The 57,671-nt window shown below is 64.1% G+C and carries 44 protein-coding genes and 6 pseudogenes (1 of these 50 only partly in view); 25 read left to right on the top strand and 25 right to left on the bottom strand.

Annotated features, from left to right (window positions below; all coding sequences use genetic code 11):
- Positions 1-720: 720 nt before the first annotated feature.
- On the top strand, positions 721-4,575 hold the full coding sequence (locus tag AC1RQC_RS29470; RefSeq protein ID WP_492808978.1) for an autotransporter domain-containing protein: 3,855 nt from the start codon (positions 721-723) through the stop codon (positions 4,573-4,575).
- Between the two features lie 299 nt (positions 4,576-4,874).
- Here AC1RQC_RS29470 and AC1RQC_RS29465 read toward each other — a convergent pair.
- Positions 4,875-5,609 (bottom strand): annotated as a pseudogene (locus AC1RQC_RS29465) (IS6 family transposase).
- A 122-nt stretch (positions 5,610-5,731) separates the two neighbouring features.
- Positions 5,732-7,516, bottom strand: a complete 1,785-nt coding sequence (locus tag AC1RQC_RS29460; RefSeq protein WP_492808976.1) for an acyl-CoA dehydrogenase — start codon at positions 7,514-7,516, stop codon at positions 5,732-5,734.
- A gap of 323 nt (positions 7,517-7,839) precedes the next feature.
- Here AC1RQC_RS29460 and AC1RQC_RS29455 point away from each other — a divergent pair, with 323 nt between their 5' ends.
- Complete coding sequence (locus AC1RQC_RS29455) at positions 7,840-9,468, top strand: 3-(methylthio)propionyl-CoA ligase (protein ID WP_492808974.1); 1,629 nt, start codon at positions 7,840-7,842, stop codon at positions 9,466-9,468.
- Positions 9,469-9,477: 9 nt separating this feature from the next.
- Here AC1RQC_RS29455 and AC1RQC_RS29450 read toward each other — a convergent pair whose 3' ends face one another.
- The 4 genes and pseudogenes from AC1RQC_RS29450 to AC1RQC_RS29435 form a co-directional block, all read right to left on the bottom strand.
- Positions 9,478-10,449 (bottom strand): AraC family transcriptional regulator, encoded by a 972-nt coding sequence (locus tag AC1RQC_RS29450; protein WP_492809095.1) that lies wholly within the window; start codon positions 10,447-10,449, stop codon positions 9,478-9,480.
- Between the two features lie 246 nt (positions 10,450-10,695).
- Positions 10,696-10,801, bottom strand: a pseudogene (locus tag AC1RQC_RS29445) (IS6 family transposase); the annotation flags it as partial.
- Positions 10,802-10,824: 23 nt separating this feature from the next.
- Positions 10,825-11,181, bottom strand: coding sequence for an ABC transporter permease (locus AC1RQC_RS29440; protein ID WP_492808972.1), 357 nt, complete (start codon positions 11,179-11,181; stop codon positions 10,825-10,827).
- 176 nt (positions 11,182-11,357) lie between these two features.
- Complete coding sequence (locus AC1RQC_RS29435; RefSeq protein WP_492808970.1) at positions 11,358-12,251, bottom strand: LysR family transcriptional regulator; 894 nt, start codon at positions 12,249-12,251, stop codon at positions 11,358-11,360.
- A 307-nt stretch (positions 12,252-12,558) separates the two neighbouring features.
- Between AC1RQC_RS29435 and AC1RQC_RS29430 the strand changes: the two genes are divergently transcribed.
- From AC1RQC_RS29430 to AC1RQC_RS29420, 3 genes are all read left to right on the top strand, one after another.
- Positions 12,559-13,542: a Bug family tripartite tricarboxylate transporter substrate binding protein gene (locus AC1RQC_RS29430; RefSeq protein WP_492808968.1), complete on the top strand. Its 984-nt coding sequence runs from the start codon at positions 12,559-12,561 to the stop codon at positions 13,540-13,542.
- 114 nt (positions 13,543-13,656) lie between these two features.
- On the top strand, positions 13,657-15,768 hold the full coding sequence (locus AC1RQC_RS29425) for a hydantoinase/oxoprolinase family protein (RefSeq protein WP_492808966.1): 2,112 nt from the start codon (positions 13,657-13,659) through the stop codon (positions 15,766-15,768).
- Positions 15,758-17,488 (top strand): hydantoinase B/oxoprolinase family protein, encoded by a 1,731-nt coding sequence (locus tag AC1RQC_RS29420; protein ID WP_492885417.1) that lies wholly within the window; start codon positions 15,758-15,760, stop codon positions 17,486-17,488. The genes AC1RQC_RS29425 and AC1RQC_RS29420 overlap by 11 nt, the downstream gene beginning before the upstream one ends.
- A 52-nt stretch (positions 17,489-17,540) precedes the next feature.
- On the opposite strand, the gene AC1RQC_RS29415 is transcribed toward AC1RQC_RS29420, so the two are convergent.
- Positions 17,541-18,449, bottom strand: coding sequence for a LysR substrate-binding domain-containing protein (locus AC1RQC_RS29415; protein WP_045237345.1), 909 nt, complete (start codon positions 18,447-18,449; stop codon positions 17,541-17,543).
- A gap of 199 nt (positions 18,450-18,648) precedes the next feature.
- Between AC1RQC_RS29415 and AC1RQC_RS29410 the strand changes: the two genes are divergently transcribed.
- From AC1RQC_RS29410 to AC1RQC_RS29370, 9 genes are all read left to right on the top strand, one after another.
- Complete coding sequence (locus tag AC1RQC_RS29410; protein WP_492808962.1) at positions 18,649-19,680, top strand: ABC transporter substrate-binding protein; 1,032 nt, start codon at positions 18,649-18,651, stop codon at positions 19,678-19,680.
- A 76-nt stretch (positions 19,681-19,756) separates the two neighbouring features.
- On the top strand, positions 19,757-20,824 hold the full coding sequence (locus AC1RQC_RS29405; protein ID WP_492885415.1) for an ABC transporter ATP-binding protein: 1,068 nt from the start codon (positions 19,757-19,759) through the stop codon (positions 20,822-20,824).
- Positions 20,825-20,954: 130 nt separating this feature from the next.
- Positions 20,955-21,752 carry an ABC transporter permease gene (locus tag AC1RQC_RS29400; protein ID WP_492885485.1) on the top strand — a complete coding sequence of 266 codons (798 nt, stop codon included), beginning with the start codon at positions 20,955-20,957 and terminating at the stop codon, positions 21,750-21,752.
- A gap of 11 nt (positions 21,753-21,763) precedes the next feature.
- Positions 21,764-22,558, top strand: a complete 795-nt coding sequence (locus AC1RQC_RS29395) for an ABC transporter permease (protein WP_492808958.1) — start codon at positions 21,764-21,766, stop codon at positions 22,556-22,558.
- A 38-nt stretch (positions 22,559-22,596) separates the two neighbouring features.
- The gene (locus AC1RQC_RS29390) at positions 22,597-23,724 is read left to right on the top strand and encodes an NAD(P)/FAD-dependent oxidoreductase (RefSeq protein ID WP_492885413.1); all 1,128 of its coding nucleotides are present in this window, start codon (positions 22,597-22,599) and stop codon (positions 23,722-23,724) included.
- A complete protein-coding gene (locus tag AC1RQC_RS29385; RefSeq protein WP_492808954.1) occupies positions 23,714-24,070 on the top strand; it encodes a (2Fe-2S)-binding protein in 357 nt (118 codons plus the stop codon). The genes AC1RQC_RS29390 and AC1RQC_RS29385 overlap by 11 nt, the downstream gene beginning before the upstream one ends.
- The gene (locus tag AC1RQC_RS29380; RefSeq protein WP_492808952.1) at positions 24,063-25,442 is read left to right on the top strand and encodes an FAD/NAD(P)-dependent oxidoreductase; all 1,380 of its coding nucleotides are present in this window, start codon (positions 24,063-24,065) and stop codon (positions 25,440-25,442) included. Before AC1RQC_RS29385 ends, AC1RQC_RS29380 begins: the two co-directional genes overlap by 8 nt.
- Positions 25,432-26,589 (top strand): NAD(P)/FAD-dependent oxidoreductase, encoded by a 1,158-nt coding sequence (locus AC1RQC_RS29375; RefSeq protein ID WP_492808950.1) that lies wholly within the window; start codon positions 25,432-25,434, stop codon positions 26,587-26,589. Before AC1RQC_RS29380 ends, AC1RQC_RS29375 begins: the two co-directional genes overlap by 11 nt.
- Before the next feature lie 64 nt (positions 26,590-26,653).
- Positions 26,654-27,007 (top strand): RidA family protein, encoded by a 354-nt coding sequence (locus tag AC1RQC_RS29370; RefSeq protein WP_492808948.1) that lies wholly within the window; start codon positions 26,654-26,656, stop codon positions 27,005-27,007.
- Between the two features lie 1,150 nt (positions 27,008-28,157).
- On the opposite strand, the gene AC1RQC_RS29365 is transcribed toward AC1RQC_RS29370, so the two are convergent.
- Complete coding sequence (locus AC1RQC_RS29365; RefSeq protein ID WP_416046761.1) at positions 28,158-28,481, bottom strand: H-NS histone family protein; 324 nt, start codon at positions 28,479-28,481, stop codon at positions 28,158-28,160.
- A 479-nt stretch (positions 28,482-28,960) separates the two neighbouring features.
- On the opposite strand from AC1RQC_RS29365, the gene AC1RQC_RS29360 reads away from it, so the two are divergent.
- Complete coding sequence (locus AC1RQC_RS29360; RefSeq protein ID WP_492808946.1) at positions 28,961-29,335, top strand: PHA-granule associated protein 4; 375 nt, start codon at positions 28,961-28,963, stop codon at positions 29,333-29,335.
- Between the two features lie 371 nt (positions 29,336-29,706).
- Here the strand turns inward: AC1RQC_RS29360 and AC1RQC_RS29355 are convergent, their stop codons facing one another.
- From AC1RQC_RS29355 to AC1RQC_RS29335, 5 genes are all read right to left on the bottom strand, one after another.
- The gene (locus AC1RQC_RS29355; RefSeq protein WP_492885411.1) at positions 29,707-30,831 is read right to left on the bottom strand and encodes a Fic family protein; all 1,125 of its coding nucleotides are present in this window, start codon (positions 30,829-30,831) and stop codon (positions 29,707-29,709) included.
- 249 nt (positions 30,832-31,080) lie between these two features.
- Complete coding sequence (locus AC1RQC_RS29350) at positions 31,081-32,499, bottom strand: MmgE/PrpD family protein (protein ID WP_492808942.1); 1,419 nt, start codon at positions 32,497-32,499, stop codon at positions 31,081-31,083.
- 15 nt (positions 32,500-32,514) lie between these two features.
- The gene (locus AC1RQC_RS29345; RefSeq protein WP_492808940.1) at positions 32,515-33,192 is read right to left on the bottom strand and encodes an amino acid ABC transporter permease; all 678 of its coding nucleotides are present in this window, start codon (positions 33,190-33,192) and stop codon (positions 32,515-32,517) included.
- Between the two features lie 2 nt (positions 33,193-33,194).
- Positions 33,195-33,983: an amino acid ABC transporter ATP-binding protein gene (locus tag AC1RQC_RS29340; RefSeq protein ID WP_492808938.1), complete on the bottom strand. Its 789-nt coding sequence runs from the start codon at positions 33,981-33,983 to the stop codon at positions 33,195-33,197.
- Entirely contained in the window at positions 33,983-34,774 is a 792-nt protein-coding gene (locus AC1RQC_RS29335) for a substrate-binding periplasmic protein (RefSeq protein WP_492808936.1), read from the bottom strand. Before AC1RQC_RS29335 ends, AC1RQC_RS29340 begins: the two co-directional genes overlap by 1 nt.
- Positions 34,775-34,869: 95 nt before the next feature.
- Here AC1RQC_RS29335 and AC1RQC_RS29330 point away from each other — a divergent pair, with 95 nt between their 5' ends.
- A complete protein-coding gene (locus tag AC1RQC_RS29330; RefSeq protein ID WP_492808934.1) occupies positions 34,870-35,757 on the top strand; it encodes a LysR family transcriptional regulator in 888 nt (295 codons plus the stop codon).
- A 44-nt stretch (positions 35,758-35,801) separates the two neighbouring features.
- On the opposite strand, the pseudogene AC1RQC_RS29325 reads toward AC1RQC_RS29330, so the two are convergent.
- The 8 genes and pseudogenes from AC1RQC_RS29325 to AC1RQC_RS29290 all read right to left on the bottom strand — a co-directional run.
- Positions 35,802-36,068, bottom strand: a pseudogene (locus AC1RQC_RS29325) (LLM class flavin-dependent oxidoreductase); the annotation flags it as partial.
- 198 nt (positions 36,069-36,266) lie between these two features.
- A complete protein-coding gene (locus AC1RQC_RS29320; protein WP_492809092.1) occupies positions 36,267-37,019 on the bottom strand; it encodes an ABC transporter permease in 753 nt (250 codons plus the stop codon).
- Positions 37,020-37,057: 38 nt separating this feature from the next.
- Positions 37,058-38,248 carry an ABC transporter substrate-binding protein gene (locus tag AC1RQC_RS29315; protein WP_492808932.1) on the bottom strand — a complete coding sequence of 397 codons (1,191 nt, stop codon included), beginning with the start codon at positions 38,246-38,248 and terminating at the stop codon, positions 37,058-37,060.
- 43 nt (positions 38,249-38,291) lie between these two features.
- Complete coding sequence (locus AC1RQC_RS29310) at positions 38,292-39,134, bottom strand: ABC transporter ATP-binding protein (RefSeq protein WP_492808930.1); 843 nt, start codon at positions 39,132-39,134, stop codon at positions 38,292-38,294.
- On the bottom strand, positions 39,131-40,240 hold the full coding sequence (locus AC1RQC_RS29305; RefSeq protein WP_492808928.1) for an acyl-CoA dehydrogenase family protein: 1,110 nt from the start codon (positions 40,238-40,240) through the stop codon (positions 39,131-39,133). The genes AC1RQC_RS29310 and AC1RQC_RS29305 overlap by 4 nt, the downstream gene beginning before the upstream one ends.
- Before the next feature lie 26 nt (positions 40,241-40,266).
- Positions 40,267-40,827 (bottom strand): carboxymuconolactone decarboxylase family protein, encoded by a 561-nt coding sequence (locus AC1RQC_RS29300; protein WP_492808926.1) that lies wholly within the window; start codon positions 40,825-40,827, stop codon positions 40,267-40,269.
- Positions 40,828-40,967: 140 nt separating this feature from the next.
- Positions 40,968-41,912, bottom strand: a complete 945-nt coding sequence (locus AC1RQC_RS29295; RefSeq protein ID WP_492885409.1) for a cupin domain-containing protein — start codon at positions 41,910-41,912, stop codon at positions 40,968-40,970.
- Between the two features lie 313 nt (positions 41,913-42,225).
- Complete coding sequence (locus AC1RQC_RS29290; protein ID WP_492808924.1) at positions 42,226-43,164, bottom strand: LysR family transcriptional regulator; 939 nt, start codon at positions 43,162-43,164, stop codon at positions 42,226-42,228.
- 114 nt (positions 43,165-43,278) lie between these two features.
- Between AC1RQC_RS29290 and AC1RQC_RS29285 the strand changes: the two genes are divergently transcribed.
- Genes AC1RQC_RS29285 through AC1RQC_RS29275 form a run of 3 tightly spaced genes read left to right on the top strand, consistent with a single transcriptional unit; the run spans position 43,279 to position 46,819 of the window.
- On the top strand, positions 43,279-44,196 hold the full coding sequence (locus tag AC1RQC_RS29285; RefSeq protein ID WP_492808922.1) for a ferritin-like domain-containing protein: 918 nt from the start codon (positions 43,279-43,281) through the stop codon (positions 44,194-44,196).
- A gap of 43 nt (positions 44,197-44,239) precedes the next feature.
- A complete protein-coding gene (locus AC1RQC_RS29280; RefSeq protein ID WP_492808920.1) occupies positions 44,240-45,220 on the top strand; it encodes a Bug family tripartite tricarboxylate transporter substrate binding protein in 981 nt (326 codons plus the stop codon).
- A gap of 3 nt (positions 45,221-45,223) precedes the next feature.
- Positions 45,224-46,819 carry a gamma-glutamyltransferase family protein gene (locus tag AC1RQC_RS29275; protein ID WP_492808919.1) on the top strand — a complete coding sequence of 532 codons (1,596 nt, stop codon included), beginning with the start codon at positions 45,224-45,226 and terminating at the stop codon, positions 46,817-46,819.
- A gap of 1,504 nt (positions 46,820-48,323) precedes the next feature.
- Here AC1RQC_RS29275 and AC1RQC_RS29270 read toward each other — a convergent pair.
- Positions 48,324-48,647 carry an H-NS histone family protein gene (locus AC1RQC_RS29270; protein ID WP_431798406.1) on the bottom strand — a complete coding sequence of 108 codons (324 nt, stop codon included), beginning with the start codon at positions 48,645-48,647 and terminating at the stop codon, positions 48,324-48,326.
- A 545-nt stretch (positions 48,648-49,192) separates the two neighbouring features.
- Between AC1RQC_RS29270 and AC1RQC_RS29265 the strand changes: the two genes are divergently transcribed.
- Positions 49,193-49,570, top strand: a complete 378-nt coding sequence (locus AC1RQC_RS29265; protein ID WP_492808918.1) for a PHA-granule associated protein 4 — start codon at positions 49,193-49,195, stop codon at positions 49,568-49,570.
- A gap of 449 nt (positions 49,571-50,019) precedes the next feature.
- Here AC1RQC_RS29265 and AC1RQC_RS29260 read toward each other — a convergent pair whose 3' ends face one another.
- The 3 genes and pseudogenes from AC1RQC_RS29260 to AC1RQC_RS29250 form a co-directional block, all read right to left on the bottom strand.
- Entirely contained in the window at positions 50,020-51,330 is a 1,311-nt protein-coding gene (locus tag AC1RQC_RS29260) for an LLM class flavin-dependent oxidoreductase (RefSeq protein ID WP_492809089.1), read from the bottom strand.
- Positions 51,331-51,370: 40 nt separating this feature from the next.
- Positions 51,371-52,345 (bottom strand): Bug family tripartite tricarboxylate transporter substrate binding protein, encoded by a 975-nt coding sequence (locus tag AC1RQC_RS29255; protein WP_492808916.1) that lies wholly within the window; start codon positions 52,343-52,345, stop codon positions 51,371-51,373.
- Between the two features lie 271 nt (positions 52,346-52,616).
- A pseudogene (locus tag AC1RQC_RS29250) lies at positions 52,617-53,003 on the bottom strand (TCP-1/cpn60 chaperonin family protein); the annotation flags it as partial.
- Here AC1RQC_RS29250 and AC1RQC_RS29245 point away from each other — a divergent pair.
- The 5 genes and pseudogenes from AC1RQC_RS29245 to AC1RQC_RS29225 form a co-directional block, all read left to right on the top strand.
- Positions 52,990-53,276 (top strand): annotated as a pseudogene (locus AC1RQC_RS29245) (NAD(P)H-dependent oxidoreductase); the annotation flags it as partial. The pseudogenes AC1RQC_RS29250 and AC1RQC_RS29245 overlap by 14 nt on opposite strands.
- A 49-nt stretch (positions 53,277-53,325) precedes the next feature.
- Positions 53,326-54,394, top strand: a pseudogene (locus tag AC1RQC_RS29240) (LLM class flavin-dependent oxidoreductase).
- Between the two features lie 221 nt (positions 54,395-54,615).
- Positions 54,616-55,587 (top strand): TauD/TfdA dioxygenase family protein, encoded by a 972-nt coding sequence (locus AC1RQC_RS29235; RefSeq protein ID WP_492808914.1) that lies wholly within the window; start codon positions 54,616-54,618, stop codon positions 55,585-55,587.
- A gap of 73 nt (positions 55,588-55,660) precedes the next feature.
- Positions 55,661-56,506, top strand: coding sequence for a class I SAM-dependent methyltransferase (locus AC1RQC_RS29230; RefSeq protein WP_492808912.1), 846 nt, complete (start codon positions 55,661-55,663; stop codon positions 56,504-56,506).
- A gap of 20 nt (positions 56,507-56,526) precedes the next feature.
- Positions 56,527-57,671 carry the 5' portion of an MFS transporter gene (locus AC1RQC_RS29225; RefSeq protein WP_492885407.1) on the top strand. Its footprint extends 73 nt past the window's final position, so 1,145 of the gene's 1,218 nt are visible here — the first part of the coding sequence; its start codon is at positions 56,527-56,529; its stop codon lies off the right edge, out of view.

The raw sequence follows: 57,671 nt of genomic DNA, 5'->3' as shown, positions 1-57,671 counted from the left end.
GCCCGTAACCATGGAGCAAACCCACATGACGCAGGATGCGGTTTAGTTGGACTCCGGTGCCGGTACTCCCACAGAACATTCACGTTCGTGAAAGAACCCACTTCCCCCGATGCCCGCCGGCGCAAGTTAGTTCTTTTGGTACAGCGGACGGCTCGCCCCGTCAGTTCAGGAGAAGGCCGTCGGCGCCAATACAGAAAACTGCAGCGCCGTCTATGCCTTCGCCCTGTTCGCACCTCGTCACCAAGTAGTGCATGGCGTAACTCCTTGAGCAACCTTGATGAATTGACATGCTCTTTGCCTCTACCGCCCGCACGCCATGAAGCATCCGCTTCCACTGAGTTTGAGCGCCCACGCGCCCGCGCTGCGACAATTCAGATTGTGCCGACGTAACCAACGGAGAATCCACTGGAGTTCAAACCGCTACAGCGACGATGAACGACCGGATCACGAAACTGAGTCTTTCTGGCGAGCCCTAAAGTCCGCCCAAAGTGGCAGTGGGATTCCCTTTTCCATAGTCTTTCGAGGCTCCCCACCTTAGACTGGCGGCATGCTTTCGCTCGTCGGTGTATATTCCATCCGCTACAATTAGCCGGCCTAAAACCGACTCAGCGTGCAGCTACACGCTTCGGTGCCGCGAATACGAGCGGACCATCGCTGGCGCCAATGGCTTGTGAATAGAGGCGGATCGTCGGTCCTTCGGTTTCTACAATCGATTAATCAATGAACCGCATCTACCGCCTTGTCTGGAACCGCACCTTGCGGGTCTCCCAGGTTGCCTCCGAACTCGCCGTCGCGTCCTGCGGCGGCTCCCCATCCGGCCGTGCCGTACGGCGAATGCCAGCGTGCTGGGCGCTCAAAGCCCTGCATCCGCTCGCGTTGACGCTCGGCATTACCGGCGCGGCGGTCCCGGCATGGGCGGCTAATTGCATCCCCGGCGCAACGGCGGCTTGCAGCGCGACCGGGGGCACCGGCGCGCCCGGTCGCGGGGGCAACGGCGGCGCCGGCAACGGTGACGGCGGTGGCGCCAGTACCCTTGTCGGCGCTGACACGGTCCAGATCGCGGGCAGCCCAGGCGCCAATGGCGTAGGCGGAAGCGGTGCGGCGGGCGAGAGTGCTGGTGGAACAGGCGGCATCGTGGGCGTGGACGCGGGCGTGTTTACACCGGGCAGCGTGGTCACCGTCATCGGAGGAATCTCTGGCGGCCCTGGGGCACAGGGACCGGACGGCTTCAACTTCGCGAGCGGCGGCGGGGGCGGCGGCACGGCTTTATATTTTGTCGGCGGAAGCTTGAACGTAATTTCGGGCCCAGTCGTCAAAGGTGGTAACGGCGGCGCTGGCGGAAATGGTACCAGCGGCTTTGTTTCCAATGCCGGCGGCGGCGGTGGCGGCGGCACCGGCATTACTACCACGGCGGCGAATGCCACCATCACCAACGCAGGCGATATCAGCGGGGGAAGTGGTGGCAACGGAGGTGCAGGCGGCTTCGGAGGTGGCGGTGGCGGTGGCGGCGATGGCTTGTTGACGCTCGGCGGCAATACGGCCATTACCAACACGGGCAGCATTACCGGGGGCGCCGGCGGCAGCGCCGGGGTCAGCAGCAATGGCAGCCTCACCACCGCAGGCACCGGCGGCGCCGGGGTCAATCTCGCCGGAGGGGGAAGTACCTTAATCAATCAAGGCAATGTCACGGGTGGCGCCGGAAGCGGAGCCGCGGCCGGGGCCGGTGTCATCGCTAATGGGAATGACACTATCACCAACAGCGGCACGATCAGTGGCGGTCTGTTCAGCGACGGCCTGACCCGCGCCGCGGCGATCCAGTTCAACGGCACCGGCAATACATTGAATCTGCTCACGGGCTCGAACCTCGTTGGAAATATCCAGTTGAGCGCCGGTGCGACAGCGACCATCGCTGGAAAGAGCACAGGGCTGACGCTTGGCAATGCGATTGTGCTGGGTGCAAGCACGTCCGCCGTGGGTTTCGACACCAGCGCGGCCAACCTTCTAGTTTCCGGCGTCGTCTCTGGCACCGGCAGCCTGACCGCAACCGGAGGGGGCACTGTCACGCTCACCGGCGCAAACACCTACACAGGTGGCACAACGATCAGTACAGCCACACTGCAAATCGGTAATGGCGGCACCACAGGCTCAATCGCGGGTAACGTCATGAACAACGGGACGCTGGTTTTCGGCCGGAGCGATAGCGTGGCCTTTGGCGGCAACATCAACGGAACCGGCGCCTTGGCGCAAGCCGGCACTGGCACGCTGTCACTCTCGGGGGCCAACAACTATACTGGCAGCACGACCATCGCGGCTGGCACCCTTGCACTCACCGGTACCGGTAGTATTGCGGCGTCTGGCGGCGTCATGAACAATGGAACGTTCGATATCTCGGGCACCACCAGCGGCGCATCGATCGCCAGCCTCTCCGGGACAGGTACCGTCGGCCTCGGCGGCCGCACGCTGACGCTGACCAACGCGGCTGGCGCGTTCAGCGGGAGCATCGGCGGTGCGGGTGGCCTCACGCTCACCGGCGGCACGCAGACCCTCAGCGGCGCGAATACCTACAGCGGTGGCACGACCATCAACGCGGGCACCCTTGCGCTCACCGGTAGCGGAAGTATTGCGGCGTCTGGCGGCGTCATGAACAATGGAACGTTCGATATTTCAGGCACCACCAGCGGCGCATCGATCGCCAGCCTCTCTGGGACAGGTACCGTCAGCCTCGGCGGTCGCACGCTGACGCTGACCAACGCGGCTGGCACGTTCAGCGGCAGTATCGCCGGCGCGGGTGGCCTCACGCTTAACGGCGGCACGCAGACCCTCAGCGGCACGAATACCTACACGGGCGACACGACGATCAAGGCGGGCGCGCTCGCTCTATCGGCTGCAGGTAGCCTTGCCTCCGGGACGAACGTGAATCTGGCGGGCTCCGGCGCGCTGCTTGATCTCTCCGCAGGCGGCAACCAATTGATCGGTAACCTGTCGGGGGTCGCAGGCAGCCGGTTGGCGCTCGGCGCCAATTCCCTGACGGTGAACACCAGCGGCGCCCAAACGTTTGGCGGCAGCCTCGTCGGGACCGGCGCGTTCGTGAAGCAAGGCGCGGGCAGCCTGACGCTGAATGGTGTCAGCAATAGCTTTTCCGGCACGACAACCGTCATCGGTGGCCTGCTGGAAGTCGGAGATCTGAACAACGCCAGCGCCATGCTCGGCAGCAACGTGACGGTCGGATCCCAAGGCACCTTGCGCGGCCATGGCACCATCTCCGGCGACGTCACCAATGGTGGCATTGTGATGCCAGGCGGGTCGATCGGCACGTTGACGGTCGGTGGCAATTACACACAGGCCAGCAATGCCACGCTGACGATCGAGGTGAGCCCGACCGAGGGCTCACAGCTCAGGGTCAACGGCAGCGCCGCCCTGAACGGCGCGCTCGCGGTTGTCTACGATCCGGGCACCTACACTGCGCGGCAGTACACCCTGCTCACCGCAGTCAACGGCGTGAGCGGCCGCTTTACCGGCGTCAGCAGCACGGCAGCGGTCGGAGCCAATCTTGGCACGCTAAGGCAATCCGTCAGCTATGGCACGAATGACGTCAACCTGATACTCGATGCCGCAGCCGCGCCCGATGCGCCGGTCGTGATCGCGCCGCTTGGCACCAGTATCTACACCGCGCTCGGCACGACCGCACTGATCCGCGCGCAAACGGTCAATGCGACACTACTGGAACGGCTGAGCACTAGCCCCATGAAAGATCCGGCTTCGTCTGGTAGCTGGATTACCGCAATGGGTTCGCGCACGAAAGTCGGGGGCACAAATAGCCAACCGGGCTTCCAGGCGCACCAATACGGGTTTCTGGCGGGCATCGACCATCCGGTGGGCGAATCCACGCTCGGTGCCGCTGCCGGCTACATGCACACCAATATAGGCGAGGATCGCACCGGCAACTCGGGCATGACGGACACGCTTAGACTCGCGCTGTACGGCAACGGGTGGTACGGTCCGGTCGGCTTGGCTGCGACGGTCGGATACGGACTCGACTTCCTGTCTCAGAAGCGGCCCTTCGGTTCGGTCGGCACCGCGGAAGGCGATCATATCGGTCAGGAGTTCACTACTGCGGCGCAGGCTAGCCTGCCCCTTACGGTGGGCGGCATCGTGTTGACGCCGAATGTGGGATTGCGCTATGCGTATTTTCACGGCAACACGTTCAGCGAAGGTGGAGCAAACGGGCAGAACCTATTCGTGGGAACGGACAACGCCCGCAGCCTGCAACCCTTTGCAGCGATCACGCTGGACAAGGCGTTTGGAGACACGGCAAAGCCGGTCAACGTAAAGCTGAGGCTGGGGTACGCGCATGAGATGCTGGCGGGCGGCCGTGCCGTCACGGTGTCCGCCCTGGACGGCACGGTGTTCGCATCCCCGGGCACGGATCTGCCGCGCTCGTTTCTCACGACCGGCGCAAGCGTCAGCCTCCATCCGTCCAAAGCCCTGACGGTTTCCTTCGCGTTCGACGCGCTAATCAATACCGGCCATGCATCCGCACAAGCTGCAAGCGCAAAGCTCGATTACCGTTTCTGAAGCGGGATGCAGAGTTCGGAGTTAAGTCACCGCTGGCGTTGCCATTGGCGGCAGTTTTCGAGGTCCGTGAATTCTTCAGCACGCGCGCCGTCGCTGACGGCAATGGGCATCGAACAACTGGCGAAACAAGCCAAGGCCGCGCCATCGGCCAAGGCGCCTCGCGCTCCTCCTAAGGCTTCGGCCCGCCCATCGAAACCCGTTAAGTCCGTCGATCCGGTGCCGCAAGCCATCGTGAAGCTGCAAAGTTGGTTCTGTCAACTTGTTGCAACTGCGGCGGAAAGACAGCGGGCACCCAGCCATCAGAAAACGCAGGACGGATTTCGGGTGACCTCGGTGAACTCGCACCAGGCGACGAATCTTGCCGCGAGTTGTTTGCGGTAGAGCGAGGCGCGCAGCAGATGCCGCTTGAGCGCGAAGTGTTGCCGAATCAGCCCGAAGCACGAGAGAAATTCCTGCGCGCGTTTCGGGTCACGAAAGCCGCGCACACGACGCTCGCGTTCGCGTGTCGGTTGGTGGCTGTTCTCTGCACGGTTGTTCACGCGTGCAGCCGCTTTGACGAAACCGTGCTTCACCTGAGCGAGCTCAGCAATGTCAGCCCTCGCCGCCAGATAGCTGCGCAGCTGGTCGGTCACGAACTTGCGCGGCACCGGGTTTGAACGCAGCACCCTCCGGAAGAAGCGCTTTGCCGCGGCCTTGTCGTGTTGCTTTTGCACCAGCACATCGAGTTCAGCATCATGCTCATCGACCGCGCGCCATAACAGATATGGCGCACCGCGCAGCGTCACGAACATCTCATCAAGATGCTATACGCAGCCCGGCTTGCGCCGTGCCGCTTTGGTGCACCGGGCGAATCCCGCCCCGAATTTGTCGCACCAGCAACGGATCGTTTCATACGTGACCACGACACCACGATCGAGCAACAACGCTTCGATGTCGCGCAGGCTCAGGCTGAACCCGAAATAACAGCGAACCGCGCAGCTGATAACGGCAGCAGTAAAGCGGTGGCCGTGATAATGAGATTTCGTCTTCATCATCGCGCCATCTTACGCGACCGCCTCATCAACGTGACAGTGCCAGAGGGAGTCAACACCGTCATCATTTCAATCGGCGTTGGCACAACTTGTCGGCTTCGGCAAATGCCCGCTACCGTGCGCTCTCAGAACTGCGCTTCGCTCAACGCATTGAGCGGCACCGCGCCCGCCACGATGGCATCGCGCAAACCCGATGCCTGTGACAGGATGTGCTCCGCGAAGAAATGCGCCGTCGAGATCTTGGCGTCGTGGAAGGATGGATCCTCGCCACGCTTCGCATCTGCCGCAAGCATCGCGCGGCCAAGCTGCCAGCCCGAAAACACGATGCCGCAGAGCTTCAGGTAAGGCACGCTGCCGGCAAACACGGCATTCGGGTCCGACTTGGCATTGGCCACGACGAACGCCACGACGGTCTCCAGCGCGGCGCGCCCCTTGGCCAGTTGCGCCTGTACCGCGGTGAATGCCGCGCTACCATGCTTGCCCAGCGCCGCCTCGGTCTCGGCGATCTGCGCGCAGATCGCACGGGCCACCGCGCCACCGTCGCGCAGCGTCTTGCGGCCGACGAGGTCGTTCGCCTGGATCGCGGTCGTGCCTTCGTAGATCGGCAGGATGCGGGCATCGCGATAGTGCTGGGCCGCGCCGGTCTCCTCGATGAAGCCCATGCCGCCGTGCACCTGCACACCGAGGCTGGTCACATCGATCGACAACTCGGTGCTCCAGCCCTTGACGATGGGCACCATGAACTCGTAGTACGCCTGGCTTTGCTTGCGCACCGCGTCGTCGGCATGCTGGTGCGCCGTGTCGCACGCGGCCGCGGCCACATACGCTACCGCGCGCGCGCCTTCGATCAGCGAGCGCATGGTCATCAGCATGCGCTTGACGTCCGGGTGATGAATGATGGTCACAGCCTCGCGTGCGGAACCATCGACCGGACGGCTTTGCACGCGCTCGCGGGCAAAATTCACAGCCTGCTGGTAGGCCCGCTCCGACACGGCGATGCCTTGCATGCCGACCGAGAAGCGCGCCGAGTTCATCATGATGAACATGTATTCCAGGCCGCGGTTTTCCTCGCCGACTAGCGTGCCGATGGCGCCACCGTGGTCGCCGAACTGCAGCACGGCTGTGGGGCTGGCCTTGATGCCCAGCTTGTGCTCGATCGACACGCAGTGCGCATCATTGCGCGCGCCCAGCGAACCATCCTCATTCACCAGGAACTTGGGCACGATGAACAGCGAGATGCCCTTGACGCCCTCGGGTGCCGTGGGCGTGCGCGCAAGAACGAGATGGACGATGTTCTGCGCCATGTCGTGCTCACCGTAGGTGATGAAGATCTTGGTGCCGAACACCTTGTAGGTACCGTCACCCTGCGGCTCGGCGCGCGTGCGCACGGCCGCCAGGTCCGAGCCGGCCTGTGGCTCGGTCAGGTTCATGGTGCCGGTCCATTCGCCGGAGATCAGCTTGGGCAGGAAGGTGGCCTTCTGCGCGTCGCTGCCCGCGGTCAGCAGGGCTTCGATGGCGCCGTCCGTCAGCAGCGGGCACAGGGCGAACGACAGGTTCGCCGTGTTCAGCATCTCGTTGCAGGCGGTGGCGATCAGCTTGGGCAAGCCCTGGCCGCCAAATTCCTGCGGATGCAGCACGCCCTGCCAGCCACCTTCGCCAAACTGGTGGAACGCGTCCTTGAAACCGGGCGTGGTGGTAACCGCGCCGTCCTTCCAGCTGCTCGGATCGGTGTCGCCGATACGGTTGAGCGGCGCCACCACTTGTTCGTTGAATTTGGCTGCCTCGTCGAGCACCGCCTGCGCCGTCTCCGGCGTGGCGTCCTCGAAGCCGGGAAGCTTGCTGACTGCGTCAAGATCAGCCAGTTCGTTCATCACGAACAGCATGTCCTTGAGCGGGGCACGGTAGGTCATTTTTTGGGGACTCCATTTTGGGGACGGGGCGCGGTGCATCTGGCCGGATGCCGGCACTGCATGGTCTGGGTACCGGATCGTAGCGCCCGCCGCGTCATGCGGGAATAACCAAACCTGCCCATTCATTGACAAAACCTGCCGCTTTGCGTCGCGCGGGTCGCCTGCCATGCACCCCAGTTCGATTGGCCGGATTTGTCACTAGTTCGGCCATTCCTGTCAGTGCCGGAGGTGGCGGGCACCTCTAGAATGCCTCGCAGCCGGCGTCGCCATGACCGATGAATGCAACCGGCATAACGACAAACCGCCTGTCAGGAGACAAGACTATGGACCTGTTCGGTCAGATGATGTACACGCCTTTGCAATTGTCCGCGCTGCTGGGGCAGGCGGCGCGGCACTCCGGCACGGTGGAAATCGTATCCCGGCGCGTCGAGGGCGACATTCACCGCTATACCTACGGGGACTGCCATGTCCGCGCCATGCAACTGGCCAATGCGCTGACGGGCCGCGCCATCGTGGCCGGAGACCGCGTCGGCACGCTGGCGTGGAACGGCTATCGCCATATGGAGCTGTACTATGGCGTGACCGGCATTGGCGCGGTTTGTCATACCATCAACCCCCGCCTGTTCCCGGAACAGATCGCCTACATCATCAATCATGCCCGCGACCGCATGGTCTGCTTCGATGCCTCCTTCCTGGGCCTGGTCGAGCAGATCGCGCCGCAATGTCCTCATGTCGAGTCATGGGTCATGCTGTGCGACGCCACCAGCCTGCCGCAAGCACCTGCGCTGCCGCTCGAAAGCTATGAGGCCCTGATCGGCAGGCAGCCCGGCCATTTCGACTGGCCCCGCCTGGATGAGCAGCTGGCGGCAGTGCTTTGCTACACCTCCGGCACCACCGGCAACCCGAAGGGCGTTTTGTACTCGCACCGTTCGCTTTGCCTGATGGCCTATGCCTCGGCGCTGCCGGACGCGCTTTGCCTGCGTGCGTCGGACTCCGTGGTGCCTGTCGTGCCGATGTTCCACGTCAATGCTTGGGGGCTGCCGTTCTCCGCGGCGCTGGTCGGGGCGAAACTGGTGCTGCCGGGTCCGGCGCTCGACGGCGCGTCCCTGTCGGTGCTGTTCGACCAGGAAGGCGTGACGGTGTCGGCCGGCGTGCCCACGGTCTGGCTCGGCCTGGCCGACCATATGCGCCGCACGGGCGAGCGCTGCAACAGCCTGGAGCGTGTCATCGTGGGCGGCGCGGCATGCCCGCCGCAACTGGCCAAGGCGCTAGGCGAACTGGGCATCAAGTCGGTACACGCCTGGGGCATGACCGAGCTGTCTCCGGTTGGCACTGTGTTTTCGCCCTCGCAGGGCTTCGCGCAAAAGCCGGAGCAGGAGCGCGCGCAGCTCGAGGCCAAGCAAGGCAGGGTCGTGCCGGGTGTCGAGATGAAGGTCGTCGACGCCGATGGTGCCGAGTTGCCGTGGGACGGACGCTCGGCGGGCGACCTGATGGTGCGCGGCCATTGGGTCGTGGAGCGCTACTTCGGCATGGAGGAAACCTGCCTGGAGAATGATGGCTGGTTCGCCACCGGCGATGTCGCTACGATCGACGCCGACGGCTATATGCAGATCACGGATCGCAGCAAGGATGTGATCAAGTCCGGCGGCGAATGGATTTCCTCGATCGAACTGGAAGGCATCGCCGTTGCGCATCCGGAGATCGAACTGGCGGCCTGTATCGCCTGTGCCCATCCCAAGTGGGACGAACGCCCCCTGCTGGTCGCGGTAAGGCGCGCCGGCAGCACGCTCGATGCGCAACAACTACTGGCCTTCTATGAAGGCAAGGTAGCCAAGTGGTGGATCCCGGACGATGTGATGTTCGTGCCGGAACTGCCGCTGACCGCGACCGGCAAGCTGCATAAGCTGGTGCTCAGGCAGCGTTTCGGCACCCATTACAGCGGTGCCGCCTAGCCGGGCCGCTCAGGCCATGCCGCGGTACGCCTTGGGCGTGCTGCCGGTCCAATGCCGGAAGGCGCGGTGGAACGCGGTCGGGTTGTCAAAGCCGACGTCATAAGCGATTGCCGCGATGGCATCGGGCGAACGCGTGAGCCGCTGGATCGCGATATCGCGCCGGACGTCGTCCTTGATCGCTTGGAACGTCGTGCCTTCGTCCGCAAGCCGGCGGCAAAGCGTGCGCACGGAATAGTGCAGGTCCTGGGCAACCACTTCCAGCGTCGGCATGGCGGGAAGGCAATCGGCAAGGAATTGCCTGACCCGGTGGCAAACCATCTGGTCGGCAAAGGAGACGAAGATCCAGTCTTCCGGGGCGCGCGCTAGGAATCTCTGCAGGTCGGCCTTGCGTTGCCGCACGGGCATATCAAGGTAGGCCGCCTCGAAACGCATGCGTGTCTGTGCGCTACCGAACTGAACCGGCCCCGGAAAGAGAAAGAGGTAGTCCGTTGCGTGCGCGGGACGCGCAAAATCGAACTCCGCCGCGATCAGCGGGATCCGCTTCCCAACCAGCCATGAGGCAATGCCGTGCACGAGCTTCATGATAAGTTCGCGGCCGAGTTCGGTCACGCTGGGGCCCGCCGGATCCGCCTCCATGGCAACCCAGCCGCCTTCGCCGTCGCGGCCCGAATCCAGGCGGAAATCATCCAGGATCAGGTGGAAGAACTGGCCGAACCGGTGCAGCGCGACTTCCAGCCGCGGGGCGTCGAGCAGGCTCAGGCACAGGTATTTCAGCGTGCCGTTGCGCAAGGGGCGGCTGAAAATGCCCGGCATTTCGTCGTCCAGTTCGGTCGCGAGCAGGCGGTAGAGCGTGGAGAACTGCTCCTCGGTCACGCGGGAGCCAGGGCGGCGCAGCAAGCCGTGGGGGATGCCGGAACGCTCCGCCAGCCGCTCAATGGCGGCGGGATCGGCGCCCGACAGGAAGCCGTTGACTAGCGAAATGGGAACCGTGCCAGAAATATGACTCAAGGGTAGGTCGACGTCCGGACCGCAACGTCATTTCCGGTGTGACCAGGGGGCATTTATTTTGTCATAAGCTGGACTGGCTCGTCACTTTTTTGGCTTTCCGGCGATGAGGGCTCTGTCGCAGTAAGGGAGCGAGGCAAGCAGCGCCCCTGGGGTACAGGTGGCTTATGCTGCCAGTGAATAGAATTGCTCTGCAGCGGACGGATTGCTCCCTTCGCGGCACTACTGCATCTGGCCCTTGGCAATCATGTGTATGAGCTCGATGCCGCCCAGCAGGATGCGCGCAGCGAAAGTCCTTGAATCCCAGCAGCGGTCGACGCATGCGCTTAGCGGGTCAAATTCGCTTGATTATCACTGCAAGTGATTAATTGCATCCCTTGAGAGCGGATATGGATTGCGAACACCGTCGCGCGGGCTCAAATCCTGGCTCAATCTAGCGCAGCGCGAATGAGTTTCTGCACTAGCCAGCCGCAGCCCGGTCAACACGCTGCCCACTACGCCCGGTAGCACCACCCGCATCAGCATCTCCCAGCGCGTGGCGGCCAGGCTGTGGGCGAGCGTGATCCAGCGGGGGTCAAGGTTGCGCACCCCGGCGGCGGTATTGAGCAGAATGGGCCAGACTCCGGCGAAGGCCAGCAGGAACAGCACCGGGAGGTCGCCCACGCCCAGCACCATCACGACCACGGGCAGCTGCTCGTTGCGGTTCAAACAGGTCCGCGCAATTGCGAGAACCCGTTAAAAAGCCTGGGATGCTCTCTGCCACCGCCAGGACACCCGTTTATCTTCTATGGGTATAGGAAGATGGGGTCAGGTGTAGGCGATTGATTGCGCTTCATAAAACAGCTGCATTGACGATGCCGTCGGGACCGATGAAGCGGCTACCATCAAAAAATATCCCCAATCACCTGCCGCAACCATGCATGCCCCTGATCGGTCTGGTAGCGCTCATGCCAATACAGGGACACGCTAAGGGCCGGCAAGGAAATCGGAACCTCCCTGATCACTGTATTAGTACTGCGTACCAGCGCGTTGGCGACGCTGCTAGGCAACGTCGCAATCATGTCTGACCCGGCGACCACATGCGGGCAGGCCAGATAGCTCGACAACGTTACCGCCAGTTGCCGGCTCCGGCCTAACCCTTCCAGCGCTCGGTCGATCCGCTCGCTAAAATAGCGGGTATGCGCGGCCAGGTCGATGTGCTTGTAACGCAGGAAGGCGTTGAGGTTCCAAGGGCGCTCCAGGGAAGGATGGCCGGCGCGCATCAAGCATACGGTGGGCTCCTCGAACAGGAAACGCGCGCGCAAGTTCGGCGCTGGCTCGGGGTAGTAGCCCGCAATCATCTCGACATGGTTAGTCTCAAGCATGCTGAGCCCGTGCTGCAGGCGCGCGGGCAACACGCGTAACTGCATGTGAGGCGCCTCCTGCGCCACCTTGGCCACGACTTTGGGCAACATGGAGAACTGTACATAGTCGGTCGCATAAATTGAGATCACCCGCTTGCTGCTGGCCGGTGAGAATTCCTCACGCGGCGCGGTGGCGGCTTGCCATTGCTGCAGGATAGGCGCAAAGGTCCGATGCAACTCAAGCGCTCGTGCGGTGGCCTTCCACTGGGCACCTTCGCGCACTAGCAGCGGATCGTTGAACAGCCGCCGAAGGCGGCTCAGCGCCGCGCTCATGGCGGGCTGGGAAAGCTGCATCTGCTCGGCCGCGCGAGACACGTTGCGGCACGAAATCAGTGCATCAAAGTGGGCGACAAGGTTCAGGTCGGCACTTTTCATGGAATCGGTCCATTAGGAACACAGCTTAAGCGAGCGCCGTGCCAGCGTCAGAGGCTGTCAGTGGACATTGGCAGCCATGCCAGCGGCGGCGCGCAGTATTTGTCTGATGGATACCAGTATAAAGGCGACAGCATCGCGTGGCGGCCGGCCGGCTGCCTAAGATGGCGTCAACCGGCTTCGTCGTACCAGTCCCGATTCGACCCTGGCCATGCATCCGCGCACTGGGCTGGCTAGCCTGCCAGCCCGAAGCCAGTGAGTGCATGCAGGCAGTTGCGCTGCCAGTTTCCCCACTACGGAGAACTAAGTGATGCCTACCCTGAAGCACCTGTTGTCCTGCCTCCCCATCTTGTGTCCACTCCTGCTGGGCAGTACCAGTGCGCACGCGCAAGCCCCCTGGCCTGCCAAGGTGATCCGTCTGGTAGTGCCGTTTGCCGCTGGCGGCTCGACGGACCTGATCGCACGCAAGATCGCGGAGGATCTGGGGGAACGCGTCAAGGGCACCGTGGTGGTAGAGAACCGGCCCGGCGCGGGCGGCACGGTGGGCAGCGAGTTCGTAGCGCGCCAGCCAGCGGATGGCTACACCATCCTGATGGGTTCGGTGAGCACCCATGCGGTGGCGCCCAGCCTGTTCGCCAAGTTGCCGTACGACCCGCTTAAGGACTTCACGCCGCTCACCATGGTCGCCACTATCCCCAACGTGCTCGTAGTGAACAACGCGGTGCCGGCCGGCAATATGAAAGAGTTCGTGGGCCTGCTAAAGCGCGAACCGGGCAAGTACGCCTTTGCCTCCAATGGCCAGGGCACATCGAACCACCTAGCCTACGAGCTGTTCAAGTCCACCGCGGGGGTATCGCTCACTCATGTGCCCTACAAGGGTTCGGGCCCCGCCATGGCCGACCTCATCGGCGGACATGTGAACAGCATGATGGATGTGGTGATGACATCCTACAGCTATATCAAGGGCGGCAAGCTCAAACCCATCGCCGTGACGTCGCTCACGCGCTCGCCGATGCTGCCGGAGGTGCCCACGGTGGCGGAGTCCGGCTATCCGGGATTCGAGGCCATTGTCTGGTTCGGCCTGTTCGGGCCGCCAAATATGCCACCCGAGATCGCGGGCCGCCTGTCGCGCGAGCTGATGGCGGTCATGCACGACAAGAAGATGAGCGCCTACCTCACCGAGCAAGGCGCACAACCGTCAGGTATGTCGCCGGCGGAGTTCACCCAGTTCATCCGCGCCGATATGGCCAAATGGCACAAAGTGGCGGTAGCCGCAGGCATCAAGCCCGAATGAGATGCTGCCGGGCTGCCCTTGTCGCCCGGCGGGCAGCCAAAGCGCGCGTTCAACTCCTGATCTTCCAACATCCCGATTCTCCCCGTCCTCACCAGCGCAACCCAGGAACCCAACATGTACCGAATCGGTATCGACGTCGGCGGCACTTTTACCGACTTCACCATGATCGACGAGGCGGCCGGGGCCGTGCAGTTCCATAAGGTCCCCTCCACCCCGCACGACCCGTCCGAGGCCATCGAGCGCGGCATTGCCGAACTGCTGCGCGACCACGGCGTGGCACCCGCCGAGGTGGCGCACGTGGGCCATGGCACCACCGTGGCCACCAACCTCATCATCGAGCGCAAAGGCGCGGCGGTGGGCCTGATCACGACCCAGGGCTTTCGCGACATCCTGGAAATCGGCCGGCAGACCCGCCCTCACCTGTTCGACTACAGCGTGACCAAGCCGCCGGTGCTGGTGCCCCGCGCGCACCGCGTCGAAGTGCCCGAACGGCTGGATGCCCAGGGCCACGTCGTAACGCCACTGGACGAGGCGGCCGTGCGCCGCGCCGCGCAAGCCTTCCGCGCCGCCGGCCTGGAGGCAGTGACGATCTGCTTCCTGCATGCCTATCGCAACCCTGCGCACGAGCAGCGCGCCCGGGCCATTGTGGAAGAGGTCATGCCCGGCGCGTATGTCAGCCTGTCGAGCGAGGTGCTGCCGGAATTCCGCGAGTACGAGCGCCTTTCCACCACCGTGCTGAACGCAGCCGTGGGCCCGCGCATGGCGCGTTACCTGGATCGCTTCATGGCACGCGTGGCCGACCTGGGCATTGCCCAGCGGCCCTACACCATCCACTCCAACGGCGGCCTGATGTCGGCTGCCGCGGTGCGCCAGTATCCGGTGCGGACCTGCCTCTCTGGCCCCGCCGCCGGCGTGGTGGGCGCGGCCGCGGTAGGCCGCGCCATTGGCCGGCCCGACCTGGTCACCTTCGATGTCGGCGGCACCAGTACCGACGTCTCGCTGATCTCCGCGGGCCGGCCCCTGTTCACATCGAACCGCCAGGTGGCCGGCTATCCGGTCAAGACGCCGATGGTGGATATCCACGTGATCGGCGCGGGCGGCGGCAGCATTGCCTGGCGCGACGACGCCGGCTCGCTCAAGGTCGGACCACACAGCGCGGGGGCCGTGCCCGGGCCGGTGGGCTATGCGCGCGGCGGCACCGAGCCCACCATCACCGATGCGGAAATCACGCTGCAGCGCCTCAACCCGGTCGCGCTGCTCAAGGGCCGCATGCCGGTGGACCTGGCCAGTGCCCGCCGTGTGATTGCCGAGCAGGTAGCGGCGCCGCTGGGGATCTCGCTGGAAGACGCCGCCGAGGGCATCATCCGCATCGCCAACGCCAACATGAGCCGCGCCATCCGCGCCGTGTCCACCGAGCGCGGCTACGACCTGTCGCGGTTCGCGCTGTACGCCTATGGCGGTGCCGGTCCGCTGCACGCGGTGGAGGTGGCCGAGGAATGCGGCATTCCCGTGGTGATCGTGCCGCAAGAGCCTGGCACCATGTGTGCGCGCGGCATTCTGCTGACCGATATCTCGTTCGACTTCGTGCGCAGCGAGATCTCGCTGGCCGATGGCGCCGGCTGGGGAGGCGTGGTCAGTGCATTCACCCAGCTGCGCGGCGAGGCGCAGGCCTGGCTCGAGGCCGAGCATGTGGCGCCGGAAAGCCAGCGCCTGCACTACGCTATCGACGCCCGCTACGATGGCCAGAACTTCGAGGTCCAGGTGCCGATGGAGGCCATAGACGGCGACAAGCTGGCGTCCTTCCTGGCGGCCTTCGAGGTCGAGCATGCGCGCGAGTACGGCTACCAGGTGCCGGGGCGCGCGGTGCAGATCATCAACTGCCGGGTGCAGGCGGTCGGCAAGGTCATCAAGGCCCCGCTCGCGCCGGCCCGCGCCGGCGGCACGCTGACGCAGGCGCTGCAGGGAGAACGCGAGGTCTACCACGGCCGCGTGCATGGCTGGCGCCTGACGCCGGTCTACGACCGAGACCAGCTTTGGGCGGGCCTGCGCATCGATGGCCCGGCAGTGATCGAGGAAATGAGCTCGACCACCGTGCTCGGCCCCACCCACCATGCCGAGGTTGACACCTTTGGCAACCTCATCGTCACGGTAGCCGGCGGCCAGCGTGAGCCTGTCCCCACCATCAATGCAAGCCAGGAAACCCAGGAAGGCGAACATGTCCACTGAATCCACCCGCGCCGCAGCACCCAGCCAGGATGCACTCGCCGACCCTATCGAGATGGAAGTGTTCAGCAACCGGCTGCTGTCCATCACCGAGGACATGAACAACACGCTGGTGCGGGCCTCGTTCTCCACCAATATCAAGGAGCGCAAGGATTGCTCGGTGGCGCTGTTCGATGCCACCGGGCGGCTGGTGGCCCAGGGCACGCAGATTCCGCTACACCTGGGCTCGCTGAACGGCGCCATCGAGGCCGTGCTGGCGCAGTTTCCCGCCGATACCATCCGCGACGGCGATGTCTTTATCTGCAACGACCCCTACCTGGCCAACGGCAGCCACCTGCCCGACATCAACATCGTCACGCCGGTGTTCTGGGAAGGCACGCTGCGCTTCTTCACCGCTAATATCGCGCACCATTCCGATGTGGGCGGCGCGGTGCCGGGGTCCATCGCCGGCACGCTGCGCAGCATCTTCGAGGAAGGCGTGCGTATCCCGGCCTGCCGCATCGCGCGCAGTGGCGAGCTCAATGATGACCTGTTGCGCCTGGTCTGCAGCAATACCCGCGACCCCGAGGAGCGCATGCTGGACCTGCGCGTGCAGATGGCCACCAACGCGCGCGGCGCCGAGGCGGTGCGCGGGCTGCTGCGGCAGATGGGGCTCGAGGCCGTGCTGCGCTCGGTGGAAGACGTGATCCGCTATACCCGCCGCCGGCTGGCCAACCGCGTGGCCGAGCTGCGCGAGGGCAACTACACCTTCACCAGCTACCTGGACGACGACGGCATGGGTGCCGATCCGGTGCCCATCTGCGTTACCCTGACCGTGGCGGAAGGGAGGCTGCATTTCGACTTCACCGGCTCAGGCAAGCAGGCGCGCGGCGCCATGAACCTGCCGATCAACGCCTTGCGCGCCACCGTGTACTACGCCGTCAAGGCGTTGCTGGACCCGGAACTCGTACCCAATGCCGGCATGTTCGACCCGATCACCATCAGCGCGCCGCGCGGCACCATCACCAACCCCGAGCCGCCCGCCGCGGTGGGTGCGCGCTCCATCACCGCCCAGAAGGTAGCGGGCGCCATCTTCGGCGCCTTCCGCGGCCTGCTGCCGGCGGAAAAAATCATGGCCTCGGGCAACGACTCATGCCCGGCCATCGTGTTCTCCGGGCGCCTGCGCCAGCGTGCGGGCGACTTTGTCTACCTGGAGACGATTGGCGGCGGCAGCGGCGCACGCTATGACGGCGACGGCATGGACGCGGTGCACGTGCATATGACCAACACGTCCAACCTGCCGGTCGAAGCGCTGGAGAACGAGTATCCGCTGCGCATGGATGAGTACGCGATGATTGCCGACTCCGGCGGCGCCGGCCGCACGCGCGGGGGCTTGGGCATCGCCAAGCAGATCCGCGCGCTGGTGCCAGGCATTGTCTTTTCCGCGCGCTCGGACAGCCATACCGTAGGCGTGCCTGCTGGCGTGGACGGCGGACGCGATGGCCGGCGCGCAAGGCTGGTACGGAACTCGGGCACGGCGCAGGAAAGCGAGCTGTTCTCCAAGACCGCCAATATCGCGCTGGAAGCCGGCGAAAGCGTGCGCATGGAGACGCCGGGCGGCGGCGGCTACGGCGATCCCGCGCAGCGTAGCGCGCAGGCGCTGGCGCAGGACCTGCGCGATGGCAAGGTGACGCCCGCCGCGGCACGGCAGGCCTATCCCGGTTACGTCGACGCCCAACCCTGAGGCGCGAACGGGACACGCGGCGCAGTCGAACCTGCGCCGCGTGAACCGAGCTTCATGCCACCACCAGGTGCGGTTCCAACTGCGCGATCGCGAACGCGCGCGTGTGGGCGATAAACGATTTCAGCAACAGCGACGGCGGCCGCTGGGTCGAGAACAGCACGGAAAAATCCGTCGTCAACTGCGGCTCGAAGACGCGAAAGCAAATGCCCTTGCCGCGATACTCCAGCGCGGTGATCGGATCGATCAGCGCCACCCCCAGTCCCGCCTCCACGAACGCGCAAATGCTCCACGACACCTGCGTCTCGACCTGCAGCTGGCGCTCGATCCCATAGGATGCGAACAGCGCATCGATTTGCAGACGCGAATCCAGCGCGCGTGGATGCGAGACGAATTTCTCGCCCGCCAGGTCGTGCGGCCGGATCACCTCTTCGCTGCATAGCCGATGCCCAACCGGCAGCGCGCACACCATCCGGGTGGAGATCAGCCGCTCGCCATGCGTGCTGGGGTGATTCATCGACAGGATCGCCAGGCCGACATCGCAGCGCTGCCCCACCACCATGTCCACCACGGTACGAGATGAGTGCGTCAGCATGGAGATCTGCGTCTGACCGTGCTGCGTCAGGAACTCCGCGATGGCGCGCGGCAGGAACGACAAGGCCAGCGCAGGCGCCGCGGCAATCTGCAGCGAGCCGCGCTGCAACTCGCGGATGTCCTGGGCGGCCAGTGCGATGCGCTCCACCCCGACCAATGAACGCTGCACTTCCTCATAGAGCACCTGCGCCTCGGCGGTCGGGTACAACCTGCCACGCACACGTTCGAACAGGGCAAAGCCAACAGATTCTTCAAGGTCGGCAATGAGCCGGGTGGCGGCCGGCTGTGAGATATGCAGCATTTCTGCAGCGCGCGTCACCGTCTGGCAAAGCATGACGGCGCGGAAGGCTTCGAGTTGTCGGATCTTCATGCCGCAAGTCTATAACACCATGTTATGGATAGGCCAAAAAAAAGAATTTTTCAAGCGTCGGCAGCCCCTCTAATCTATGTCAGGCAGCAATGTTTTACATAGCATATTTCCGAATTTTCTGTTGCGGTGCAACCATAACTTTTATGCATTGATTTGGTGAGGCATCGCCCATTACTGGTGCGCACGGAGGAAGGAAAAGATGAAGCAGCACATTGTGGCGGCAGCCATCCTGGCGGCATTCTCGGCATCGGCAGCCGTGGCGCAGCAGCCCACTTTGTATGTGGGTTCTTACGGCGGCTCGACCGAGAAGCTGTTCAAGGAAAAGATCATCCCGGCCTTCGAGGCAAAGGAGAAGGTCAAGGTGGTGTACGTGTCAGGCAACTCCACCGACACGCTGGCCAAGCTGCAGGCGCAAAAGGGCAAGCAGGAGCTGGACGTGGTCCTGCTCGATGATGGTCCCATGTACCAGGCGGTGCAGTTCGGCTTCTGCGACACGCTGAAGGATGCGCCGGTATACAAGGAGCTGTATCCACTTGCCCGCCTCACCGACAAGGCCACCGCCGTCGGTGTGGTCGCCACCGGCCTGGCCTACAACACCGAGGCATTCAAGAAGGCTGGGCTGCCGAAGCCGGATTCATGGGAAGCGCTGGCTGACAAGAAGCTGAAGCAGAAGATCGCCATCCCGCCCATCAGCAATACCTACGGCCTGCAAACGCTGGTGATGTTCGCCAAGCTGCGCAAGGGCAGTGAGCAGAGCATCGATCCCGGGTTCACCGCACTGACCAAGGAAGTGGGGCCCAACGTGCTGGCCTGGGAACCGTCGCCGGGCAAGATGACCGAACTCTTCCAAAATGGCGATATCTCGCTGGCCGTGTGGGGCAGCGGCCGCGTGCAGAGCCTGAAGGATACCGGCTTCCCGGTGGAATTCGTCTACCCGAAGGAAGGCGCTCCCGCCTTGATGATCGCGGCCTGCCCGGTGGTGCAAAGCGATGTGCCCGCGCAGGCGCAGGCGCTGGTCCAGTACCTGTTGACGCCGGATGTGCAAGCCATGCTGGCGGATTCACAGGGCTGGGGCCCCGTCAATGCCAAGACCGCGCTCGATGCCAAGGTATCGGCCAAGGTGCCCTATGGCAAGGCGCAGATCGACAAGCTGCTGCCGACCAACTGGACGCTCGTCAACGACAAGCGCACCGAGTGGACCAACCGGTGGAACCGCACCGTGGAACGCTGAAACAGCGCCCTTTCCCGCAATTGCCATGATCGACGGAGCCTCTTGCGGGGGGCGCCGCGCCAACCACGAAAAGACCATGACGTTCCTCACCCTCAACAGTCTCGCAAAGGCCTATGGCGGCTTCCACGCCGTCGAAAATCTGAGCCTGGAAGTCAAGCGCGGCGAGTTCCTCTCCCTGCTTGGTCCATCCGGCTGCGGCAAAACGACCACCCTGCAGATGATCGCTGGCTTTGTGGAACCCACACGTGGCAGCATCCGGCTCGATGGTCGGGACATCACCGCCCTGCGCCCGGAAAAGCGTGGCATGGGCGTGGTGTTCCAGAGCTATGCGTTGTTCCCGCACATGACAGTGGCTGCCAATATCGCCTTTGGACTGGAGATGCGCGGCGTGGCCGGCGCCGATCGCAGCCGGCGCATTGACGAGACGCTTGAGCTGGTGCGCCTTGGTGGCCTTGGCAAGCGCTACCCGCGCGAGCTGTCCGGCGGCCAGCGCCAGCGCGTGGCAATCGCCCGCGCGCTAGCCATCCGGCCTGAGGTGCTGCTGCTGGACGAACCCATGTCCAACCTGGATGCCAAGCTGCGCGAGGACATGCACATCGAACTGCGCGCGATCCAGCGCCACCTTGGCATCACCACCATTCTGGTGACCCATGACCAGGTCGAGGCCATGACCATGAGCGACCGCATCGCTGTGATGCATGGCGGGCGTATCGTGCAGCTGGCCGCACCGTTCGAGGCCTACGAACGTCCGCAGTCCGCCTTTGCTTCCGGCTTCCTCGGAAAGACCAATGCCATCCGCGGCGTGGTGGAAAAGACCAATCCGCGCTGCTGCGAGGTGCGCCTGGGCGCCACGCTCGCGCATGTACCGCATGAAGGCCGCGAGGTTGGCAAGGACGTGCATGTCTATGTGCGGCCCGAGAAGATCCGCCTGGAACCGGCGGATGCCGGCGGCATCCCCGCCACGGTGCAGACGCGCCTGTTCCTCGGCAACCACTGGATGCTGGAAGTGCAAACCACGCTCGGGCTGCTCCGCGTCAGCCAGCCCAACCATGGCACCGCGCCGCCCGAAGAGGGTTCGGCGGTCAGCGTGCTGTGGTCGGACGATGACCTGCGCGTACTGACGGCGGAGCAACATCATGGCTGACACCACCGTCTCCACCCTGCCCTCCGGCGCACCGGCCTTGCCCGCCAAGGCCGCCGCCGCCAGCAATGATACGCATGCCGGCTCGGCGCCCTGGCTACTGTCGGCACCCGCGCTGCTGCTGTTCGCCGCCATGCTGCTGGTGCCGCTGGCGCTTACCGCGCTGCTGTCGTTCCGTGTCTTCGACGGCACGCATGGCGTGCTGCCGGACCTGACCATGGCCAACTACCTTGAAGTGCTTGGCGACAGTTACTACCACGAGATCTTCCTACGCACCGCAGGCCTTGCGCTGGCGGTAACCGTGCTGACCGTTCTCCTGGGCGTGCCCGAGACCATCATCCTGGCGCGCATGCAGAGTCCCTGGCGCGCGTTGTTCCTGATCGTGATCCTGGGGCCGCAGCTGATTTCGGTGGTAGTGCGCACGCTTGGCTGGGCCATCCTGCTGGGCAACAACGGGCTGATCAACGAGGCCCTGCAATGGATGGGCATTGTCGACGAGCCGATCAAGCTTGTCTTTACCCTGACCGGCGTGGTGATCGCGCTCACCCACGTGTTGATCCCCTTCATGGTGATTTCCGTATGGGCCGCGCTGCAAAAACTCGACCCGCAGGTCGAGAACGCTGGTCTGGCCTTTGGCGCGTCGCCTTTCACCGTGTTCCGCCGCATCATCCTGCCGCAGATCCTGCCGGGCATCCTGTCCGGCGGCATCATCGTGTTCGCCCTGGCTGCATCGGCCTTTGCCACGCCGGCCATCCTTGGCGGGCGCCGCCTCAAGGTGGTCGCCACCGCGGCCTATGACGAATTCCTCAATACGCTGAACTGGCCGCTCGGCGCGACCATCGCCGTGCTGCTGCTGATCGCCAACGTAATCATCATCGTGGGCTGCAACCGGCTGGTGGAGCGACGTTTCCGCCAGGTGTTCGAAGGCTGAAGAGAGAAATCATGCGCAAGAACGGACTGTTCTCCCTGCTCTACCACAGCCTCTTCATCGCCTTCATCGTGGCGCCGCTGCTGGTGGTGGTGGCGGTCTCTTTCACCGGCAAGGGCTATATCTCCCTGCCCACTGACGGACTCTCGCTGCGGTGGTTCCGCGCCATCGGCGACGCCCACGAGATTGTCAACGCGTTCTGGCTGTCGCTATGGCTGGGACTGGCCTCGGCCACCATTGCGGTGGCGCTGGCCGTGCCGGGCGCGCTGGCGCTTACCCGCTATCGCTTTCCGGGGCGCGGCGCGCTGATGGGTTTTTTCATGTCGCCGCTGATGATCCCGCACGTGGTGCTGGGCGTGGCCTTCCTGCGCTTCTTCACCACGGTGGGCGTGAGCGGCTCGTTCTTCTGGCTGGCGCTGACGCACGTGGTGGTGGTGATGCCTTATGCGCTGCGCCTGGTGCTGGCCGCCGCCACCGGGCTGGACCGAGACGCGGAACGTGCCGCGCTGTCGCTCGGCGCGAGCCGCTTCACAGCCTTCCGGCGCGTGGTGCTACCGCTGATCCTGCCTGGCGTAGTGGGTGGCTGGATGCTGGCCTTTATCCAGAGCTTCGACGAGCTCACCATGACCGTGTTCGTCGCCACCCCGGGCACGACCACATTGCCGGTGGCCATGTACAACCAGATTGCCCAGACCATCGATCCGCTGGTGGCCTCGGTGTCCACGGTGCTGATTGTCGGTACGCTGGTGCTGATGGTGCTGCTGGACCGCATCGTCGGGCTCGACCGTGTGCTGATCGGCAAGAATTGAACGCCCGCGCAAGGCGTGTTTCGCAACCCACTCTCATCATGACCACAAGCGATCTTATCGTCATCGGCGGCGGCCTGGTCGGCACCGCCATTGCCTACGGGGCCGCCCGCAACGGCGTGTGCGTGACCGTGCTGGACGAAGGCGACGATGCCTTCCGTGCCTCGCGCGGCAACTTCGGTCTGGTCTGGGTCCAGGGCAAGGGCTACGGCATGGCACCCTATGCCAGCTGGACCATGGGCTCGGCGCAGCGCTGGCCTGCGCTTGCCGCCGCGCTGCTGGCAGACACCGGTATCGATGTGCAACTCAAACAGCCGGGCGGCTTCCACCTTTGCTTCTCCGCCGAGGAGATGCAGGCGCGCGAGGCGCGGCTGCAGCGCATTCGCGATGACCTTGGCGGCGACTATCCGTTCGAGATGCTGGACCACGACATGGTGGCCGCGCGCCTGCCCGGCATCGGGCCGGACGTGGCCGGCGCCAGCTACACGCCGATGGACGGCCATGCGAATCCGCTCAAGCTGCTGCGTGCCTTGCACACGGCATGCCAGCAGCGTGGCGTACGGATACTGCCCCGCCACGGCGTGGGACAGATCGGGCGCGATGGCGCGGGCTTTGTCGTGGAAGCCGGCGGCACGCGCTTTGCGGCGCCCCGCATCGTGCTGGCATCTGGCCTGGGCAATCGCGCGCTGGCCGGGCAGATCGGGCTGCATGCGCCGGTGGCACCCAACCGCGGCCAGGTCCTGATCGGAGAGCGAGCCTCACACTTCCTCGATCATCCCACCACCTATGTGCGCCAGACCGACGAGGGCACGATCCAGCTAGGCGACTCGATGGAAGACGTCGGGTTCGATGATGGCACGACAGTGGACGTGCTCAGTGCGATCGCTAGTCGCGGCGTGCGCAGTTTCCCCGCGTTGGCCAGTCTCAAGCTGGTGCGCGCCTGGGGCGCGCTGCGCGTGATGACCCCGGACGGTTTCCCAATCTACCAGGAGAGCGCCGCCTGCCCCGGCGCCTTTGTCACCACTTGCCACAGCGGCGTCACGCTAGCCGCCGCCCATGTCTTTCGTGTAGCGCCGTGGGTCAGCGGCGGCGCCAGGCCCGAAGGCATTGACGTGTTCACTGGCGACCGCTTCCTCAATACCAACCAGGTTTCCCATCATGCCCACTGAAGCCCTGTTCCGCCCGCTTGCCGACGGCGCCGTCATGGTGACGATCGAATTCAACGGCCAGCCCCTGCGTGTGCCCTCCGGGCGCAGCGTGGCTGCTGCGCTGCTGGCCGGCGGCGTGACTCCCTTGCGCACCACGCCGGTCAGCGGCGCACTGCGCGCGCCCTACTGCATGATGGGCGTGTGCTTCGAATGCCTGATGGAGATCGAGGGCCAGCCAAGCCGTCAGGCTTGCCTGGTGCAGGTGTGCGAAGGCATGACCGTGCGCAGCCAGCATGGCGCGCGCGACCTTGCGCTCGAGTTCGCAGCGCCGGAGACCGCAACCGAGAAGGAGGCCGACCATGCCTGAGGAGCAATTCGATATTGCCATCATCGGCGCCGGGCCGGCCGGCATGGCCGCTGCCGTGGCCGCCTCCGCCCACGGCGCGCGCGTGGCGCTGCTGGACGAGCAGGATGCCCCCGGCGGCCAGATCTATCGTGCCATCACGGCAGCCACGCCGGAGCGGCTGCGCATCCTCGGGCCCGACTACGCGGCCGGCGCCGCCCTGGCCGAGGCTTTCGCCGCCAGCGGTGCACAGCACATCACCGGCGCGGCGGTGTGGCAGGTCACGCGCGAGCGTGTCGTGCATTATCTGCGCGATGGCGGCGTGGCGAGCCTGCGGGCCGGGCAGGTCATCCTGTGCACCGGTGCCATGGAACGGCCCTTCCCGATTCCAGGCTGGACCCTGCCCGGCGTGATGACTGCGGGCGCGGCGCAAATCCTGCTCAAGAGCGCCGACCTCGCGCCCGCCGAGCCGGTGGTGCTGGCCGGGTGCGGCCCGCTGCTCTACCTGCTGGGGTGGCAGTATGTGCGCGCCGGCGTGCCGATCCGCGCCATTGTCGACACCACCGATGGCGCCGACTACCGCCACGCGCTCTCCCACCTGGGCGGCGCACTGGCCGGCTGGCGCTACCTGAAAAAGGGCCTGGCGCTGATGCGCACGCTCAGCAAGAGTGGCGTGCCCTTCTACAAAGGCGCCACCGGCCTTGCCGTCGAGGGCGACGACGCGGTGCGCGCGCTGCGTTTTACGAGCGGCGGGCGCGAACAGTGCATCGAGACCCGCACCGTGCTGCTCCACCAGGGCGTGGTACCCAATACGCAGTTCACCTGGGCCCTGCGTGCCGCGCATCGGTGGGACGATATCCAGTTGTGCTGGCAGCCGCAAGCGGACCAATGGGGTGCGCTCGACATTCCCGGCATCTATATCGCCGGCGATGGACGCGGCATCGGCGGTGCGCTGGCAGCACGCCTGCAAGGCGAGCTGGCCGGGCTGGCGGCCGCGCATGCGGCAGGCCGCCTGGACGCCGCCGGGCGCGACCGCCACGCAGCGCCCGCCCGCGCCGCGCTGCGCTCGCACCTGCAGATCCGCCCCTTCCTCGATGCGCTGTATCGCCCCAAGGCCGCCAACCGCGTGCCGGCGGACGAAGTCGTCGTGTGTCGCTGCGAAGAGGTCACGGCCGGCGAGATCCGTGCGTTTGTCGAACTGGGCTGCGGTGGTCCCAACCAGACCAAGTCCTTCGGCCGTTGCGGCATGGGCCCGTGCCAGGGCCGGCTCTGCGGGCTGACCGTAACGGAGGTCATCGCGCAGGCACGCGGCGTGCCGCCGCAGGAGGTGGGCTACTACCGCATCCGCCCGCCCATCAAGCCGATCACCCTTGGCGAGCTTGCCCGTGAAGCCTGATGCCAAACTAGGGGCCGATGTCATCGTCATCGGCGGTGGCCTGCAGGGGACTTCCAGCGCGCTGCAACTGGCGCGATGCGGCCTGCGGGTGACGCTGCTCGAAGCGGAATACTGCGGCCGGCACGCTTCCGGGGTGAATGCCGGCGGGGTCCGCACGCTGGGCCGGCATGTGGCCGAGATCCCGCTCGCACTCGCCGCACGCAAACTGTGGCACCGCCTGGCCGAGCTGACCGGCGACGACGCCGATTTCGTACCGAGCGGCCAGCTCAAGGTGGCGGAGAGCGAGGCCGAGCTGGAAGTGCTGCGTGGCCGGGTGGCGCAGTTGCAGGCACTGGGATTCACGCACGAGGCGCTGGTGGACGCCCGCACCGTGCACGAACTGGTGCCATCCATCGCGCCTCACGTCACCGGCGCAATTTGGGCGCACGAAGATGGCCATGCGCTGCCCTACCGTGCCGTGACAGGCTTCCGGCGCGCGGCCGAGCGCGCCGGCGTGGCGATCCACGAAGGCACGCCGGCGCTGCAGGTGGAGCGCACGGGAAACCACTGGCTAGTCCGCACCACGCGCGGCACCTTCAGCGCCTGCCATCTCGTCAACACGGCAGGGGCATGGGCCGGCGAATTTGCAGCACAGGTCGGCGAGCCGGTGCCGGTGCAGGCCGGCGGCCTGATGCTGATGATCACCTACCGTGTTGCGCCCTTCGTCAAACCGGTATTGGGCGCCACCGGCCGGGCCCTGTCGTTCAAGCAGTTCGCCAACGGCACTGTGCTGATCGGCGGCGGGCTGCGCTGCGAGGCGAATGCGAAAGCCCGCCACGGCGAAGTCGACATGCTCAAGCTCGCGACCAGCGCACAGACCGTTACCGCGCTGTTCCCCCACCTCGGCCCGCTTGCGATCAACCGCGCCTGGGCGGGCGTGGAAGCCTTCATGCCGGACGAGATCCCCGTCATCAGCCGCAGCCGCACAGCGCCCGACCTGGTGCATGCATTCGGCTTTTCCGCGCATGGATTTGAGCTGGGGCCCATCATCGGCCAGATCGTTGCCGAACTGGTCACCGAGGGGCATGCCTCACTCCCTGTCGAAGCCTTCGCCATCGATCGCTTTGGCAAACCCCAGAGCACGCAGGCTGCAGCCCGGCGCGATTAGGCTAATACCGTCTTCATTACCTTCCACCACACCACCCTCAACCAACCACCAACAGGAATCGCACATGAGCCAGATCCAGCGCTATCAATCCACCAAACGCCTGTCCCGCCTGGTCGTCCACAACGACATCGTCTACGTAGCCGGCGTCACCGCCGGGGACACTACCGCCGACATCGCCGGCCAGACCCGCGACGTGCTCGCGAAGATCGACGGCTATCTGGCCAGCGTCGGCGCCGACAAAGAGAAGCTGCTGTCGGTGCAGATCTGGCTGAAGGACATCGCCCGCGACTTCGACGGCATGAATGCCGCCTGGGAGCAATGGATCCCCGAGCACGCTGTACCCACCCGCGCGACGTGCGAGGCCAAGCTGGCACGCCCCGAACTGCTGGTCGAAATCATCGTGACGGCGGCGCTCTAAGCCAGGGGCGAGTGCATGGGCCATCAGGCGCACATGCTAGAGGCGCTAACCGGGACGCTCTACCGGTCCGATTAGCGCCGCTAGCGTATTAATGATTGTGGCTCGCGAGTAGAAACTGTAGGTAGGCCTTGGCTCCGGAAGCTTCCCGAGCCTGTAATCCATGCCAAGCTCAGCATCCGGCTTTGTCTCCTCGCGCCACCGGCGCACGGGCTGGGCGGGGACCTTCCGTTCGATACCGAATGGGGGCTCGACTGGGCGCACGGCGGACGAATGTTGCGGCACGTCGATCGCTCTTTCACGCCTCTGGCTCATGGGCGCCGTGAAAGAAAATAAATCCATATCCCGACGTCGCGCGCATCGCGGCTGAATACTGCCGGCACGGCGGTCGAACAGCACGACACATGCGACGTAAGAGTGGAAGCTTCTCGGACGCCACCATCCTCCTGCACCGCGACCCGCTTGCCCTGAGCATTTTTGACCCGATCGTCAGCGCGGACGGGATTCTACGACTAGCAAGTACGCTGGTCGCACCCGGTCCCAATTGGACAAGGTCAAGCGATTGCTGGGCGCTGCAAGCGGTAGGCCCTCTTATCATCGAGCGGCCCTGCCCAGCCTCCCCAGCCATTTGTCGGGGGGACTATTTTTCCCCTCGGACAATCCCTCCATTAGCGGGATACCGAAACTGCTGCAATGCAACATACTTGCCAACGGCGACTTGACTGACCCCGTGTTGCCATTCCTCGAGGGTGTGGGCGCCAACCCTGCCGCCTACACCCCTTTTTCTACCGGCTTCCCGTTAAATCCCCCGAGGGAAACCAGCGTTACTGCGTCGATGCCTTGATGTTGGTGCGCGTGCCGCGCTTGATCAACTCTCCGGCTACGAGCCCTCCTGGGGACGCCTTGTCTGACCCGGCAGTCACTAGCGTGGCGAGGACGGACCGCAAAAAATCCATCTCTTTATATTTCTCAGTACGCGCAAAAACGACTACCCGCTTCACTAATGCCGCGATATGAAAGAAACGCAACTAGTGAGCGGGCAAACCTAGACATGCGGGGATATTGCCGCGTCGCTGACTCCAAGAGACAGCTTTGGCAGCAACTCCTCAGGCCAAGGAATTTCAACTCGGCAAACGGATTCCGGTGCTCGTGCTCACGCCTCTGGAATCAGAAACTTGTCGCGATTCTTCCCCAGCCACGCCGGTGCACGACCACGCCCGGTCCAAGTGGCGCCGGTCTTCGGGTCCATGTACTTCGGCGGCAGCGAGGTTTTCTCTTTTGCCGGAGCCTTAGCCTGATCGCTAGCTGCCGGGCGCCCACGGCGTCGTTTCGGAGCCAAGTCCTCAACGGTAAGTTCGTACTCCGCCATCAAACCCTGGATCTTCGCGATAACTCCAGCGACCTCGCTTTGACGAACCTCAGCGAGTTGGGTTTCGAGCTTTTCTTTTTCTGCCAGCAATTGTTTGTAGGTAGCCATGTCGATCTCCATCAATTAAGAACAGTTCGATATCCTACAGCACATCACCGAACTTTCACCAACTCCTTTCTTTTAGTCCGCCGGGTACCATTAAGCCCGAATTCTAGCGAGTGAATTCAGAACAAGCAGCCAATGTACAGAATGATGTACGGACAAACAAGCCTTTCGGAAATTGCTGAACAAGGAAGGCCGGGGCGCCCAGAACGCAAACAAGGTCCTCGTTGTAATCGTGATACTGGGGGAATCTGGCCAATGCCAGGGCGAACATCCAACTAGCTGAATGAACGGTGTTCCAGAAGAGCGAAGAAATCGCAGCTCCCCTCTCTCCTTGTGCCACCGAGTCCGCCCCCGCACTCCGCAGTGCCTGCACCTGTCAATCGCCGAGGTAGCCATCGAGCTCAGGGCCCCGCCGGCGGCTACAATACTATGATGGCGCAGGGCGTGGCCCATATGCGCCGAGAAAGTGAGTGGAGGAGTGTATGGCGACAGCTCGAGCTGGCACCAAAGGAGAGGCACTAAGACTCCTCGGGACAGAAGGCGTGACGGTGGTGGAACTGGACTATGAGGCTGGCTGGCAAGATGCGATTGAGCTTGGTCGGCTCGGCCAGAAGGCAGGGATACGCGTGGAATATCGCGGGCAAGAGAACGTCGCAGTCAAATCTCCAACGGCATTGGTTGCCGGCCTAATGCGGCCAAAATCGACCTTCCGGCAGCGAAACCTCTATTGCCAGTTTGAGTTGAGCGAACTGCCGACAGCTGCGCTGGAGAGTTTGGAGGCGAAGGCGTCCAAACTGGGGGACTATATCCTCGCCGGGCGATTGATGCGGGAAGTGGAGGCGGTATGGGAAGATTAAATACCTTTCCCCCCGCCACCGCACTTGACACATTGGTGCAGAAAACGCGGGCGAGTACAGGCTCCCCCAAAGAGGTGCAATGTGCCGTGTAACTACGGTCAGGCCATAGCTTTGACGCCGCTGATTTCGTTACCCTGCTACTTCGAGTGCAGACACTCGACAAGACAGTACTCAACTACCCGGCCACCGCACAGCACTCCACGGATTCCCACTGTCAACTTGAACAGCGCGTGAGTGGGACGATGCTGGCGCAAAAGTCGCTCGGTAAGCACATCATCCACATTGCCCTCGATATGCGCTTGTAGTCACCGTTCATCGGATCTTTTGCCTCGGCATCAGCGCGCTCGCTACTAGATCGGTCGGCGGCGCGCCTACTCGGATAGGTCGTCCAACTCATAACTGGTACTGCGCCCGCCTGCGTCCGATTTTCGTAATATCCCACGTGCGAACAGATCACTGATGTCGCGCAGCGCGGTGTCTGGAGAGCATTTGGCGATCGCCGCCCACTTGGAGCTCGTGAGCTTGCCTTCGAAGCCATCGAGCAGTCGGTTGAGCAGTTTCACTTGCCGCTCGTTCAATGCCGTGGGCGCCCAGCGCTGCCAGAATCGCGTCTTGACCAGCACAGCATCAAGAGTGTGCTGCGCCTGATCAAAGGCGCGATGCAGCGTATCAAGGAACCAGGCCAGCCACTCGGTGACATCCATCGACCGCTTCTGGGTCCGCTCCAGGATATCGTAGTAGGCCTTGCGCTCCCGCTGGATCTGCGCCGACAGGCTGTAGAAACGCTGTGGGCTGCCATCGGCACGCGCCAGCAGCAGGTCGCCGATCGCACGGGCTATACGGCCATTGCCGTCGTCAAACGGATGCAAGGTGACGAGCCACAAATGACCCAGGCCTGCCTTGAGCAGAGGTGGATCGTTCGATGCATCGTTGACCCAATCGAGAAACTGGCTTGTTTCAGCTTCCAGGCGATTGGCTGGCGGCGCTTCGAAATGCACACTTTGTCGGCCAATGGGGCCGGACACCACCTGTATCGGACCGCTGGTGTCGTCACGCCAGCCACCGACCTTGATCCGGGCAAGGCCAGAGTAGCCGGTGGGAAACAGCGCGGCATGCCAGCCGAACAATCGCGCCCGGGTGACCGGTGCATGGCAATTGGCGGTCGCGTCGAGTACCAATTCAACCACGCCTTCGACGTGACGATCGACCGGGGCCAGTGCGCCAATGTCCACACCTAGGCGACGGGCGATGGACGAACGCACGGATGCGACGCTGAGCTGTTCGCCCTCGATCTCGCTGGTCTTGACCACGTCCTCGGTGAGCGCTGCGAGACTCGCCTGATCGCGCAGAGCCATGCCAACATCGGCCAAGCGCCCCATCAGTAGTCCTTGGGCACGACTAACCTCGGCCATACGCACTGCCAGGGCAGCCAGATCGTAGTGCCAGCTCGGCCAGTCACTGGCCTGCCAGACGTAAGTGCAATCGCCGCTTTTCATGCGGAGATTATGGGCTAGTTTCTCCGCAGACTCAAGTTATTCACCGCGCCTCGTGCGGTGATAGTCCCTGATATTCACGGCAGGAAGGCAAAGCCGGTCGGTCGCCTGCGTCAGCGCGAGGCAGAGCTTCCGGCAAGACTACGACGCGGAAATGTGACGCGGCCGCTCTGCTTGTCGATACCAGGCTAGACCCGTGACGTGCTATTCGTGGGCCCATTCAGCGCTGGCGCCGGCACGCCATCCTCCGATTTAGTGTTCAACAACGTCCTGTGCCCATAGCCTGCGCGAATTGCTCAGTGGGACACGCCAGCGTTCGCATCCCAGCATCGATGCCACCCATTGGCGAGGCGCCTCGACAGCGCCCTCCATGTTGGCGGAAGCCTTGTCGGCCAGTTCGGCATCCTCCAGTGGCCGGGCCGCGCTACCTGCCGGCACCTGGAGTTCGTGGGTCATGACCCGCCCATCGTGATGACGCACCATGACACGCGCGCCCGGCTGCCTGCCCGGCCCGCGCATGCGCCGGTCGAGATCTGAATCGACCGTCGCCCTGACCCTACGCATCACGGCGTGCAAGGCTGGATCTACACGCCGCGCGTCGGCATACCACGCCGCGCCGCACGGCAGCCGTAGGACTGTGGCGGCGATGGTATATGGCAGGCTGAACTGCGCATCCGTGGCATTGGTCGGCGCCATGTCCATGAAATCCTCGACCAGCCTCGCGAACGTCGAAACTTCGATTTCCGCGATATCTTGCGCATGCCAACCGGACTGCATGAGGATGACTTCGGTGCATTCGAGTGCGCAGGCCAGCCACCGGCAAGCGGGATAACGCTTGATGCTGCCATACGAGAGATACCACTCGTCTCCGGGTAGCGCCGCAAGTATGGCCGAGTTGAAGCGATCTGAACCCAGCATCCGCCAGTAGCCCTGCTCGCCGTCGAATACGTCGAGACTACCGACGAACCCCGCCTGCGCCAGGCAAGCCGCCTGTACGCCAGCTTGGGCCGCCGATGCCACGCCGTCCTTCAATGTGACCAGTGGTCGAGCCTGCCAGTTGTACTTGTGCAGGCTTGGCACGCAGGTCAGCGTTGCGGCGAGTCCAATGGCGTGATGCAACTGCGCTTCATCGAAACCCGCGATGCGTCCGTAAGCGATCGCGGCCCCGATGGCCTGATGTTGCGCGATGCCATAAGCCTGCGCGAAGCGTTCGGCACTGGGCTGCATGGCGTGGATCAGGCGGTTGTTGACCTCGAAGCCAGCAGCCAGCGCTGCCAGGAACGTCTCGCCGGTAACGTCATGCTGACAGCCGTCCAACGCGGCCATCGCTGCGGCAACCAGCGATGCACCGGGATGCCCCATGCCTTTGCCATCGATCTCGACCCCGTCGTCATGATCTAGGCCGTTAATGATCATCGCGTTGGCAAGCGCAGCGGCTGGCGCCGCATGCTGGCTATCCAGGCCGAATACATGGCAGGGGCCGCTGCCGCTTAACACGTGTACGGCGCGCCACGCCAGGCTCGCGGCTTCCGAATCGCTGGCGGCGACGCCGCATGCGACGGCATCAACCACGTGCTGCTTGACCTTCTGGCGGACCCAGGCGGGCAAACGTTCGTACGTCAGGTCACTGGCAAAGCGAACGACCTGGCGCGTAATACTCTGTGTGTTCATTGGGGAGAGTCGGGTTCAGCGGCGGAAATAGCGCGCTTGAATGCGGCGGTCCACGGCGCCCGCCAACAAGGAAAGCGGCAGGATCGCGACAATGAAGAACAGCGCCACGAAGGTCAGCACTTCGAGTGGCCGGAACGTCGCCGTACTGAGCCGCTGGCCCTCGTAGAGCAACTCTCCCACGGCGATGTAGCTGCCCAGCACCGAATTCTTGACCGCCATCACGCACTGCCCCACGAACGCCGGTAGGATCCGCAGGAACGCAATTGGCCCGGTGATCCGTATCAGCGCCTGCAGCGGCGTCATGCCGACAGCCAGTGCCGCTTCGATCTGCCCATGATCGACCGCCTGCAGGCCAGAGCGAAAGATCTCGGCAAAGAACACGCTGCCATAGAGGCCCAATGCCAGCACGCAGGTCCAGTAAGCCGACAGCTTGACATCGACCAGGATCGGTAGGCAGTAGTAAGTCCAGACCAGCAGCACCAGCGGTGGTACCGCCCGTACCACTTCGATCAGCGCCTGCGCCGGCCAGCGGAGCCAGCGGCTGTGCCCGGCACGCAGTGGCGCCAGCACCAGCCCCAGCAGCACGCCGAGCGTGACCGAGAGTGCCAGCACCTTCAGGGTCATCAGGATACCGTCGCCCAGGATATCGCTATATTCGAGGATAGCCCCGAAATCCCATTGATAGTTGGGCATATTCATATTCCTTGCGGCGCGCCTACCGACGCACCGATAAACAGGCGCACAGGTGCATCAGCGGGACGTGCGAGCAACGCCGCTGGCGCGCCGTCATCAGCCAGGTGGCCCTGATCGAGATACAGGATCCGGTCGCACACATCGAATGCAAAACGCATTTCATGCGTAACCACCAGCATGGTCGTGCCGCTGCTGGCCAAGTCGGTCATGACGGCCAGCACCTCGGCAACGAGTTCGGGGTCCAATGCCGAGGTCGGCTCGTCGAACAGGATCAGTTGCGGTTCCATGGCAACCGCACGCGCAATCGACACGCGTTGCTGCTGGCCGCCAGACAGGGTCACCGGGTACACATCGGCCTTGTCCTTCAGGCCGATGCGATCGAGGATCGCCAGGGCCCGTTCGGCGGCCTGCTCGCGCGACAGCTTTAGCACGCTAAGGGGCCCTTCCATGACGTTCTGGAGTACCGTACGATGTGGCCACAGGTTGAAGTGCTGAAACACCATGGCCATCCGCGCACGCTGCCGGGCGAGCACCGCTGTAGGCACGGACTTGCGCTGCGCCCCGCGGAAGCCGATCGCTTCGCCGTCCAGCAGCACTGCGCCAGCATCGGGCTTCTCCAGCATGTTCAGGCACCGCAGCAGCGTTGATTTTCCAGACCCGCTGCGTCCGATCAGGCCAATTACCTCACCCGCGCGCACATCGAATGAGATGCCCCGCAGAACCGCCCTACCACAAAACGACTTGGTCAGATCCGTGACACGCAGCAGCGGCTGCGTACTCGCCTCGCCCATCACTTGCCGGTCACGATGTACTTCGCCCAGATGCGATCCAGGGTGCCGTCTTTTTCAAGCTGGTCAAGCCGCTGGTCGAGCCAGTTTCGGAATGCATCCCGATCCTTCCGCAGACCGATATTGGTAGGCTGCGATATCAGTGGCGTTGGAAAGACCATGTGCCCGCGGCCGCGTTTAGCCACATATTGCGCCATCTGGATGTCATTGGTCAGCAGTGCGTTGGCCCTGCCACTTTCCACTTCCAGCTGCATCGCTTCGCTATTGGGGACGATCACCCATTGCGCGCGATTCAGCTTCGGACGCAACAGAGTGGCGGCGGCGGAGCCGTCGATGGCGGCCAGACGGATCGACGGGTCGTTGATTGCATCCCATGACTGGTAGCGTGCCGTTTCCTTTTCCAGCGTCAGGACACCCATCTTGTGCGCGCCGATCGGCCGCGTAAAATCCACAGCCTTCGCGCGCTCGGGTGTCTTGTTGAAGCCGCCCAGGAAGTCGAAGCGCCCGGATTGCAGGCCCGCTGCCGCGGTCCCCCATTGCGTGTCGACATACTCGATTCTCACCCCCGAAGACGCAAAAATTGCCTGCGACAATTCGGGCACGAGGCCAGTCCACTTGTTGGTCCGCAAGTCTTTCTCGTACCAGGGGGGTGCCGACACGGCACCTACACGCACCACGTTGCCGCCCAGGATCGATTGCAGCAAATCGGCTGCGAATGCGCCACTGGGGGCGAGCGTCAGGCTGGCTGCCGCAAGCAGTCCCAACAATCCCCTGGAAATGAACCGCTGCCTCATGACATACTCCAATACTCATAGAAGCCCACAGTTTATGAACTTTGGGTAAATCCACAAAATGCGGATTTCTGCCATCCTTATTTGTTTTTTGCTCCATGACGCCCAAGCAGCTTGAAGTCTTTGTGGAAGTGGTCCAACTGGGCTCAGTGACCGCCGCCGCGCAGGTACTGAGCATGTCCCAGCCTGCTGTCAGCAAGAGCCTGACCCTGCTTGAACAGCATATGGGTTTCGCACTATTCGAGCGTGTTGGCGGGAAGATGCAGCCAACCCCAGAGGCGAGACAGATCTTCGAGGAGGCGCGGCGCATGCAACAGGGCATGGCGAGGTTCGGCCGCTTCATTGAGCAGGTGCGCCAGTACCGTGTGGGCCAACTGCGGGTATGCGCCACACCCGCGCTGGCGATCAATGTCTTGCCCCAGGCGGCCCGCGCATTTCGGACCGCATTTCCAGACTACGGGCTGGCGGTCGACATGTTCCTCAACAACGAGATCGACGACGCCATTGCGCACCGGCAATACGACCTGGGCTTCGTACTGCAGCCGGCGGACGATGCAGTGCCCGCAGACCAGGTGGTCAGCCACGGACGTATGGTGTGTGTTATGTCCGAGCGCTACCCCCTGGCGCGGCAGAAGCAGGTGCGCTGGGAGGATCTGGATCCACGCGAATTGGTATACATCACCACCGATCCGCGCATCGTGGCCACCATCGGTAGCGTGGTGGAGGGCTTTCGCGACAGGCCCGCGTCCGCGCTGGAGACCAACCGTTACACCATCGCCGTCAATCTCGTCAGGCACGGCATGGGCGTCACGCTCGTCGACGAGTTTGCGCTGGCGGGCGCCGATTTGCAGGGCTTGGTGGTGCGACCCTTTGCTCCGGAGATACCCGTGATGGTCCGTGCCATCACGGGCAGCCGGCGCGTGGTGCAGGGCGCTGCGAGCGTGTTCATCGATACGATGCGCAGGTTGTTGCAGCCGATGCGATGAAGCGGTAGCAGTGCCATCGCCCCTTCGTAGCTGGCGCGCTGCTTGTAGGCGGCGTAACGGGCCTGCGCCTTCTTGGCGGTGTCGTCGACTATCACCGTGAGCATGGAGAACGACTGGGCGCTGTCGGGGGCGCGGCCGGCCGCTTCCAGCTCCGTACGCAGTGCCTGCACCGACTTGCGCAGGCCCCTGCGCGTGGGCACGCCAACGAAGGCGCATTCGGCATGTCTGGCCGCGAACCGCGTGCCGCGTGCCGAGCCTCCGGCCTGGAACAGCACTGGCGTACGCTGAGGCGAGGGCTCCCACTGGAACACGCCGTCGAGCTGAAACTAGCGTCCATCGTGTTTCATGGCATGGATGCGGGCAGGGTTGGCGTACACGCCGAGCTGCGCGTCGCGCTGGCCCAGGCTGCGCGAGGATTTCCTGGCGCGCCTTGACGGTTGATCTGGCACTGATTGAGATGGCGGCCACCACGGGCCGGCGGGCGTCCTCCCCCGCCCCGCACTGGTCTGCTATGCTGGAGCCCACCAGCGCTGCAGCCAGCGCGCGCAGCTATCAAGCAGGAAACCCAGCAGTCCGATCACCAGCACGGTGGCAAGCAACTCCGAGTACGCCAGCCGATCACGCGTATCGAGGATGAAGTAGCCCAGGCCGGCATTCACCCCCAGCATTTCAGCCGGCACCAGCACGATCCACACGACGCCGATCGACAGCCGCAGCCCGGTCAACACGCTGCCCACTACGCCCGGTAGCACCACCCACATCAGCATCTCCCAGCGCGTGGCGGCCAGGCTGCGGGCGAGCGTGATCCAGCGGGGGTCAAGGTTGCGCACCCCGGCGGCGGTATTGAGCAGAATGGGCCAGACTCCGGCGAAGGCCAGCAGGAACAGCACCGGGAGGTCGCCCACGCCCAGCACCATCACGACCACGGGCATCCAGGATAGCGGCGAGATCATGCGCAGGAACTGGAATGCCGGCGACACGGCGGCATCCACCAGCGCCGCTCCGCCCACCAGCAAGCCCAGCGGCACGCCGACGGCAAGTGCCATCGCCAGTCCCAGCAACACGCGCCGAAGGCTCACCAACGTATTCTGCGCAAAATCGGGCTGGCACAGCAGTTCCGCCACGCTGGCCAACGTGGCGCCCGGCGTGAAGCGCGTGGCCAGCCCTTGTGCCTGCCCCGCGCCGGTGGTCAGCCACCACAGTAGGAGCAGCACCGCCAGGCCGGCCAGTCCCGGCCACAGCCGCGCCGCCACCGAGCGCATCATGCCGCTGGCGGACCAGGCATCGTTGGCAGGCTCGTTCACGCTGCAATCTCCTCCTGCCGCAAGAAGCCCTCGCCAAAACCGAAGGCCTTGAGCCCACCCACCTCGGCCAGGCTGCGGCGCACGAAGCGATCGTCTACCAGCTCACGCGCGGCGCGCTGCGGCTCCAGCCCGGCCAGGAAGGCACTATTGCCCTCGATCAGAGTGCCCTTGAGCCGGCGCACGAGTTCTTCCGTGTAACTGGGGTAGGGATAGGGCTGGAAATCGATGCGCTTGTCGTTCCAGTCGGCGTGATGAATGGCGCCGCTGGCCAGATAGCGGGCACGCTCGCCCGCATCGGGAACCAGCACCCGGCGCAACGCATCCAGGGTGTGTGGCGTGTAACGGTTGGCGCCATCCTTGGACAGGAGCGCGGCTGCCTCGGCGCGGTTGTCCTGAGTCCAGCGCTGCGCCTTGACAATGGCATTGACAACCTTCTGCGCCCACACCGGGCGCCGTTCCAGATCCTGCTGATGCATGAACACCACGCAGCAGGCATGATTGCGCCACACGTCGCCGGTGAAGCGCAGTATCTTGCCGATCTTCATCGCCTCCGCTGCGGCGTTGAACGGCTCAGCTACGATATAGCCCTCGATCTGGCGTGAGGCCAACGCGGGTGGCATATCGGATGGCGCCATCACCACCAAGTTGACCTCATTGGACGCCAGCGCCCCGCTCTTGCGGCTCACCGGCACCAGGCCGTCCTTCTTCAGCATTGTCTGCAGCACGACGTTGTGAATCGAATACCAGAACGGGATCGCTACCGTCTTGCCACCCAGGTCGCGCAGCGATCCGACCTGCGGCGCCACTGTCAGCCCGGAGCCGCCCACGTGATTCCACGCCACCACCTTGGCGGGAACCTGGCTGCCGAAGCGCGCCCAGACGGTCATCGGCGACAGCAGATGCACCACATTGACCTGGCCGGAAATGAAGGCCTCCACCAGCTGTGCCCAGCTGCGCAGCAGCGTGGGCTTCTCCGCCTGGATGCCTTCCTTGTCGAAATAGCCATTGTTGTGCGCCACCAGCAGTGGCGTAGCATCGGTGATCGGCAGGTAGCCGATACGCACAGGTGCATCCGGCTCGCTGGCCGCGCGTGCGTTCAGTGCATTGAGCAGCGGCAGAGCGCCGCCAGCGGTGAATAGCGCGGAGAGCTTCAGCAGCTCGCGCCGGGACATCGGAACCTGGCACATCGTTGACCTCGTCTTGGTGTTTCGTGGTGTGTGTCGCGCCGCCTCAAATGGCGGCGGTATGGCGCAGCGGCGCTGGATGCGCTGCCAACGCGGTGGAAGTCCTGCCGCCGGGCCGCAGCAGGCTGCGCAGTGCCCGTACGATCTCCACGCGTAGGGCCCCCAGGGCTTCGACCTCCGCATCCCGCGGATGGGGCAAAGCGATGCGCCATTCGCGCAACACGCTGGCCGGCTCGCCGGGCACGGCCCCCAATAGGACGATGCGGTCGGATAACAGCAGCGCCTCGTCGATGTCGTGGGTGATCAGCAGCGTCGCCGGGCCGTACTCGCGTACCATGCGCAGCAGCAGCGCCTGCATGTCGGAGCGCGTGATCTCGTCCAACGCGCCGAAGGGTTCGTCGAGCAGCAGTGCCAGCGGCTGGCGCGCCAGACAGCGCGCCAGGGCCACCCGCTGCGCCATGCCGCCGGACAATTGCGCGGGGAAGAGGTGCTGCGCATGGCTCAGCCCGACGGCAGCCAATGTGCTGGCCACACGCTGATGACGCCCGGCGCACGCCAGGGCTGGCTGATGCCGAAAATCCAGGCCGAACCCCACGTTGCGCGCCACGGAAAGCCATGGCAGCAGGCAGGCATCCTGGAATGCCACGGCAATGCGCGGATGCGGTGCGTCCAGCACCTCCCCCTGCATGTGTACCCAGCCTCGCGTGGCCGGCTGCATCCCGGCCAACAGGCGCAGCACACTGGACTTGCCGGCGCCGCTTGGGCCGATCACCGACACCACCTCGCCGGCTGCCAGCTGCAGGTCCACATCGCGCAGCACAGTGCGTGACACCGCGCCGCTGCCGTAGACCAGCGTCAGGCCCTGCCCCTCCAGCAGCGCGCCGCTCATGCCGCCACCCGAGGGGCTAGCACCGCTTGCCTCGCCAGCTCTGTCTTCAGTTGCACCAGGCTGGGCGTGACGATGGGCAGGAACGCCGCCTCGCGCCAGCGCCGCGCAAAGCCATCGGTACGCGCGTTCAGGTAGGCTGCACCGCCGCGCGCTTGCAGCTCCAGTTGCATCGCCGACGCGGCTAGCTCCACCAGGCGAATGCGGATGCCAAATAGCGTGCGGGGAGCGGCGAGGAAGTCGCCGATTCCCAGTCCCTCATGCAGCGTGCGTGTCTCGCCGACGAGCGCGGCGGCAAGCGCATCGAGTTCTTCATCCAGTACGGAACGACCGCTTTCGACACCGCCGCGTGCCGCCGTAATGCCGCGCCGGGCGAGGCCGATCGCCAGGCCGCACTGCAGGCCCAGGAAGGCCGGCCGTACACGCGGCAAGAACTGGTGCGCGTCTTCGTGCAGCAACCAGCCGGCATCCAGTGCGACGCCATCAAAGCGCACGGACGCGGTATGACTGCTGCGCAGGCCGATCAGATCCAGGTCTTCACTGCGCGCCACGCCCTGCAGGCCCGAAGGAATGGCATAGACGGCGGCACATCCGCCGGATGCGCTGGCTGCGGCCACTGCCACCGCAAAGCCCGCGGGATGCAGATTGGTGGCCCAAGGCACCACGCCATCGATCAGCCAGACGTTGCCCGCCTCACCGCCGCGCGCGGTCACCTGTAGCGATTCGATGCCACCAAGGAACTTCATGGCATTGGATAGCCCGGTGGCACCGGCAAGGCGGCCATCCAGCAGCGTGCGCAGGCAGCGTTGCGCCAGTGCGCGGTTGGGTGTCTGCAGCACGTATTCGATGAAGGCGCGCTGGCCCCACAGCACGAATGCCGCCGTCTGCGAGTATTCGGCCACTGCCGCCACTGCCTCTACAGCATCCGATAGGGTGCCGCCATTGCCGCCCAGGATCTGCGGCACGCCGACGCCAAATAGGCCGGCCTGAGCCAGGCGTGGCAGTACCTCGCCCGGGTCGGCGGTGCCGTTGTCCAGCCCGTCGGCATGGGCGGCCAGCCATTGCGCCAGGTCCGGCGGCAGCACGCTTGAGAATGTGGAGAAGGTCATCGGCGTTCCTCTGCGATTCAGCGATGTCAGGCCGCGGCAGGCGTCCACCGGTACGCGTCCAACTCAGGGTTCAAGGGTGTCTGCGCCAGGCTGTTGCCGAAGTTGCACAGCGTGGCCAGGCTCACGCCCAGCACCACATCCAGTGTCTGCGCCACGGTGAAGCCTGCTGCCAGGAAGGCATCGAACGCGTCCTGCGGCACCGCGCCGCGCATGCTGATCACGGCGCGGGTGAAGTCGGCTAGTGCCTCCAGCCGGGCTTCGGGCAACGCGGCCTGGGCGCGCAATGCGCCCACCGTGCCTGCATCCAGCTTGGCCTTCTTCACCGCGATTGCCGTATGGCCGGCCACGCAGAAGCCGCAGCCATGCGTGGTGGCAGCGGTGAGTTGCACCACCTCTCGCTCGGCCAGTGTCAGTGAGCCGCGGCTATTGATCTCCGACACGGTCAAGTAGGCCTCCAGCGCCGCCGGCGCGTTGGAAAGTACGGCGATCAAGTTGGGCAGGTAGCCGTTGTTGGCAATGGCGCGCGCCACCAGAGGGCGGCTGGCTTCGGGGGCGGTCTCGGCGGATTGCAGCGGGATACGGCTCATGGCGTCACATTGGGATTAGGTGGAACATCAGCCGATTTTGCGACGAGCGGCTGCCAGGAGCCATGCGCGAGCGTCGCGATTCCCTGCCATTTCGTCTGCGTTCCACTGGCCAATGTGCCATGCCCGCCCAGAGGGTGGTGCTACGACAGCGACAGCCGCTGCCCCTGTCGCCGCATGGCTCCCGGCTGCACGCCGGTTACCTTCTTGAAAGCGCGCGCGAAGGCTGCCTCCGAGCGGTAACCAACACGCTCCGCCGCCTGAGCGATGCTGCAGCGGCTGCCCAGAAGCTGTTCAGCCACTTTCATCCGCAGCAACAGCAGGAAGGCAGCCGGCGACTGCCCGCTAGCCTCGACAAAGCGCTTGCAGAAGGTGGCGCGGGACATATGCACCAACGCCGCCATGGCCTCCACCATCCACGCCCGTTCGGGATGCCGGATCAGCGCCAGCATCAGGCCCGAGAACTCGGCGCTGCGCAACAGCGGCCACAGCCCCTGCGCCACGTCGTCGCGCGCGGCCAGGTGGCGCACCACATAAAAAAACAGCAGATCGATCAGCCGCGCGATCAGCGGCGAAGGCTCGCTGCCGCTACGCCGTGCCTCGGCGAGGATCAAATCAAACAAGGCGCGGGTGGCAGCCAATCCATCGTCGGCACCGTCACGCTCGCCGCCCTCCCCTCGCAACACCAAGTAGTCGGGGAACGGTGCCAGCAGCACCTCGCTCAGGCCGGGGCGGAAATCGAAGAAGCCACAGGCAAGTCCAGTCGACGACAGCGATGGCGGCAAGAGCGCATCCAATGACAGCATCTCGCCGTCTGCCACGCAGGCCTGCGGCTCGGCATGTGGCCCCAGATGGTGTGGCACGTCGCGTAGGAAAAACACCGCATCGCCTGCCCCCAGCAGCGCGGGGGCCATATCGCCGGGCAGGTGCAACCAGCAGTCGCCATGCAGCACCAGATGAAACCCCGCACGCAAGCGCCCAGCAACCGAGGCGCGCCAGTTGCCACAATACTGCCCTAAGTGAAAGAGGGTGGTCTCGAGTTCGAGGCTGCTCAGAACCCAGTGGACCACGCGATCCGTGTGGTTCATGATGTGCTACAAAGTTTGCCGCGAAGACGAGCGCAGCATGCCCGCCGAACATAACGCAGGCGCCGTGCGACACGGAAGGTACTTATGCGTATTTGCTTATGCGGGCTAGCGATAAGGCCCGCTTCGAATTCGAAATCGGAGTTGGCTAGAGCGCCGAGGCCCGGTGTATCCCATGCTCGGACCCTGGTACACACCCGTCCGAGTAAGCGTCTACGCAAGTATTCGTAGGAACATCGTGGGAGGCCATGCTGGAATCAGTGCTGGAGCGCTTCCGATTCTAATCGCTCGCGGCGCTGGACGACGCGATCGTTGCTTAGGCGGCGCTGCTAACTGCCATAGGCGCATGCAGAGAACACTCTCCCGCAAGTGAACGCTTAGCCACCGCCCCGAACGCCCCCACCAGTGCATTCTCCGTATTGGTCAGCGAGGCCATCACCAGGGGATATCGCAACGAAGAACGGGATTCCGTCACGTCGATATAGACCACGCCCAGTGCCTGCACCCTTGTCATGGCCCTGGGCACAATGGCAATGCCCAGATTCCCGGCGACCAGCGTGATGATGGTCTGCATCTGCGACGCTTCCTGAACCACGCGCGGAAAAAATCCCGCGCGCTGGCAAGCCGCCAGAATCACCCCCGAGTAGCCCGGCCCTTCCGCGAAGGGGAACGCGACGAAGGCTTCGGCCTTCAGCTCTTCCAGTCGCAGGCGCTTGCGCCTGGCCAGCGCATGCGCCGCCGGAACGGCGACCACCAGTGTTTCCTCGCACAGGATATCCAGGCTCAGGTCCTTGGGCTCATACACCGGCGGCACCACGATGGCGACATCCGTATCGCCGCGCCGCAGCAGCTCCAGCTGTTTGCCGCTGCTCTCGCCTGTCAGTATCAGCTTGACCGCGGGGTACTCCTGCTGGAATCGCCTGAGGATGTCCGGCAGCACGTCAAGCGCCGCGCTCGGCACGAACGAAAGCCGCAAGGTCCCGAACATGCCGCTAGCCGCACGCCGCGCCGATTCGACCGCAATCTCGGCCTGGGCAATCGTCCTGCGCGCCTCCACCAGGAAGACTTCCCCGGCCGGGGTCAACCGCACCATATGCCGGTTCCTCTCAAGCAGTTCGGTGCCAATGGTTTCTTCCAGCTTCTTGATGGCCACTGTCAGGGGCGGCTGGGACATGTGCAACACCTCGGCCGCGCGCCGGAAGCTCAGCAGCTCGGCCACGGCGACAAACTGTTGAAACTGGCGCAAGTCGGTCACGGTGATTCACTTCATGTATCAAGGATAGCTTTGAATAGTATTTGGAATATCAGGGCTTTGCAAACTACAGTGAGCCCATAAAGCAAAAACGCAATAGCCCCACAGGACCACACAATGCGCCCCTCCCTGCTTGAAGAACTCACCCCCGTTCCAAACCCGTACCCCATCGTCTCCACCGTGGCCTACGAAGATGTCTGGGGCCTTTGCGAGCAGGCCCGTGCGCTGGCGTGGGACCCGACGCAGATCGACTACTCGGACCTGGAGCAGGCCGACATTCCTGCGGAAGTGCGCGAAGCTGGCGGCGAGTGGTGGAGCCTGCGCGCCTGGATGGAACACGGCGCCATTCCCTACGGCGCCGAGCGCTTGCGCGATGCGATCTTCGAGCACCAGCCGTTCGAGGTGAAGCAGCACGTCGTCAACTTCATCGCCGAGGAACTGCGGCACCACGAGGCCTCGTTCCGCGTAGCGCGTGCCATATCCGGTTATCAGGAGTCGCCGCGCTCGGACTACTTCCGCGCCATCATCCCCCGCTTCCACGATGAGCGCGATGAGAAGCAGATGAGCTTCTTCGCCGGCCTGGCGGTAAACACCTTGTTCGAGCAGCTATCCGGCGAATTGCTGCAGGCCCGCTACGAGAACGCGCGCTTCGCGTCCATTAGGACGGCCTGCAAGCTGATCCTGCGCGACGAGGCGCGGCATATCCAGTTCGGACGCATCATCATGCGGCGTTTCTTCTCGGAAATATCGACGGATGACAAGGCGCTGCTCGGGCAGAAATTCGCCAAGAAACTGCGCGGCAGCCTGCTCAATGGGGTCTACGCCGTCGTCAACCTGCCAGAGGACGAGCAACGGCGCGCGGGCCGGGCACGCGCCCTCGCTGCCGAATACGGCCTGGGCGCCACGCATCCCGAACAAGAGATGGCGATCATTAAGCGCTCGCTGGACGAGATCCGCGAAGACGTCGGCTGCCATGGCGTGGAGATCCCGGCGATTGCCGAAGTCGACGAAGGCAAAGTCCCGCTGCTGTCCTGAGCCTTCCGCGCCGATCGCGCCTCATTCTTCCTCTGCCTTGCTTATGCTGACTTCTCTTTACCGGCTGCTTGCACTCGCCGTAACAACCACCACACTGGCCTTGCCGGTGCCTGCCGGCGCGCAGGATTTTCCGGACCGCGCCATTCACCTCGTCGTGCCCTATCCACCTGGCGGCACCGCCGACATCCTGGCCAGGCTGCTCGCGCAGAGGCTCGCCGAACGGGTGGGCAAACCTGTGGTGGTGGACAACCGCGCGGGTGCCGGCACCGCCATTGGCAGCAAGTTCGTGGCCCAGGCAGCTCCCGACGGCTATACGCTGCTGATGGGCACGGTCAGCTCGCATGCGATGAACCCCGCGCTCAATCGTGGCGTGGGCTATGATCCGCTCAAGGACTTCACGCCGATCTCCCGCGTGGCATCCGTGCCGTTTGTCGTGCTGGAGAACCCGTCGGTGCCGGCAAAAACCATTGGAGAACTGATCGCACTGGCGAAAGCCCGCCCCGGCCAGATCACCTATGCATCGGCTGGCGCCGGCACCTCGAACCACCTCGCGGGCGAGCTGTTGGCCAAGGCCGCCAACATCCAGTTGCTCCACGTCCCGTACAAGGGTAGCGCGCCTGCCCTGGCCGACCTGCTTGGCGGCCAGGTCAACCTGATGTTCGACCTCCAGGTCACCGCCAAGGCCCAGATCCAGGCCGGCACCGTCCGCGCCCTGGCCGTCACAGGAGCGCACCGCAGCAGCTTGCTGCCGGGCTTGCCCACGGTCGCCGAGTCTGGCGTGCAGGGCTTCGATGTGACCGCCTGGTTTGGAATCTTCGGGCCGGCCGCCATGCCCGCCCCCGTTGTGGATGTCCTCAACCGGCATCTCGTCGCTGTCCTCAGGTCCCCTGAGGTGCGCCAGCAGTTCGCCGCGCAGGGTGCCGAGATCGAATGGAGCAGCCCCGAGGCGTTCAATATCTTCGTGCAAAGCGAGTACGCTAAATGGGGCGGCTTGATCCAGAGCAAGCACCTGGCGGCGCAGTAGACCATGCACGCCCCATCCGCCTCCGCCCCCGAGCGTTACCCATCCTTCAAGGCTGTCGTGCATGGCAGCGAGATGGTCATCGCATCCCAACCGCTGGCCGCGCAAGCGGGGCTCGACATCCTCGCGAGCGGTGGCAATGCGGTGGACGCAGCCATCGCTGCGGCAGCCGCCATCGCAGTGGTCGAGCCCACCAACAACTCGATCGGCGGCGACGCGTTCGCCCAGGTCTTCTCTGGCGGCAAGCTGTATGGCCTCAATGCCAGCGGCCGGGCACCGATGGGTATCGACGTCGCTCGTCTTGCCAGGCTGCCGGCGATGCCGCAGCGCGGATGGGATAGCGTCACCGTTCCCGGCGCCGTCTCGGCCTGGACCGCGCTGGTCACGCGCTTTGGCCGGCTCGATCTCGCTACCGTGCTGGCGCCCGCGATCCGCTACGCACGAGCCGGCTTCCACGTCTCTCCCAGTGTCGCGCAGAAGTGGCGGGAACAGGTGCCCAAGCTGCGCAGCCAGCCGGGCTTCGAGGCGGCGTTTCTCCCCGGCGGCGCAGCGCCCGTAGCCGGGGCGCTGTTCCTGCAGCCGACGCTTGCGCGGACGCTCGAACGCGTGGCGCGCACCAACGGCAAGGACTTCTACACCGGCGAGACCGCCAGGCGAATCGCCTCGTTCGCCCGCGAAACGGGCGGTGTCCTTAGCACCGAAGACTTACGCCTGCACGCACCCGAGTGGGTCGATGCCATACAGGCGTCATACGGCGCGCTGCAGGTAAGCGAGTTGCCGCCAAACGGTCAGGGCGCGGTAGCGCTATTTGCGCTGGGCGTGCTCGCGCATCATGATGTTGCCCGCTTGCCGGCCGACTCGGCGGCCTCGCTGCATCTCCAGATCGAGGCCATCAAACTGGCGTTTGCCGAAGTCGGGCCGTTGATCGGCGACACGGACTGCGCGATCGGGCAGGTACGCGACCGCTTGCAAGCCCCCTGCCTTCAGGCCGCCGCGGCACGCATCAATATGCGGCAAGCTTCCGATTTCGGCCACACGTTCGGACCACTGGCGGGTACGGTGTACCTTGCGGCAGGCGACCGCGATGGCATGATGGTCTCGCTGATCCAGTCGAACTACATGGGATTCGGTTCAGGGATCGTTGTGCCCGACGCCGGTGTTTCGCTGCAGAATCGCGGCGCATGCTTTTCCACCGACGCCCACTCCCCGTCTTTCCTCAGGCCCGGCAAGCGGCCTTTTCATACCATCCTGCCGGGATTCGCCTTCGCCGGCGGCGGCGAGCCGATCGCCTTCGGCGCGACCGGTGGCACATTCCAGCCGCAGGGCCACGTCCAGATGATGGTGCGCCTGTACGATTACGCGCAGAACCCGCAGGCCATTGTCGATGCACCCCGCTTCAAGGTCGGGCCGGGGCGCCAGGTGGTGCTCGAACCCGGCTTTCCTGCCGATACCGTCTCGGGCCTCGCAGCCCTGGGCCACGACGTGGTCACCAGAACCGAGAGCACCTGGGACTTCGGGGGCATGCAGATCCTGCTCAGGAAGCGTGGCTCGTATGTCGGCGCCAGCGATTCCCGCAGGGATAGCCATATCGCGGTCAGATAGGGGCGCCCGGCGATCCTGCCTGGTGGAAGGTGCCCTGCGAGTGGATCTGGCAGGTCAGCATGCGGGACACGTTGCACAGGCCGATGCAACGCGGACGCACCAACTGCAAGCCCATCATGGAATGCGTGCGCTATCTCAACCCGAGTGCACCGAAACCGAACTGATCTGTGACGATGGTGCCGTGCCGTCGGCGCGGGGTTCCGGGGTTCTTGCGTCGACGAAGCGATCCCGGCATCGTATGCGTGTGCTAGGCAACTGGAATCGCCGAAAAAGATCCGCGTAAGGCGGTACGACATCCACTGTCGTACCGCCACCGAAGCCAACTCCACTGCGGATGTAGGAACGGCACCGAATTGGCGGGAAGGCCGCCACAGTGGAGCAAGTCCGCTCGAAACAGGATGTGCTTCGGTATAACTCCGGTCCGAAACTCCCGCGCAATACATTCACGTTCGTGAAATAACACGCTCGCGTTCCCCACGCGCGGAAAATCGCGGTTTAGTTCTGCGGCACGGTAGGCGGATGGGACAACCTTCGCCACCGCGTGGTATGGGATTCCGCACTATCTACGCCGACTTGCACAGCGAGGACGCTGCACGGCGCGAAGCCACACAGGCGCGTCAGTGCAGGATGGCCAGATGCTAGGAGCCCGTCCGCGCCCCTCCCAAAACCCAATTTAAGGTTGGGATAGGAATCCTGGCGATTAATTGCATTTTGATGATCAAAGGATGCTCGACATGGATGGTCCCCCGCCGTGCCCACGTGTGCAGCCAAGCGAAGTCGCCGCGTTGATGCTCGCCCCAACGCGCTCTCTAGAAGGCGACAATGGGGCCGGCTCAGACGACACGAAATGAAAGGGCCAGACGTCAAGCGATGCGAGGGATACAAGCAGTTCGTGAAGATCAGGGTGGATCACGCGAGTCTTCCGCCGCGCAGATTGCAGCGCTTTCATGTAGTCTCACCCGGACAGGCGCACGCGCACGAACGGAAGTGATAAAGGTGCTCAGGCTGCTGCTGGCCTTCGGTGCCGATCCTGGGCAACGCGGCATCAACGACGATAGCGCGCTGCACATAGCCGTAAGCGTGCGCAAGTTACCTTCGGTAAGGATGCCACTGGCGGCCGGTGTGGATGCGGCTAGCCGAACGCGCATCGATGAATGCAATACCCCATGCGAGAGGGCCGAGGCAGTGGAGCTGTCCGGGGGATTTCGCCGTTGCAGGCTGCCCATGAGGTGAGCGAACGGCTGTAGCGCCGAACAACCATCGACCCGCACCGAGCAATGTCCCTCTCGTCCACCATTCAAGTCATCGAACGGGATGCCACCTCGGCGGTGCACCACGCGTTTCCGGCTCACCGCCGTCACGCGTTCTTGGTGAACAGGTGTTGAAGAATCAGCCATGCAGATTCCAGCTTCGCGGGCGCGTAAGGCGCATTTGGGACGCCGTTATGTTGTCGCTTTCCCAGATTCGCCAGCGCTAACGCCCGCAGCATCATTCCACCAACGGCTCACGCCTCTGGAATCAGAAACTTATCGCGATTTTTCCCCAGCCACGCCGGTGCACGACCGCGGCCGGTCCAGGTGGCACCCGTCTTTGGATCCATGTACTTCGGCGGCAGCGAGGTCTTCTCCTTCGCCGCAGCCTTAGGCTTGTCACTCGCCGCCGGGCGTCCACGGCGTCGTTTCGGCGCCAAGTCATCGACGGTGAGTTCGTACTCTGCCATCAAAGCCTGGATCTTCTCAATGACGCCGGCGACTTCGCTTTGACGAACCTCGGCGAGCTGGGCTTCCAGCTTTTCCTTTTCTGCTAGCAATTGTTTGTAGGTAGCCATTTCGATCTCCGTCTATAAATAACAGTTCGATTATCCTACAGCACTTCGCCGTATTTTTACTAACTCAGTGAATCTAGCCCGCCCGGATGATCTTAGCCGGAACAGAGATAACTTCTGTGAATGCAGCCCTCTCGGTCTATTCTTCCCCGTCAGGAAAAGTGCGATTGCAGCAGAGTGGGTGAGCCAATGCGAGTTACCATGTGCAGACTGAGGCATGCACCAACAAGTTCTTCGCCGACCCTTGGCTGCCCCGAGCCGAATTTGCCGAACTCGAAGCCTGCAAGGACTCTGGTTATGACTGTGGCAGCTGGGGAATTGTCCAATGCCAATGCCATGGCTGGCATCCCACTCTGAATGAAGTGTGTTCTGAAAAAACGGCGACATCGCAGCGCCCTCTCCCCACCCGGTCTGCCCAACAATCCCCAGCCCCTGCGGATGTCAATCGCCGGAACGTGGTCTCAGGCTCGAGGCTCCGCCGGCGACTACAATAGTGTGGGAACACAGGATGTTGCCCAAAAGCGCCAAGAATGTGAGTGGAGAAGTCAATGGCAACAGTACGAGCTGGCACCAAAGGGGAGGCACTAAACCTCCTGGGGACGGAAGGCGTGACCGTGGTGGAACTGGATTACGAGGCAGGCTGGCAGGACGCAATCGAACTTGGTCGGCTCGGCCAGAAGGCAGGAATACGAGTGGAATATCGCGGGCAAGAGAACATTGCTGTCAAATCGCCGACGGCGTTGGTCGCTGGCCTATCGCGGCCCAAAGCGACATTTCGGCAGCGGAACCTCTATTGCCAATTTGATCTGAGCGAATTGTCTGGGGCTGTGTTGGAGAGCTTGGAGGCAAAGGCGTCCAAGTTGGGGGACTATATCCTCGCCGGAGACTTGATAAGGGAAGTGGTGGATGCAGTATGGGTAGAGTAAACACGGCTTCCCCTTGGCTCCCGGCCACCGTACTCGACAGTATATGATGGTAGTCCCTGCCAGAGGTGCGCGATCGACTTTTGAGGGTCCCACCGTCTGCGCGCCTCGCCGTTGAGCACCAATCAACTGCTGCAGACGTACGGCAGTGGCTGTCCACTTCGCGGATGCGGATCTTGAAGTCGTTCCGAGCCGAGATTCTCGGCGAGCCGTGCGTAGAGGACCGGCAGGCTTGAAAACGAGAACTCTTTTGCCCCCCATAAGGCGTCTAGACTCGCAAGTAGAATCGGAGGGAGTAGCCCTGTGCAACAATTACGCATCTGCGAGGCAAGCTGCCAAGACGAGTTGCTGCCACGTCTAGATGGCGTGGGGCCAGCACTTATGGCGTTAGCGAACAAACCGAATTTGCGGCGATATGTGGGGAATCTTTTTGGGCTGCGATCGTCGCACGGCTAACGCAACGGAAGCGGGGGCAGCGGCAACCCAAGGTGTTCCCGCAAGGTGCTGCCTTGGTACTCAGTGCGGGTCCGCCCTTGTGCCTGCAATAGCGGAACCACCCCATTCGCGAAATCGTCTAGTCCCCCTGGGAAATAGGCCGGCATGATATTGAAGCCATCGGCAGCGCCCTCGTCCACCCACATAGTGATATGCTCCGCGACCTGCCCTGCGGTGCCCACAACGACCTGGTGACCACGAGCGCTCGCAACCACTTGATAGAGCTGCCGCAAAGTAAGGTTACGGTCGCGCGCGAGCTTCTTCAGAAGCCGGCTGCGACTCTGGATGGATTCGGTGGATGGCAGCTCAGGCAAAGGTTCATCTAGCGGGTAGCCCGAAATATCGTGGCCCAATTGCTCCGATAGCAAGGCAGTCGCGTTGGATTGATCGGTGCCATTCTGCAATACGGCCAGCTTCTCGTACGCCTCCCGCTCGGTGCGGCCGACAATGGGCATCAGCCCTGGCATCACCAGGCAGTGGGCCGGATCGCGTCCCTGCTTGGCCACCTGTTCCTTGATTTCCCCATAGAACTGCCGCGCCGCCACCAAGTCCTGTTGCGCCGTGAAGACCACCTCGGCATGACGAGCGGCAAGTGCCTGGCCAGGCCCAGAAGAGCCCGCCTGGATCAGCACCGGATGCCCCTGCGGACTCGGCGTCACGTTGAGTGGACCCGCCACCTCGAAGAACCTGCCGCGGTGATTCAAGGCACGCATCTTGCCAATGTCGACATACACGCCGGCCTCCTTGTCCCTCACATAGGGATCGGGTTCCCAAGACCGCCACAACCCCTTGACCACTTCAACGAACTCATCGGCAATCGCGTACCGCTCGGCATGGTCGGGATGCCGTTCTCTACTAAAGTTCACCGAGCCATCGGCGAAGGTCGTCACGATGTTCCATCCGGCCCGGCCCTTCGATATCTTGTCCACTGTGGCAAACATGCGTGCGAGGTTGAATGGCTCGCTATAGGTCGTGGATGCCGTTGCCGCCAGACCGATGTGGCGAGTCACCATCGCCAATGCGGCCAGTAGCGTCAGCGGTTCCGGCCGCGTGATCATCGACGGGTGCGAATCGGGCGTGGTCAGCAAGCGGTCGCCAAAAAAGACCATATCGAATTTGGCGCGTTCCGCTGCTTGTGCAGCCCGCACGATCAAATCGATATTCTCCGTGCCGGACTCGGCGTCGGGATGGCGCCAGCCTGCGGCATGGTGGCCGGCGGCCAGAAGGAACAGACCAAGCCTGATGGGCTTTGGCGAAGGTGTGGACATATCAGTTGTGGTGAAGTAGGTTGCGCCGGCACCGACGAGCCTAAAGTTGCGTTCCACTGCTCTGAATGATGCGACGTGACAGGTCATGGACAGAGCGTATCGTGGCCTTGGTCTGCTCCGGCGTGAGCGAACGGGTTTCTACCTCAACACGGGCGAGCGCCTGGATAGTCGCGGGCTCTAGCAGGATTTCGTTGAGCCATCCCCGCAGCGCCGCCAGTACGCTCGCAGGTGTATCCTTCGGTGCGGAGATGAAGAAGGAGCCGCCCAACGCATTCTCCCAGCCGTTGACTCCAGCCTGCGCGATCGACGGCACGCCCGGCAATTCGGGCGATGTCTCGCTACCGAAGAAGGCGAGCGCCCGCAGCTTTCCTCCCTTGATGGATGCCGTGCTGAGGGGATCGAACACCACGTCCACATGTCCAGCGATGACGTCTGCCACGGCAGGCGCGCTGCCCTTGTACGGCACATGGCGCATGTCGATGCCCGCCAGCGACTTAAGCAACTCGCCGGCAATATGTCCGGGTGTGCCATTTCCGGAGGTCGCGTAGGTCAGCTTGCCAGGGTTTGCCTTGGCAAAGGCGATAAGTTCTTTCAGGTTCCGCGCGGGCACGTTCGGATTGACCGCCACCGTGGCGCGAGAGTTGCCGATGTAGGCCACCGGAACGAAATCCACAAACGGGTCGAACGTGGTCTTGACCAGTTGCGGTGCGATCGCGAGATTGCCAATCGACGTATTGAGCAACGTATAGCCGTCAGCCGGCGCATGCGCGACGTAGCCTGCACCCAGCGTGCCGCCGGCTCCAGGCTTGTACTCGACCAGCACGCTCTGCCCAGTCTTCTCCGCCAGTCGCTTGCTGATGATGCGCGCCACATTGTCATTGGTGCCACCGGGCGCGTAAGGCACGATATAGGTAATCGGGCGGGAAGGATATGCCAGACCGGCCTGCGCGAAGGAGGATGCGGCGCTAGCAGCTAGGATGATGGCTGTCGCGAGACGAATAGCGAAGATGGGCATGACAAAGGCCAGCGAATATGCGAGGGGCGAGTGTCACACGTGTAAGCGGTTAGCCTAACGAACATTTCCGAAGCAGGTAAGTTGAAGTCGTTCGTTGACGAAATCCCGACAGTGAGATATTCAATGCGCTTAGCTGGCACCAAGCTACTATGACCATCGATCGTAATATACAAGGCCTCCCGCATTGGGGAGGCGTTGCCAACAATCCGAGACCGTAGTGCGGGACTTTCGTCATTGGCCCCGAGCTACTTCAGGGCTTCGATCTGCAGGTTCAGAAATCCAGCCCTGCGCCGGCCGCTCCCGCCACGCCCACGGTCGCCTCATCCTTAGGCAGTTCAACGATCGCGGCATCCGTGGTAAGGATCAGGCCTGCCACCGAAGCGGCATTCTGCAAAGCGGTGCGTGTGACCTTGGTCGGGTCAACCACACCACCTTCCACCAGGTCACCATATTCGCCCATCGCCGCGTTGTAGCCAAAATTGCCCGTCCCTTCGGCCACGCGCGCTACCACCACGCTGGCTTCTTCGCCGGCGTTGGCAACAATCTGGCGCAACGGCTCCTCCAGTGCCCGCAGCACGATCTTGATGCCTGCCTGCTGGTCCGGGTTGATGCCCGTCAGATCCTTGATGGCCTGGCGCGCACGAATCAGCGCCACGCCAGTCTACCGTGGCGCTGCCCGGACTGCTCAAGCACCTGTTCGATCTGATCGGCCAGGATGCATTGATCGACACACCGGTCATCCTTGCCGCCACCGGCGGTAGCGACCGCCATGCGCTGGTCATCGAGTACCAGTTGAGGCCGCTATTCAGTTTCATTCAGGCGCTGACGCTGCCCATCGGCGTCTATGCCGCGACCGCGGATTTCGACGGCTACCGGAGGCAGTAGAGCCTTGCCGGCGCGTGTGTGCCTAGCCATCGAGCGTGCCGTGCCGCCGTTCGCCACATATCATGCGCCGCCGCGCAAAGCCGCGAGAGGAAACCATGACCGCTGCCAAGCAACTCCATTTCGGTGCGTTCGTCCCCGCCACCGGCCACCACGTTGCCGCTTGGCGCCATCCCGACACCGCCGTCGACGGCGGCATCAGCATCGGTCACTACAAGCGCATTGCGCAGACCGCCGAGCGTGCCGGCATAGACACGCTGTTCCTCGCGGACAGCGCCGCCGTATGGAACCGCGGTGATCTCGAATCGCAAAGCCGCAGCGCGGGCAATATCAGCTTTGAGCCGTTGACGCTGCTCTCAATGCTGTCCACCGTCACCAGTCACATCGGCCTGATCGCTACCCAGAGCACCACCAGGGCAAGCATTTCCAGGTGCGAGGCCTGCTCAATGTCGCCCGCTCGCCGCAGGGCCGGCCGGTGGTAGTGCAGGCCAGCTCTTCCGAACCCGGCCGCGAGCTGGCAGCGCGCACGGCCGAAGTTGTGCTCACCGCCGGGCAGAATCGGGCCGAGGCCGCAGCCTTCTACGCCGACCTCAAGGGCCGGATGGCGAAGTTCGGGTGCGCGCCGGACGGGCTCAAGGTTACGCCGGGCATCTTCCCGGTGGTAGGCCAGAGCGAAGCCCACGCGCGCGCGAAATTCCAGCAACTGCAAAGCCTGATCCATCCGAGCACCGGTCTGGCGCCGTTGTCCGGCATGCTGGGGGCATCGATCTGTCCGGCTTTCCGCTGGATGGCCCGCTGCCGGCGCCGACGGAGTCCGACACCAACGGCGGCAAGAGCCAGCTGACGCCGATCACGGACCTGGCCCGCCGCGAAAGCCTGACCATCCGCCAGACTTATGAGCGCATCGCAGGCGCGCGCGGGCATTGGCAACTGGTTGGGACCGTGACGCAGATCGCGGACCAACGCGAAGACTGGCTGCGCCACGACGCCGCGGACGGCCTCAACGTGATGCCACCCACCCCGCCCGCCGGGCGAGACGACTTTGTGGAGCTGGTGGTGCCAGAATTGCGGCGCCGTGGCTTGTTCCGCACCGCTTACACGGGAACCACGCTGCGCGAGAACCTCGGGCTGCGACGCCCAGTGAACCGATACGCCAACGCTGCTTGATGTGCCAGGGGGGCCAGCCCCTTCTCTCGGCTGCTGCCCAGCACGCAGCAAAGCTGCTCCTGCCGTTGCTTCGCCAACAGCATATTGGCGAGGGAAGGCGCGAAATACAGCGGCTTTCAACGGGTCTGGCAGCTTGGTACAGCGCTTGCTACTCACTACCACCGCCAGCGCGCAGACGCCATCGGCGGCCTCCCTCCCAATCTGTTTCGCAAGGACACACCATGAGCTACAAGCACATCACCGTCAGCCAGGTTGCCGGCCATATCGGCGCCGAAATCGGGGGCGTCGACCTGTCGGGGCCGTTGCATGACGACACCGTTGCCGAGATCCGCCGCGCCTTACTGAAATGGAAAGTTGTTTTCTTCCGCGGCCAACATATCGACCACGCCGCCCAAGTCGCCTTTACCTCGCGCTTCGGTGAAGTCACCTACGCGCATCCGCACGAGGACGAACCGATCGAGAACTTCCCGCAGTTGTTGCCCATCGATCGCAGCCGCTACGAGCGCCGCAACGGCATCCGCCGCAGCAGTTACGAAAGCCGCTGGCATACCGACGTTACCGCGGTGGTCAATCCGCCGGCCGGCTCCATCCTGCGCGCCGTCAATGTGCCGGCGTTCGGCGGCGATACCACCTGGACCAACCTAGTGGCGGCCTATGAGGGCTTGTCCGCACCGCTGCGCGCGCTGGCCGATGGGCTGCGCGCCGAGCACCGCTTCAACGCACGCGCCACGCTCCCATCGGAGAGCCGCATCGCCAAACGCATCGCTGCCCAGCCACTGGTTTCGATCCATCCAGTGGTACGCGTCCACCCCGAGACTGGAGAGCGCGCACTGTTCGTCAACCCGGGCTTCACCTCGCATATCGTTGGCGTCTCGCCGCATGAAAGCGAACTTTTGCTCGAGTTGTTCTTCGACCAGCTCGCCAAGCCGGCCTACACCACGCGCTTTCGCTGGAACAACGGCGATATCGCTTTCTGGGACAACCGTGCCACCGCGCATCTGGCGCCCCAGGATCTCGACCACATCGAGGTCGAGCGCGTACTCTACCGCACCACGCTGACCGGCGACATACCGGTGGGACCGGACGGCTTCCGTTCGAAGAGCGTTGAGGGCGAAGCCTTTGGCACCCGCGCGCCGAGTGCGCTGGCGCAGCCGGTCGATACACCCACTCGGCCGGAACCGGCCCTGGCCTGAATACCCGAGCCGGCAGGCCGCGGCCAACGGCACCGGCCTGCCACAGCAGACTCTCCTTTTCACAGAGAACATCATGAGCCAAACCACTTTGCTCGAAGCCGTTCCACGCCGGCAGGTCAGCTTCGCGCTCGACTCGCCGGAGCTCGCCGCCACCTATGAGCGGGTGGGCGTGCGCCAGTTCAACCACGGCAAGCTGCTGATCGACGCGCTCGCCCTCCATCCCGGCGAACGCGTGCTCGACATCGGCAGCGGCACCGGCCGGCTTGGTGTCTACGCGGCGCAAAAAGTGGCGCCCGGCGGCCACGTAACCGGCATTGATCCGCTGCCGCTGCGGGTGGACATTGCCGCCTCCAAGGGGCAGGCCAACTTCGCCGTGAGCGTCGGGCGCGCCGAGGAGCTGTCCGCCTTTGCCGACAGTAGCTTCGATGTGGTATACCTGAACAGCGTGTTCCACTGGGTGGACGACAAGCCCCGCGCGCTGGCGGAGATCTTCCGGGTGCTCAGGCCAGGCGGCCGGCTCGGCCTGAACAGCGGCGACGCCGACAAGCCGCACCAGTCAGGCGCCCTGCTGCGCGCAGCCACGGAGGCCGCCGGCGTCGATCCGGCGCGCCGCCCGCACGGCCGCAACCTCGGCGCAGTCAGCAACGCGCAGCTCAGCGCGCTGGTGGAAGCGGCCGGCTTTGCCGGCTACGATGGCGCGACTCGGACCATCGTTGACCTGGTACCGGACGCGGCCAGCCTGGTCGATTGGAGCCGCAGCAGCTCCTTCGGCAACACACTGACCGCCTTCGACGACGTGGAGCTTGCGCATGTGCTTGCGGCCCTGGGCGAACTGCTGGAACGCTACCGCACTGCCGAAGGCATCCGCCTGGAACGTTATCTGATATTCGCCACGGCACACAAGCCGCTGGCGTCCTGAGCCAGGCGCGGCCTCCAAAGATGCGCGCCTGGCTCCTGCACAATCGCTTCCTCGTCGTCTTCGCACTGCTGGCCTCGCTGATGGGCACCAGCGTGGGCGTCGCCAAGATCGTCACCTCGCTCTATGCGCTGGAGCTGGGCGCCAGCCACGCGCAGCTGGGGCTGATCGCCAGCGGGCAAATGATCGGCACGCTCGTCATGAGCGTGCCGATCGGCTTCCTGGTGGACCGTTATGGCCCCGTTCGGCTGTTCGTCACGGGCAGCGCGCTTGCGGGACTTGGTTATGCCATCGTGCCGTGGGCGGCCACGCCCTGGTTCCTGCTGGGCTGCAGCGCGGCGATCAGCTTCTTCATGCCGCTGCGCTTTGTCTCGCTCAACAGCGTGTTCTTCGAGCAGATCCGCACGCTGGGTGAGAACAAGGCGGGCTGGTACCGCGGCACCCATATGAGCGGCATGTTCTTGGTCGGTCCGGCGCTGGGCGTGAGCCTGGTCGCCTGGATTGGCTATCGCGGCACATGGTGGGCCATCGCAGCCAGCTTCGCGTTGACCATCGCGCTCTCGCCCATGGTGTTCGCGCGCTACGCCCGCCCTGCGCAGTCCGGCCCGCGCGGCGGCCAGGCCGCCGTACTCAGGCAGTTGGGCGCCCTGCTGCGTGACCGCGACCTGCGGATCACCAACCTCGTCGATTTTTGCGCCCAGTCCACCCATATGTATTTCAGCACTTTTATCCTGGTGATCGCGCTGGAGAGCATGCGGCTGGATGCCGCCCACGCCTCGGCCTACCTCACGGGCTCCGGACTGGCGTATATCGCCACTTTGTTCCTGCTTGGCAACACCACCGCGCGGCTGGGGCTGCGACGCAGCTACCTGGCCGGCTTCGGGCTGGTGGCGCTGGCGCTCGTTCTGCTCGGTCGAGCACCCGGCGCGGCTTGGCTGTGGCCCGGTGTGTTACTGCAGGGACTGGGGCTTGGCTTACTGCAGATCGTCAGCCTGACCCGCATCGCACGCATCGGCGCGCGCCTGGGGCGGGGCAAGGTGTCCGGCGCTAACCTGTTGGTGGGGCCACTCGGCTCGCTCTGCGGCAGTGCGGCTGGCGGGCTGCTTGGCGATGTGGTCGGCCTGCAGAATGTGTTCTTTATTTTCCTCCCGCTCTATGGCCTGCTTGC

This window comes from Cupriavidus sp. GW822-FHT03E04 (assembly GCF_058801495.1).
This window is presented reverse-complemented; position numbering and strand designations above follow the sequence as displayed.

Coding starts and splice junctions, on each gene's coding strand:
- AC1RQC_RS29470 (WP_492808978.1), top strand. CDS start 721: ATGAACCGCATCTACCGCCTTGTCTGGAACCGCACCTTGCGGGTCTCC.
- AC1RQC_RS29460 (WP_492808976.1), bottom strand. CDS start 7,516: ATGACCTACCGTGCCCCGCTCAAGGACATGCTGTTCGTGATGAACGAA.
- AC1RQC_RS29455 (WP_492808974.1), top strand. CDS start 7,840: ATGGACCTGTTCGGTCAGATGATGTACACGCCTTTGCAATTGTCCGCG.
- AC1RQC_RS29435 (WP_492808970.1), bottom strand. CDS start 12,251: ATGAAAAGTGCCGACCTGAACCTTGTCGCCCACTTTGATGCACTGATT.
- AC1RQC_RS29430 (WP_492808968.1), top strand. CDS start 12,559: ATGCCTACCCTGAAGCACCTGTTGTCCTGCCTCCCCATCTTGTGTCCA.
- AC1RQC_RS29425 (WP_492808966.1), top strand. CDS start 13,657: ATGTACCGAATCGGTATCGACGTCGGCGGCACTTTTACCGACTTCACC.
- AC1RQC_RS29420 (WP_492885417.1), top strand. CDS start 15,758: ATGTCCACTGAATCCACCCGCGCCGCAGCACCCAGCCAGGATGCACTC.
- AC1RQC_RS29415 (WP_045237345.1), bottom strand. CDS start 18,449: ATGAAGATCCGACAACTCGAAGCCTTCCGCGCCGTCATGCTTTGCCAG.
- AC1RQC_RS29410 (WP_492808962.1), top strand. CDS start 18,649: ATGAAGCAGCACATTGTGGCGGCAGCCATCCTGGCGGCATTCTCGGCA.
- AC1RQC_RS29405 (WP_492885415.1), top strand. CDS start 19,757: ATGACGTTCCTCACCCTCAACAGTCTCGCAAAGGCCTATGGCGGCTTC.
- AC1RQC_RS29400 (WP_492885485.1), top strand. CDS start 20,955: ATGCTGCTGGTGCCGCTGGCGCTTACCGCGCTGCTGTCGTTCCGTGTC.
- AC1RQC_RS29395 (WP_492808958.1), top strand. CDS start 21,764: ATGCGCAAGAACGGACTGTTCTCCCTGCTCTACCACAGCCTCTTCATC.
- AC1RQC_RS29390 (WP_492885413.1), top strand. CDS start 22,597: ATGACCACAAGCGATCTTATCGTCATCGGCGGCGGCCTGGTCGGCACC.
- AC1RQC_RS29385 (WP_492808954.1), top strand. CDS start 23,714: ATGCCCACTGAAGCCCTGTTCCGCCCGCTTGCCGACGGCGCCGTCATG.
- AC1RQC_RS29380 (WP_492808952.1), top strand. CDS start 24,063: ATGCCTGAGGAGCAATTCGATATTGCCATCATCGGCGCCGGGCCGGCC.
- AC1RQC_RS29370 (WP_492808948.1), top strand. CDS start 26,654: ATGAGCCAGATCCAGCGCTATCAATCCACCAAACGCCTGTCCCGCCTG.
- AC1RQC_RS29365 (WP_416046761.1), bottom strand. CDS start 28,481: ATGGCTACCTACAAACAATTGCTGGCAGAAAAAGAAAAGCTCGAAACC.
- AC1RQC_RS29360 (WP_492808946.1), top strand. CDS start 28,961: ATGGCGACAGCTCGAGCTGGCACCAAAGGAGAGGCACTAAGACTCCTC.
- AC1RQC_RS29355 (WP_492885411.1), bottom strand. CDS start 30,831: ATGAAAAGCGGCGATTGCACTTACGTCTGGCAGGCCAGTGACTGGCCG.
- AC1RQC_RS29350 (WP_492808942.1), bottom strand. CDS start 32,499: ATGAACACACAGAGTATTACGCGCCAGGTCGTTCGCTTTGCCAGTGAC.
- AC1RQC_RS29345 (WP_492808940.1), bottom strand. CDS start 33,192: ATGCCCAACTATCAATGGGATTTCGGGGCTATCCTCGAATATAGCGAT.
- AC1RQC_RS29340 (WP_492808938.1), bottom strand. CDS start 33,983: ATGGGCGAGGCGAGTACGCAGCCGCTGCTGCGTGTCACGGATCTGACC.
- AC1RQC_RS29335 (WP_492808936.1), bottom strand. CDS start 34,774: ATGAGGCAGCGGTTCATTTCCAGGGGATTGTTGGGACTGCTTGCGGCA.
- AC1RQC_RS29330 (WP_492808934.1), top strand. CDS start 34,870: ATGACGCCCAAGCAGCTTGAAGTCTTTGTGGAAGTGGTCCAACTGGGC.
- AC1RQC_RS29320 (WP_492809092.1), bottom strand. CDS start 37,019: ATGCGCTCGGTGGCGGCGCGGCTGTGGCCGGGACTGGCCGGCCTGGCG.
- AC1RQC_RS29315 (WP_492808932.1), bottom strand. CDS start 38,248: ATGTGCCAGGTTCCGATGTCCCGGCGCGAGCTGCTGAAGCTCTCCGCG.
- AC1RQC_RS29310 (WP_492808930.1), bottom strand. CDS start 39,134: ATGAGCGGCGCGCTGCTGGAGGGGCAGGGCCTGACGCTGGTCTACGGC.
- AC1RQC_RS29305 (WP_492808928.1), bottom strand. CDS start 40,240: ATGACCTTCTCCACATTCTCAAGCGTGCTGCCGCCGGACCTGGCGCAA.
- AC1RQC_RS29300 (WP_492808926.1), bottom strand. CDS start 40,827: ATGAGCCGTATCCCGCTGCAATCCGCCGAGACCGCCCCCGAAGCCAGC.
- AC1RQC_RS29295 (WP_492885409.1), bottom strand. CDS start 41,912: ATGAACCACACGGATCGCGTGGTCCACTGGGTTCTGAGCAGCCTCGAA.
- AC1RQC_RS29285 (WP_492808922.1), top strand. CDS start 43,279: ATGCGCCCCTCCCTGCTTGAAGAACTCACCCCCGTTCCAAACCCGTAC.
- AC1RQC_RS29280 (WP_492808920.1), top strand. CDS start 44,240: ATGCTGACTTCTCTTTACCGGCTGCTTGCACTCGCCGTAACAACCACC.
- AC1RQC_RS29275 (WP_492808919.1), top strand. CDS start 45,224: ATGCACGCCCCATCCGCCTCCGCCCCCGAGCGTTACCCATCCTTCAAG.
- AC1RQC_RS29270 (WP_431798406.1), bottom strand. CDS start 48,647: ATGGCTACCTACAAACAATTGCTAGCAGAAAAGGAAAAGCTGGAAGCC.
- AC1RQC_RS29265 (WP_492808918.1), top strand. CDS start 49,193: ATGGCAACAGTACGAGCTGGCACCAAAGGGGAGGCACTAAACCTCCTG.
- AC1RQC_RS29260 (WP_492809089.1), bottom strand. CDS start 51,330: ATGTCCACACCTTCGCCAAAGCCCATCAGGCTTGGTCTGTTCCTTCTG.
- AC1RQC_RS29255 (WP_492808916.1), bottom strand. CDS start 52,345: ATGCCCATCTTCGCTATTCGTCTCGCGACAGCCATCATCCTAGCTGCT.
- AC1RQC_RS29235 (WP_492808914.1), top strand. CDS start 54,616: ATGAGCTACAAGCACATCACCGTCAGCCAGGTTGCCGGCCATATCGGC.
- AC1RQC_RS29230 (WP_492808912.1), top strand. CDS start 55,661: ATGAGCCAAACCACTTTGCTCGAAGCCGTTCCACGCCGGCAGGTCAGC.